Origin of the sequence: Bacteroides caccae (assembly GCF_002222615.2) — a bacterium.
GTDB lineage: Bacteria > Bacteroidota > Bacteroidia > Bacteroidales > Bacteroidaceae > Bacteroides > Bacteroides caccae.
The window spans coordinates 2,249,190-2,306,860 of record NZ_CP022412.2 but is presented as its reverse complement, the minus strand read 5'-3'; the positions used below and the strand labels follow the sequence as shown (position 1 = coordinate 2,306,860).

Genomic DNA, 57,671 nt, shown 5'->3' with positions numbered 1-57,671 from the left:
CGGTTGACAATGTAAATAAAATCATCGCTCCGAAACTAATCGGTATGTCTTCACTCAACCAGAGAGGAATCGACTACGCAATGTTGGCATTGGATGGTACCAAGACTAAATCTAATTTAGGTGCCAACGCTATCCTCGGTGTGTCTCTTGCCGTAGCCAAAGCTGCCGCTAGTTATCTCGACCTTCCTCTATACCGTTATATCGGCGGAACAAATACTTACGTAATGCCTGTACCGATGATGAATATCATCAACGGCGGTTCACATAGCGATGCTCCTATCGCATTCCAGGAATTTATGATTCGTCCCGTAGGCGCTCCTTCTTTCAGAGAAGGATTAAGAATGGGTGCCGAAGTATTCCATGCATTGAAGAAAGTATTAAAAGACCGCGGTCTTAGCACTGCCGTAGGCGACGAAGGTGGTTTCGCCCCCAACTTGGAAGGTACGGAAGATGCTCTGAATTCAATTCTAGCCGCTATAAAAGCTGCAGGATACGAACCGGGCAAAGACGTTATGATTGGTATGGACTGTGCTTCTTCCGAATTTTATCATGACGGCATCTATGATTACACCAAGTTTGAAGGTGCAAAAGGCAAAAAGCGTACTGCTGAAGAACAGATCGACTACTTGGAAGAACTGATCAATAAATATCCTATCGACTCTATTGAAGACGGTATGAGTGAGAACGACTGGAACGGCTGGAAGAAACTTACCGAACGTATCGGCAACCGTTGCCAACTGGTAGGTGACGACTTGTTTGTAACGAATGTCGACTTCCTAGCAATGGGTATTGAAAAAGGCTGCGCCAACTCTATCCTGATTAAAGTAAACCAAATCGGTTCGCTAACGGAAACATTGAACGCTATCGAAATGGCTCACCGCCACGGATATACAACTGTTACTTCTCACCGTTCCGGTGAAACAGAAGACGCTACGATCGCCGACATCGCAGTAGCTACTAACAGCGGACAAATCAAGACCGGTTCTTTGAGCCGCTCAGACCGTATGGCTAAATACAATCAGTTGCTTCGTATCGAAGAAGAATTGGGTGACTTGGCCGTATATGGATATAAGAGAATCAAGTAAGCATACTTTTTACTTTATAAATAAAAGAGGATAGGTTTTAAAAAGCCTATCCTCTTTTTTTATATATTTGATGATTCGCAAACGACCAGAAACATTTTCATGCGTATCATATAATAAACAAGAATGAATAAACAATGATAAATCAGGAAAAGACACTGGAACTGGTAGACCGGAGCCAACGGAAAGACACAGCAGCATTTGCCCAGTTGGTCACCGAATTTCAGCCAATGGTATTCAGGCTTGCCTTCCGGTTGCTTTGTGACGAAAACGAAGCCAGGGACATAACACAGGAGACATTTGTAAAAGTCTGGTTATCCTTGAAAACATATAATCGGAAGAATCGCTTTTCTACCTGGCTTTATAAAATCACCTGCAACGCGTGTTATGACCGTTTACGTTCACTTCGCCATTCGTCTTTGAACAACGAGTTCGCCTTTTCTGATTCTATCAACCTCGCATCGGACGACAATATTGAAATATCTCTATCCAACAGGCAACTGAAAGAATTGATATTGCGCTATACCAACGAACTTCCTCCCCAGCAGAAACTTGTTTTCATGCTGCGTGATGTAGAAGAACTGGAAGTCATAGAAGTGCAAACTATCACAGGCCTATCACCTGAGAAGATAAAAAGCACTCTATATCTTGCCCGAAAGAATATACGTAATAAAATGAATCAAATAGACCCCGACTTATGAAACAAGAAGATAAAAAGTACGAAGAATGGTTGACGGAAATCAAAAACAGACAACCCATATTAGAAAATCCAGAAGAACTAACAGCGGCTATTCTGAATAAGATAACCGATAACGCTCCTAAAAAGAAAAAGATAAGATATCTCGTTGGTGCTTGGATATCAGGAACCGCAGCAACGTTATTGCTCTTTTTATTTATAAACGATGTTTGTTTTCCTCCCTCCCCTTCCGAAGCAGAAACGCAAAATGGATATGTCTATCAGCCAAACGGCACTTCATTTCCCTTACCGGAGAACTGGGAAGAAATGCAACTCTTGGAGAAAAGTACCTACCTATCCTCTCAATACACGCAGCACCGGAAACTCCGGCAGACGCGAATACTTCAAATTATAAAAGAAAACCAATTAAGATAAACAGAGTATGAAAACTAATCATTCAATCGCAACATTACTACTGTTACTGTCACTGGGTATGACTTCGTGCAGTACTTATTATAGAATGACTTCACGGATAGACACCAATGGAAGTATGCATAGAGAGGTCTATGCACGAGGTGATTCCGCTTTCATTGCAGGAGATAAGACACATAACCCATTTCTGTTTCAATTAGATACCGATTGGCAGATAGTAAATCTGGACTCCACCCTCAAATTTAATTTCTGGGGAGAAGAAAAAAAACTGAATGTAAAAGCCTGCCGGAATATTCCCCTGATAAATGGAGAATATTTCTCTATCTCCAATGGAAAAGAACAGATGAGCTCTTTGGCAATACCTACGGAGCAGTTAAAGAAACGTTTTAAATGGTTTTATACCTATTATATATATACCGCTACTTATAAAGAACTTCCGGACAAAGGACCAGTCCCTCTTGACAAATATCTGAATAAAGAAGAACAAATAATCTGGTTTCGTGGAGACAACGCTGCCTTTAGCGGTATGAACGGCATCGAACAAAACGACAAACTAGATAAACTCGAAGCTAAATTCGGAGAATGGTACAATCGCAGCCAATACGAAGTTATTTGGGAAGTCATTCGCCAATTTACCTCACAAAAAGGTGACACGGTCTACGTAAATCGCCTGAACGAACTCAAAGAAACAGTCTATACCAATCACCTGTCAGGGAAAGACGGTTGTGGAGACGCAGGAATAGATGATGTCTGTGCGCTTTTTGATAAAGTTGGTCAAACAAACTATTACTTGGAACTTTATAAAGCCCATGCAAAGGCAATGGACAATATGTGCGAACAGAAAATCAAGATTGCTGAAGTATTCTATCATGCTATACAATTTGAGTTGACAATGCCCGGCACACTTCTTTCTTCCAACGCCTGTCTTTCAACCAATAATATAATGGTATGGAAAATAGACGGTCTCCGCCTTCTGACTGGAAATTATGTACTTACCGCAGAATCACGAGTTATCAACTATTGGGCATTCGGGCTTACCTTACTAATCATTCTGGCAACTTTGGGAATCTTTATAAAATTATACAGGAACAGATAACAAAAAAAGCATTCAGGCAACTACCTGAATGCTTTTTTATCCGGATTGGCATCCTTCTTTTGAGCCTCTTGTCGGATTCGAACCAACGACCCCGAGATTACAAATCACGTGCTCTGGCCAACTGAGCTAAAGAGGCGGGTGGGTAAGCTTACTATATCGCGCCGCTACAACCAACTACCTTTGCTGCGATCAAGCCCTGGAGGATTCGAAGGGAGCTGGCCGTATAGGACTTACCCGTTTTGCGGTTGCAAAGGTAGACATTTTTATTGATTCTGCAATAGGTGCAAGAAACTTTTTTCACCAGCCAACAACTAACCGGCTACATTTCAATCAATTAAAATCATAAAAAAAATATTCAGACAGTAACTTTTGTAGCTTTATTAACTTTAACAACCATATTTCCCCTACCAACCGAGATTATTTGTACCTTTGTGCGCAATTTATAAATGATGATGACAGAAAACAGAAGTTATTTACAAAAATATGCCATGCACTTTGGCACGTATATGGGAATCTATTGGATATTGAAATTCATATTATTTCCGTTAGGATTTCATATACCCTTCCTTTCATTATTATTCGTAATCCTGACGCTGGCAGTGCCCTTCATCGGTTACCACTACGTGAAGATGTATCGGGATAAAATCTGCGGAGGAAGTATCCAGTTTTCTCATGCAGTACTCTTTACTATATTTATGTATATGTTCGCTTCTTTGTTGGTAGCTGTGGTGCACTACATTTATTTCCAATTCATAGACCATGGCTTCATCGTCAATTCTTACATCCAACTTTGGGACGAGTTAATGACCAACACTCCTGCCCTGGCAGAAAACAAAGATATTATAAAAGAAACGATAGATACCGCCTGTTCACTCACCTCAATCAACATTACTATGCAATTACTGTCATGGGATGTGTTTTGGGGCAGTCTTCTGGCTATCCCTACCGGACTAATGGTCATGAAAAAAGCCAAACCGGAAAACAACGGACTGTCTCAATCGTAATTTGTAATTCGTAAATAGTAATTAATAAAATGGATATATCAGTTGTAGTCCCATTATTCAATGAAGAAGAGTCACTACCCGAACTCTACGCTTGGATAGAACGGGTAATGCAAGCCAACGGATTCTCATTCGAAGTGATTTTCGTTAACGACGGAAGCACAGACCGCTCATGGGAAGTGATAGAAAAACTCAAAGCCCAATCGGACTGTGTGAAAGGTATCAAGTTCCGCCGTAACTATGGTAAATCACCTGCACTCTATTGCGGATTTGCAGAGGCACAGGGTGATGTGGTTATCACTATGGACGCCGATTTGCAAGATAGTCCGGACGAGATCCCCGAACTATACCGGATGATTACGGAAGACGGCTACGATTTGGTTTCGGGCTGGAAACAGAAAAGATATGATCCAATATCAAAGACATTGCCGACCAAGCTATTCAACGCCACTGCACGCAAAGTCTCGGGCATCAAGAATCTGCACGATTTTAACTGCGGACTGAAGGCCTATCGCAAAGAGGTCATCAAACATATTGAAGTCTATGGTGAGATGCACCGTTATATCCCTTATCTGGCAAAGAATGCCGGATTCAAGAAAATCGGTGAAAAGGTGGTACACCACCAGGCACGCAAATACGGAACAACCAAATTCGGACTGAACCGCTTTGTTAATGGATACTTGGACTTGCTTTCTCTTTGGTTCCTTTCCAAGTTCGGAATCAAGCCCATGCATTTTTTCGGTCTGCTAGGTTCACTGATGTTTCTCATCGGAATGATATCCGTTATCATTGTAGGTGTAAGCAAGCTATACGCCATGTACAACGGTCTCCCCTATAGACTGGTGACCGATTCTCCCTATTTTTATTTGTCACTCACGGCTATGATTATAGGTACACAACTGTTCCTCGCCGGATTCTTAGGCGAACTGATCTCGCGTAACGCACCGGAACGGAATAACTATCAGATAGAAAAGAAAATTTGATTCACATTCAACCATTGATTATGAAGAATTTAATTCGTATCTTTCTCATATTACTAATTGTCGGTGGTGCTATCAGTATCCACAGTTCGTGCTCGGACGAAAACGACTGTTCGTTGGCAGGACGACCGATGATGTATTGCACATTCAAGTCCATTGACAAAACTCTCGTTCCAAACGTTATAGCAAATGACACACTCGATTCATTAACTATTACAGCATTAGGAACTGATTCTATTATTCTAAATAATGAGAAGAAAGTTCACAAAGTGATGTTACCATTACGATATACCAGCGATTCTACTATATTTATTCTCCGGTATGACCCTGTACGTAATTGGGATAACGCAGACACTTTATACATTGTGCAACAAAACACTCCCTATTTCCAGTCTATGGAATGCGGATATATGATGAAACAGAACATCATCAGCGCCAAGTTTGGAAATAAAAGAAACAGTGCGGAAACAATAGATTCTATCTATTTACGAAATAAAGAAGCCAATACAAATGAAATTGAGAATCTACAAATATTCTTTATATACCGAGAGCGGACACCTGACGAAGAGACTAATTAGTCTGCTTCTGCTCTTTTGTATTGGGCTTCCGTTGATAGCACAGCAGCAACGCCCGGTCCATACACCCAAAAGAGATCAGAAGAAAAAGGAAGTTACCGAGATAGATACAATTCCGTTCTATAACGGGACGTATGTAGGTGTAGACTTATACGGCATCGGAAGTAAACTTCTGGGTGGTGACTTTATGAGTTCTGAAGTAAGTATAGCAGTCAACCTCAAGAACAAATTCATCCCGACAGTTGAGTTTGGTATGGGAGGTACAGACACATGGAGCGAAACAGGTATACACTATAAAAGTAAAGCAGCTCCTTTCTTCCGCATCGGTGTGGATTACAACACAATGGCAAAGAAGAAAGAGAAAAACAGTTATCTGTATGCAGGTATCCGTTATGCGTTCAGTTCATTCAAATACGATGTATCGACCCTGCCGGCAGATGATCCGATATGGGGGGACAACATCGGTAATCCCAGTCTCGGAGACGACTACTGGGGAGGAAGTATCCCGTTCAATCATCCGGGAATGAAAGCCTCCGTACAATGGTTGGAAATCGTATTAGGAGTTAAAGTACGCATTTACAAGAACTTCAACATGGGCTGGTCGGTACGCATGAAATATAAAACCAGCGCTTCTACGGGAGAATACGGAGATCCTTGGTATGTGCCCGGCTACGGAAAATATAAATCGAACAATATGGGAATCACTTATTCCCTCATTTATAAACTACCTCTTTAGAATATAATGACAGGACTAGAGATTTGGCTGCTTGCAATAGGTTTGGCGATGGACTGTTTCGCTGTTTCGATTGCAAGCGGTATTATTTTAAAACATACCCAATGGAGACCGATGCTGGTCATGGCTTTCGCCTTCGGATTTTTTCAGGCTCTCATGCCTTTCATCGGCTGGATGTTCGCCAAGAGTTTCAGTCACCTGATAGAAAGCGTAGACCATTGGATCGCTTTTGCTATTCTTGCCTTTCTAGGCGGCAGAATGATTTTCGAATCTTTCAAGGAAGAAGAATGTTGCCAGCTATTTAATCCCACCAAGCTGAAAGTAGTATTCACAATGGCGATAGCGACAAGTATTGACGCACTGGCAATCGGCATTTCCTTCGCCTTTCTGGGAGTTCAAGATTATACTCAAATCCTCTCTCCTATTTGTATCATCGGACTTGTTTCGTTTGTCATGTCGCTCATCGGGCTGATCTTTGGTATCCAATGCGGCTGCGGGATTGCCCGAAAGTTAAAAGCAGAACTATGGGGAGGTATCATTTTAGTCATCATCGGACTAAAAATATTGGTTGAACATTTATTCTTTCAATAAAAAGAAAAAGTTTCTCATCAAAATATAGAAAAGCGTATGAAAACAAAGAAAAGTTTCCTTTGGCTGGCGTTCCTGATTCTGGCAACCATTTGGATATTAGCCAGACACAATCAGCAAGCAAACTATTACAATATCAAAGGGCTTGTATTCGGAACAGTATACAACATCACCTACCAATATGACAGTGACTTGAAACCGGAGATCGAAGCAGAACTGAAACGTTTCGACTTTTCATTATCTCCGTTCAATGACAGTTCCGTAATCAGTCGTGTAAATCGTAATGAAGAATTAGTGACAGACAGTTTCTTTCAAAAATGCTTCAACCGTTCCATGGAAATCTCCCGTGAAACCAAAGGTGCTTTCGACATAACCATAGCCCCACTGGCCAACGCCTGGGGATTCGGATTCAAGAAAGGAGCTTTCCCGGACTCATTAATGATAGATAGCCTGCTGCAAATCACCGATTATGAAAAGGTGAAACTAGAAAATGGGAGAGTTATCAAACAAGATCCCCGCATCATGTTAAGTTGCAGTGCGGTTGCCAAAGGGTATTCGGTGGATGTCATCGCCCAACTGCTCGACCGGAAAGGAATAAAGAATTATATGGTAGACATAGGCGGAGAAGTGGTAGTAAAAGGGGTTAACCCCAAAAACAACTTATGGCGTATCGGCATCAACAAACCGATTGACGACTCCCTATCCGTGAGACAAGACTTACAAACGGTACTCGACCTCACCGACCTCGGTATGGCTACCTCCGGCAACTATCGTAACTTTTACTATAAAGACGGAAAAAAATACGCTCATACAATTGACCCCAGAACAGGTTATCCGGTGCAACACAATATCTTATCTGCCACAGTAATCGCAGAAGACTGTATGACCGCCGATGCGCTGGCTACCGCCTTCATGGTAATGGGACTGGAAGACGCCGAAACATTCTGCAAAGCAAACCCCAAGATTGACGCGTACTTTATTTATAGTGGAGACAACGGAGAATTTAAGACTTACTATACGGAAGGGATGAAAAAATACATAACTACTCCCCAATAAAAAGACAACGAAAATATACGAATAAATTAGAGGCTCTATTTTATGCAAATAGAGCCTCTATTTATATAAAACAGACGCTCTGTTTGGGTAAAACAGAGCGTCTAATTTTCAAACATTCATATAGGATTTGACAAACAATATCTTTTCACTTCATAAACACAAAATACACTGCCGCTATCAGGCAAACGAATGCAGCCAAATGATTCCAGTGCAGTGCCTCTCCTTTAAAAAAAACAGTAGTAAACACCGTAAAGATGACAAGAGTTATCACTTCCTGAATCACCTTTAACTGCATCAATGTAAACGGGCCTCCATTACCGATAAACCCGATACGATTCGCCGGTATTTGACACGAATACTCAAAGAAAGCAATTGCCCAGCTAAAAGCAATTACACCTATCAACGGAAGAGAAGCAAACCAAGTATATTCCTGTTTCATCTTCAAATGACCATACCAAGCAAAAGTCATAAAGACATTGGATACGATAAGCAACAAAATTGTATATATTCCTTTCATAACAACCGATTTTAATTAATCTATTTTATCCGGTAATAATTCTTCCTGTACATTCGTCATGCTTCCCCAAAGACTGTAACGGGCCTCCGGATTCATCTCCTCCAGTTGCCGCAAAATCCCTTTCATATCGCTCCGGCTGGATTGTGATTCGTAAGGGCAATTCTTTACTTGCTTCTGATAACTGTGTAAAGCCGCCAACTCTACCAAGTCAGCTTCGTGGACCAAACACATCGGACGGATAATCGTCATATCAAACTTCTTCATCACCAAACGGGGAGGCATGGTGCTAAATGCTCCCTGATAAGTGATATTCATCAGCAATGTTTCCAGAATATCATCCATGTGATGCCCCAAGGCTATCTTATTACATCCATGCTCTTTGGCAACTGTAAACAAAGCTTTCCGGCGATTCCACGAACAAAGGAAACAGGGAGACTTACGTGTATCGGTAGCCGGATCGAAGGCTGTCTCATATTGTACAAAAGGTACTCCATACGCTTCACAATGCGCTTTCAAATATGCCGTATCACTCTGATAAGGGATATTTTTCATCACCACATGAACTGCGACAACCGAAAAGCGAGGTTTATAGATACGTACACGCTTACCCAGCAATTCGACAAGCGCCAACGAATCTTTCCCTCCCGACAGTCCGATAAGGATTTTGTCTCCTTCTTCTATCAGTCCATATTGCACCACTCCTTTACTGAACCGCCTTTCAACGCGGCGAATGGTTTTCTCTTCTTCCGTAAATTGTGTCATATCTTCAAAAATCGGCTGCAAAAGTAAGCGAAAAGAATGATTTAAAGAAGAATTAACATAATAGAATCGCTGAAAAAGGGTTTATTTCTAATAAATTTGTACTTTTGAACAATTGATAAATTGACTGTTGACCGAAAACGATACCGTTTTCTACCAAACCGTCACTCATAAACGCTAAGAACGATGAAAAGAAAATATATTTTATTTCTAATTTGCAGTTTCTTCCTTGGGGGAGTTTCTGCGCAAACACTGGAACAGGCACGCACCTTATTCACTAAAGGTGACTACGAGAAAGCCAAGCCTGTCTTTAAGAAATATGCTAAATCCCAACCGTCCAATGGTAATTATAATTACTGGTATGGCGTATGTTGCCTGAAAACAGGAGAAGCTGAAGAAGCTGTGAAACCTCTCGAAATGGCTGTAAAGAAACGGGTAGCCAGCGGACAGCTTTATCTGGGACAAGCTTACAATGACACGTACCGTTTTGAAGATGCAGTGAACTGCTTCGAAGAATATATCACCGACTTAAAGAAACGAAAACGCCCTACCGAAGAAGCTGAAAAGCTGTTAGAGAAAAGCAAAGCCGATCTCCGTATGCTGAAAGGCGTAGAAGATGTCTCCATTATCGACAGTTTTGTGGTAGACAAGTCTACTTTCCTGAATGCTTATAAAATTAGCGAAGAATCAGGTAAGCTGTTTACTTTCAACGAGTTCTTCAAAACTGAAGGCGATAACCCGGGAACAGTCTACGAAACCGAAATCGGAAACAAAATCTATTATAGCGAAAAAGGCGAAAGAGGAAATCTGGATATTCTTTCAAAAAATAAGCTGTTAGATGAATGGAGTAACGGACGTCCGTTGCCCGGCAGTATCAATGATTCCGGAAACGCCAACTATCCGTTTGTTATGGCGGACGGTGTTACTATTTATTACGCAAGCGACGGCGAAGGGCTGGGAGGATATGATATCTTTGTCACCCGTTACAATACGAACACCGATACGTATCTTGTACCGGAGAATGTAGGGATGCCGTTTAATTCTCCCTACAATGACTATATGTATGTGATCGACGAATATAATAATCTGGGTTGGTTTGCTTCCGACCGTTTCCAACCGGAAGGAAAGGTCTGCATCTATGTATTTATCCCCAACAATTCAAAGCAGACCTACAACTATGAAGCTATGGACCAGCAGCAAATGATTCGGTTGGCACAGATTCATTCGTTGAAAGAAACATGGAAAGATAAAAAGGCAGTTGCCGAAGCACAACAGCGTTTGGAAGCCGCTATGAGCCATAAGCCGCAGGAACGCCGGATTGCTGATTTCGAGTTTGTGATTGATGATAATACGACTTATTATCTTCTGAAAGATTTCAAATCGGCCAAGGCCAAACAACTCTTCCAACGTTACCAGCAAATGGAAAAAGACTATCGTCAGCAAGAAGAAAAACTCAATAGCATGCGGCTACGTTATGCAACCGGCAATAAACAGGAAAAAACAATATTGACTCCGGCCATTCTTGATTTGGAAAAGAGAATATTGCAAATGTCCGGCGAACTGGATGCTCTTGAAATAAATGTACGAAACGCGGAAAAAACAAAATAATAATAACTCTGAACTATGGATATACTTATTATCACCGTTCTCATTATCGCCGCAGTAATACTGTTTCTGGTAGAACTGTTTGTCATACCCGGTATTAGTCTGGCAGGAATCTCTGCACTGGTTTGTATCATTTATGCCAATTACTATGCATTTGCCAATCTAGGTATGGCAGCGGGATTCATTACCTTGGGAATATCAGGAGTAGCCTGTATCGGGTCGCTCGTCTGGTTCATGCGGTCGAAAATGCTCGACAAACTGGCTCTGAAAAAAGATATTGATTCTAAGGTAGACCGTAGTGCAGAGGATAGCGTAAAGGTAGGCGATACCGGTATCAGTACCACCCGCCTGGCACAAATCGGTTATGCAGAAATCAACGGAAACATCGTGGAGGTGAAATCGATAGATGGCTTCCTCAACGAAAAGACGCCGATTATCGTAAGCCGTATCACCGACGGTACAATTATGGTTGAGAAACACAGAAAATAATATTCACTTAATAAAAACATCAATGGAATCATCTTTCTACTTGCCTATCTTTCTGATAGCCGGAGGTATTATCTTCCTGATAATATTTTTCCATTACGTGCCGTTCTTCCTTTGGTTGTCGGCAAAAGTATCGGGAGTCAACATCTCACTGATACAACTATTTCTAATGCGTATACGTAACGTTCCGCCGTATATCATCGTGCCGGGAATGATTGAAGCCCACAAAGCGGGATTGAAAAACATCACCCGCGATGAGTTGGAAGCCCACTATTTGGCCGGAGGACACGTTGAAAAGGTTGTTCATGCGCTGGTATCCGCATCGAAAGCGAATATCGAGCTACCTTTCCAAATGGCTACCGCTATCGACCTTGCAGGTCGTGACGTATTCGAAGCCGTGCAAATGTCTGTAAACCCGAAAGTTATCGACACACCTCCCGTTACGGCTGTTGCTAAAGACGGTATCCAGTTGATAGCCAAAGCACGTGTTACCGTACGTGCCAATATCCGCCAGTTGGTCGGTGGTGCAGGTGAAGATACGATTCTTGCCCGTGTAGGCGAAGGTATTGTTTCGTCTATCGGTTCTTCCGAAAATCATAAGTCAGTACTCGAAAATCCGGATTCTATCTCCAAACTCGTGCTTCGCAAGGGATTGGATGCAGGAACGGCTTTCGAAATCCTGTCTATCGATATTGCGGATATTGACATAGGTAAGAACATCGGCGCCGCTTTGCAGATTGATCAGGCTAATGCGGACAAGAATATTGCGCAGGCAAAAGCAGAGGAACGCCGTGCAATGGCAGTCGCTTCCGAACAGGAAATGAAAGCCAAAGCGCAGGAAGCTCGTGCGAAAGTAATAGAAGCAGAAGCAGAAGTACCGAAAGCTATGGCAGAAGCCTTCCGTAGCGGTAATCTGGGTATCATGGATTATTACCGGATGAAAAATATCGAAGCAGATACTTCCATGCGTGAAAATATTGCTAAACCGGTAACAGGAAACACCGGTAATCAGCCGTTGAGCAAATAATTTATTATAAACGCCGGAACCCGGTTTCAATTCTGTTCCAAGATGTATGCTCTTTTTTCTGCGGAAAAAGAAAGATACCTCTTCCGAACTTAAATCCGGTTCCGGCGTTTGTATTTATAGATACAGTCTTATTGTAAAACTAAAACCTTTCAATAACATGAAAAAGTACTTTCCATCCTCTGAATTAATTATCAACGAAGACGGCTCGGTATTCCATCTTCACGTAAAACCTGAATGGTTGGCAGACAAAGTTATCCTGGTTGGTGATCCCGGACGTGTGGCACTCGTAGCTTCTCATTTCGAAAACAAAGAATGCGAAGTGGAAAGCCGCGAATTCAAGACAATCACGGGTACATATAAAGGTAAACGAATTACTGTCGTTTCTACCGGAATCGGTTGCGATAATATCGATATCGTAATGAACGAACTGGATGCATTAGCCAATATCGACTTCGAGACACGAGAAGAAAAAGAACAGTTCCGGCAGTTAGAGTTAGTACGTATCGGTACGTGCGGCGGTTTACAGCCAAATACACCGGTGGGAACATTCGTATGTTCGCAGAAGTCTATCGGTTTCGACGGATTATTGAATTTCTATGCCGGACGCAATGCTGTATGCGACTTGGCTTTCGAACGTGCTTTCCTCAACCACATGGGGTGGTCGGGAAATATGTGTGCTCCTGCGCCCTATGTTATTGATGCCAGCGAAGAATTAATTGACCGGGTTGCGAAGGATGATATGGTACGTGGCGTGACAATTGCCGCCGGAGGTTTCTTCGGTCCGCAGGGACGTGAGCTCCGTATTCCGTTGGCAGATCCGAAACAGAATGATAAAATTGAAGCGTTTGAATACAAAGGTTTCAAGATAACCAATTTCGAAATGGAGAGTTCCGCTTTGGCAGGACTTAGCCGGTTAATGGGACACAAGGCCATGACTGTCTGCATGGTAATAGCCAACCGCCTTATCAAAGAGGCGAATACCGGATATAAAAATACGATTGATACGTTGATTCAAACGGTGCTCGACAGAATATAAAAAACAACAAGATAATAACCACTTAATAAGAAATGGCTTGAATTATACATTGTGATATATATTCAAGCCATTCTTCTTCACTTATTGATTCACTTATATAATTTCCGACTGTTTACCGATTCGCTCCTTTCTTTAATCAATAACCAATCGTAAATCTCTCTTGATGATGTTGCGGATGTTCCAGTTCATCAATCATGGCGGCCGCATAATCCTCTACAGAAATATGGCTGTTCCCCACAATGTCCACAATCATGTCATCCTTTCCCAGACGATAACGTCCCGTACGTACTCCCGGTCGCATATCCGCTGCCGGAGAGAAAAACACCCAGTCCACTTCTTTCTCTTTCGTCAGGAACTTCAGATAAAACTCTCCCAAAGCTTTTACTCCGGGCAAAAGATTCTCGGGTACTTCACCGGAATCCATTAATCGCAAGCCGGGCGCAATAAACAATGAACCTGCACCGCCTACCATAAGAAAACGGTTGACTCCTGCTTTCTTCACTCCGTCAATAATAGTCAGATAGACTTTAATTGTCTCATCATATATATCGGGATTATTCCATCCCGGATTAAACGCACTGATAACGGCATCCGCCCCTTTACAAACTTCGTATACTTCTTCAAGAGAAGACACATCCGCCTTCGTCACTTTCAGACTCTCATTTTCTATCTTTATCTTTTCAGGGTGCCGAACCACGGCTGTCACTTCAAAGCCACGGTTCAAAGTCTCATTCAAAAGAGCTGAGCCAACAAAACCACTCGCTCCGATGAGTACAACCTTCTTTACTTCCTTCATATTCCAACAAAATTAGAGTGTTATTATTATCTTAATAACACTACAATTTCCGGAATGTTGATTCCCTTTCAGAAAATTAATCAACCAATAGAGAATTCTATCGTTTCTCTCAGTTTTTCCATGGAATAAGGTTTCGATATGACAGCGTTGCATCCTGCCTGAATAGCCTGCTGCTCTGTATAAAATGCATAAGCCATTACAGCGATAATGGGTACCGCAAAAGACATAGTACAAATCTTTTCCATAGCCTGAATGCCGTCCATTACAGGCATACGAATATCCATTAATATCAAGTCGGGCTTTTCACGGATAAAGAATCTCGTGACTCATATTTGCTAGAAAAACAGACTTTAGCTTATCGGCGTCTTCTGCCACCGTTTCGTCTCAATCAATTCCCTCGAGCGACAAATCCGATCACTGATATCATGAATCAGGACCAGCACTTTATTCCCTTCAAAAGGAGCGATACTCATGGATATTGTGAATAAACAAATCATATACTTCCTTGGAATAGTTACGTTCACAGTATATGCCAGAAGTTTATCCGGATGTGTTTCATCATTTCCTTTATAAGAGAGAAAATGGTCTTCGAGCCAAATAACTTCCTTATGTTCTCCGATACAACGAACCCGTATCTGTGAAGTCTTTGATTCCGAGGTAAGCATTGCTGCAAAAGACTTTTGGCAAGCATCCATATCATCAGGATGAGCAAACCGATAGAAGTCATTAATATCCTTAAAAACCATTCCGGCTTCTTTTAATCCAAGTGTACGAAAATAATCATCCGTAAAACTGCATTTTCCCGTAAGGATATCATATTCCCACAAAATTATTTGATGCGCAGCAAGTACAGAAAGTATCTTTTGCAAATTTTCTCTTACGATCTCACCATTTTCATTTAGTGAATATAAATTTGTACTGACTCCATAGTCATGGTTATTTGTTTTGCATATTTTGTTGTGTACACTGCTGAACGCTGACAAATATGAACAAATAAAGTACAACTTGTCCCTAATCTTCTGTTTTTTACATAGAAACCCTTATCTTTGCCCATTCAAAAAGAAAATATAATGAACCAAGATACTATTTGTGCCATCGCTACTGCCCAGGGAGGAGCTATCGGAAGCATCCGTGTTTCCGGTCCGGAAGCCATTTCTATCACTAGCCGTATCTTCAAACCTGCAAAAGCCGGCAAACTATTTAATGATCAAAAGCCATACACGCTGACTTTCGGACGTATCTATGACGGAGAAGAAATCATTGATGAAGTACTCGTTAGTCTTTTCCGTGCTCCTCATTCTTACACGGGAGAAAATAGTACGGAAATTACGTGTCATGGTTCTTCTTATATCCTCCAGCAAGTAATGCAACTACTCATCAAGAACGGCTGCCGTATGGCTCAACCGGGAGAATACACACAACGTGCTTTCCTCAATGGGAAAATGGATTTAAGTCAGGCAGAAGCTGTTGCCGACCTGATTGCTTCTTCATCTGCCGCGACCCACCGTTTGGCAATGAGTCAAATGCGGGGAGGTTTTAGCAAAGAACTGACAGACTTGCGTAACAAGTTGCTGAACTTCACGTCCATGATTGAACTGGAACTGGATTTCAGTGAGGAAGATGTGGAATTTGCCGACCGTTCGGCATTACGGAAGTTGGCCGATGAAATTGAGCAAGTTATTTCCCGACTAGTCCATTCGTTTAGTGTAGGCAATGCTATCAAGAATGGTGTTCCTGTTGCCATTATCGGTGAGACAAATGCTGGAAAATCGACCCTGTTGAATGTACTATTGAATGAGGAGAGGGCAATTGTCAGTGATATTCACGGAACAACGCGCGATGTCATCGAAGATACGATTAATATAGGAGGCGTCACCTTTCGATTCATCGATACTGCCGGAATCCGTGAAACAAATGATACAATTGAAAGTTTGGGCATTGAACGTACTTTCCAGAAACTGGATCAGGCAGAGATTGTTCTTTGGATGATAGATTCTGTGAATGCTGCTTCTCAAATAGAACAATTATCTGAAAAAATTATTCCTCGTTGCGAAGGAAAACATCTGATTGCAGTATTCAACAAAGCTGATTTGATCGAAGAAAAGCAAAAGGAGGATTTACTAACTTTACTAAAAGACTTCTCAAAAGAATATACAGAGTCCATTTTCATATCAGCCAAACAACGGGGGAACACGGAAGAACTTCAAAAAATGCTCATTAATGCAGCTCACTTACCCACAGTAACGCAAAACGACATTATTGTAACAAACGTAAGACATTATGAGGCATTAAGCAAAGCACTTGAAGCAATCCATAGAGTACAAGACGGACTTGATTCTCAAATCTCCGGAGACTTCCTTTCGCAAGATATACGGGAGTGCATTTTCTTCATTTCAGACATAGCCGGTGAGGTCACAAATGACATGGTACTTCAAAATATCTTTCAGCATTTTTGCATCGGCAAATGATGGCTTAGAAACTGCCATAACCAATTATAACCATTTAGAATAAAGTCGCTGTATTTCAGCGGCTTTTCTATTTTAACACTTTCTAATCCTTATTTGGTAGTAACGGTTTTTATCCATATTTTTCTATCATATTTCTACCGCGACACAAATTCACGGTTAGCCCGAATGTCACAATGACGCATTAGTTGACGTGTGTTGACAATGGTTTACATGTGTTGACAAAATCCGGGAGAAATAAGGAGAAATTATCCCCAATATAAACGAGGAAAATATGGAAGTAAGAAAGATTTGTCAACGGTGTGGAAAGCCATTTATAGCTCAAAAGACAACGACCTGCTATTGTAGCCATCAGTGTTCCAATCTTGGCTACAAAGAACGCATCCGGGAACGCAAGCGGCAGTTGAAACGCTCGCAAGAGTTGCTACAACCTCGACAAGCCGCCGAGGGACAGGATTTCTTCTCTTTTGCCCAAGCAGCAAAGTTGATGGGCGTAACCAGACAATACATATATAAATTGGTAAAGGAATCCAAACTTCGGGCTTCACGCATCAGTGGTAAGAAGTCGCTCATTCGTCGTGCTGACATCGAACTAATGATGAAAACCAAACCGTATGAGCGCATCATGCCTAAAGAGGACTTCGACATCACTGAGTATTACACTGCTGAAGAAATTGCAGAGAAATATAAGGTCAACGCCAAATGGGTGTGGACTTATACACGGCAGCACAAAGTTCCGAAGGTACGAATACGCCAATTCAACTATTATAGCAAGAAACATATCGATGCTGCCTTTGCCAAATACGAGGTGGATTCCGACTTGACCGAATGGTACACACCGGAAGATATTCAGGAAAAATACGGTATGACACGCGTCGCCATCCGTTCGCAGGTGTATCGGAACAATATCCCATCCAAGAAGGAACATGGGCAGATATTCTACTCAAAGCTCCACTTCGACCTCTCGAAGAGTTCAGAACAGGAGAGCAAAGCGGAATACTATACCGTCAAGGAGGCTATGGAAAAATTCAAACTCTCCCGCGACTCTGTTTACGGAATTCTGCAATTCCATCAGATCAATCGCGAGAAGAACGGACGGTTCGTCCGATTCCTAAAAGTAGAGTTTGACAGGGTTATGGGTGTTCACAAATAATCTAATTTGTCGCTATCCATTAATTATTCAAAAATTAATCTCTGCTGTAGATAATCTGCATGATTACATTACAGAGTTTTGCCAGCGAATTAATAATAACCATAAAAATATATTAGTATGCATGAATGTAAAACAGTAACGTTGAGAACACGTCCGTTAAAAGGTAGAATGATGTCTTTCTATCTAGATTATTATCCTGGGTATCGAGACAAAGAGACTATGAAAGTTATCCGTCATGAATCGCTTGGCATCTATGTCTATGCCAATCCGAGAAACAAACGAGAACAGAATTTCAACGAGGTAATGACCGAGAAAGCCGAAGCCATCCGTTGCCGCAGGTTCGAGTCAGTTGTCAATGAACGGTATGACTTCTTTGACAAGTACAAACTCAAGGCAGACTTCTTGGAGCATTATCGCAAGCAACTCCGTAAGCATGACCAGAAATGGGAGTTTGTCTATCTGCATTTCAACAACTTCGTACATGGTAAATGTACTTTTGAAGAGATTGACATAGACCTTTGCAACAAGTTTCGGGAGTATCTGCTCACAGCTAAAAAACTGAGACGCAAAGGACGCATAACACGAAACTCCGCATCGGGATACTGGTCTACCTTCAGGGGATTCCTGAAAATACTCTACCGCAATGGAATGATAAAGACCAATGTCAATGATTTTTTGGATAAGATTGAAACAGAGGATGTAGTCAAGGAGTATCTGTCTGTAGATGAACTGTACAAGTTGGCTGAAACACCGTGCAAGAAGCCCATTCTGAAAATAGCATCGCTGTTTTCATGTATGACCAGTTTACGTATCAGTGATATACTCGCACTATGCTGGGAAGATATTGTAGACTACTCAGCCGGAGGGAAATGCGTACATATCATTACACAAAAAAACAAAGCGGAAGATATCATTCCTATTAGTGAAGAAGCATTGGGATTGATAGGCTATAATTCTGAAAAGAAAGGTTTGGTATTCAAGGGACTTATGCGTAGTTGGACGCAAATCCCAATGAAAGAGTGGATTCGTTCTGCCGGAATTACCAAGAACATAACATTTCACTCGTATCGTAGAACATTTGCAACGCTACAAGCAGCTGCCGGAACGGACATCCGCACCATACAGAGCATCATGGCACACAAGAGTATCACCACCACTCAAAGGTATATCAAAGTAGTGGATGCCAACAAACGTGAAGCTAGCAAGAAGATTACCTTGACACGGAAGGACTGACAGCCACTTATCCCTATTTTTAAGCGGTTAGAGTATGATTTTTAGTCTGAAATCATACTCTAACCGTTATTTTTTACAAATATTGAGCGATTCGTCATCACTAATTATATATATCTGGAATATAGCACATAACTTTGCCATATAACCATTTCAAATACTTGCAGCAGATGACAAATAATACTCAAATTCGGACCAAGAGGATAAGTTTTATTCTTGCATTATTGGTAATTGCCTATGTGGCAGTAGACACTTACCTATTCACTTATCACAAAATCAATACCACAACAATAACGACTCCAGTTATAATCGGCCTTGTGGTTACAATCCTATTGTGTGGTCTACTGCAACGATTTTTCTACACATGGTTGACGAAGAATCCAATCAATTTTTCTTTTGACCGGCAATCTCCTATTATTACTGACTCTGGTTTCGAAATAAAAACCGATTGTGCAGATGAAATTCAAACTATTGAACAGCCCAATAATTCAGTTATAGATAATTATGATACAATACGAGAGAACATCAAAAAGAAAGAAGCAGAAAAACAAGTAGAAGTCATGAATGCTATTCGTGAATATGTAACTATTAAAACCGCACCCTATCTGTCTAAAGAAGCTATTGCAATCCTCATTTCTAATATTGAGTATATGGCCTGTGATAGATCCGATTTATACAAGCCCATTCGCTCCAATATAGATAATCCACTGAGATCACCGGGACTTCGCCATCTGGCATGGAATGTAGGTGAACGCTTGGGAGTATCATTGGCAAAAAGAGCCGTTTTTATCAAGTCTTCATTTCCTCACGAACTCGAAAATGCGACTCTTGAATATCTCAAACTTAATTTACGGGATCAAGTTCCTAGTCAGATTCCTATTGACGTGCCCGATAAAGGCGATTATCGCTTCCATTTAGAAACAGATAATAGTAACTCAGACTAAAAAAACGCATGCAGACGAAATAATTAATCCGGTCTGTATTGTTCTGCAAGGTTTCATTGAGTTGGTTCGCAGTATATTAAACGATTAAAAGAGTATAATATGGAAAAAGACCAACTGACATTCAACGACCTGCCGACTGTGGTGGGCGAACTATGCGACAGAATCGCAAGTATGGAAAATCTGCTAACGGAGAAACTTTCCAAGCAGTACGAAACCAAAGAGAACACGCACGTTCCCATGACCGTACAGGAGGCTTGCAACTATCTTAAAATGCCGTTGTCAACCTTTTATTACAAGGTCAAAAAGGATGATATTCCGGTTATAAAACAAGGAAAACATCTCTACATCTATCGTGATGAACTGGATAGATGGCTGGAATCTTCCCGAAAGACTCCGGCTCCGCAAAGTTTTGAGGAAGAGAATGAGTCCATGCTCGCATCCCATCGTCGTAAACCGAACCCGAAAAACTGGTAAAGATGGAGAAGACGGACAATACGACTCCTTCATGTGAAGAATTGGCGGTTTACATGGAAGATTCAATCGTGAGCGTGACGAATACCTACGAGCAGTCGCCAGTGGTGCTGATGGTAGACGATGCTGTTATCGGTACATTAGGAAACTTCAGTGCGTCCATCGGAAAAGCCAAAAGCAAGAAAACCTTTAACGTATCGGCCATAGTCGCATCGGCATTGAGAAACAGCACCGTTCTTCATTATCGGTCCACTTTTCCCGATAATAAGCGAAATATTCTGTACATCGACACGGAGCAAGGACGACATCATTGCCAGCAGATATTGAAACGAATCCTACGTTTAGCTGAATTGCCGGAAGACAAGAAACCGGATAATCTGCTCATGCTGGCTCTACGCAAGTTCTCCCCTAAACTACGTCTGGCGATAGTCGAACAGGCCATTGGCACAATACCGGATTTGGGATTGGTCATCATAGATGGCATTCGTGATTTCCTGTATGACATCAATTCTCCCGGTGAATCTACCGATATCATCTCCAAATTCATGCAGTGGACGGACGACAGACAGATTCACATCCATACCGTACTGCATCAGAACAAGAATGACGAACATGCTCGTGGTCACATCGGCACTGAACTCAACAATAAAGCGGAAACCATTATGCAGATCGAGGTGGATAAAGAGGACAAGACCATAAGCGTGGTCGAAGCCGTGCATATCCGCGACCGTGAGTTTGAACCTTTCGCTTTCCGCATAAACGAGGAAGCCATACCCGAACCGGTAGAGTCCTATCTGCCAAAAGAGAAGAAGACCGGACGACCAACCAAAGGACCGTTCGATCCGGACAAGGAGATTCCAAAGAATGTACATCGTCCAGCATTGAATGCCGTTTTTGCCAATGGCAACATCAACAATTACGATGATTATATAGAACGCTTGCAAGAGGGTTACGGATTACAGGGTATAAAACTCGGTTATAACAAGGCGGTAAAGGTCGCAACATTGCTCAGTGACAAACAAATGGTTATAAAAGAAGGGAAAGATTATGCCTTCAATCCAGAATACCATTATTGAGTTCAACTTTACTTTATTGTCGGGGCGTATATATAAGAATAAAGCAAAGTAGTCAGGGGTTGCACACAAGGTATTCATTCTATCCCCCCTCTTTTAGATGAATATCTTAGTTTCTGGTTCAAATCCGTCTGCCGATTCTGTATGTACATCCAATATGGCTTGCCGGAAAGCATCAACAGGTATCTGTTGCAAGATATGCCAAGGTATAACCTCACTACGTTACGGTTGTACACTGGCACTCTTGCCTGCTCAGTTCCCTCGCCGGTGCGGTACTCGCAAGCTCGCACCTATTCACAATTATAACAATGATTCAAATGAAAGAAGATATTGAAAATACATCGAACTCCTCTAAAGAAACCAGAAACGTCTTCATCGGAGCGAAAGTCACTCCTACTCAAAAGGAGTATATAAAATCAATGGCTACCCAATGCGGTATGACCATAAGTGATTACCTATTGTCGTGTGCCTATAACTTCAAGCCCAAAGTGAGACTTACGAAAGAAGAAGCAGCCCTGTTGCAGAATCTGGACGATTGTCGGGCAGACCTCGTAAAATACACCTCCGCCCTACACGGAATGTCCACAAAGCAGCGCATGGCAATGTTCAATCAGATTCCGTTCATGGTCAACTGGCTCAAGGAACTTGGCAATGTAGCCGAAAGTGTCTGCCAGTTCCTGAATACTGTAAAAGAGAAGAACAAAATTCCGTCCAACCTTAAATCCGAAGAAGAATGATTGCAAAAGCCAAAGCCATATCGCACGGCATCAACGACCTCCGTTACATTACCGGTGAATCACAACATAAGAAGCATCCGGAGAAAATTTATCGGGTATTGGACAATCTGTTGCCCTCAGAACCGGACGCTATGGGGATATGGAACTCCATGCAGTTGACCATATCCCAGCATCGCCCGATAAAGAACTCCGTTATCAGAATCGAGTTGAGTCCATCGCCCAAACATACCCAATTCTATGACATCGAAGATTGGCAAAAACTTTGGCAAGATTTCGCCGAGGAGTTCGACAAACAGGTGATTACCGGCAAGGATGGAAAAATCCGTTCCTGTCCAACCAATTTAGCTAACAGTAAATACTCTGTTTGGCTGCATACAGAATCCAAAGGCGAAGTTCCCCACCTCCATGCTGCGGTCTGCCGTTTGGATGAAAATGGCAATATCAACAACGACCATAACATTCATCTTCGGGCGCAACGTGCCGCCGAGCGAGTGGCAAAGAAACGTGGCTGGACGACTGCAGAACAAATCAGAAATCGTAACATTCCACAAGTGAACCGGGACTGTATGGAGGTGTTGAAAGCAATGCCATCATGGTCATGGGATGAGTACAAGAACACTCTTATACGGAAAGGTTATACCGTCCATGAAAGAGAGGACAAGAAAGGTATTCTTCGTGGATATGCCCTCATGAATGGAAACACCAAATACAAGGCTTCAGAATTGGGAATCGGCAGGAACCTGATGGTCTCGAAACTTCCTGCGACATGGGAGAAACTGCACCATCAGTCAGCTACCGTCATTAGAAATAATGCTCCCAAAGCCGTTCAACAGGCAGCGATACATAAGGTTGCTCCTATTGACTATACCCAATATCTCACATATAGTCAGGATATGATTTCCTATGCCCTCAGCCATGAAGGTAAGGATTACAGATTCTATATTCCGGAAAAAATACTTGACTGTTTTAATGACGAATTTGATTACAGGTTTATTGCCAACTGTCAGGAACTTACCGATATGGCAGTAGCTATATTTGTCGGACTGATAGATACCCCCAACGTAACAACCGGTGGAGGTGGTGGAGGCTCACAAAGCGACCTTCCGTGGAGAGACAAGGATGAAGACAATTTGCAATGGGCTCGCAGATGCGCTCATGCCGCCAGTCGTTCGTTAGGAAAGAAACTGAAAACAGGATTAAAACGATAAGCCCATGAAACCGAACATGAAAAAGAAATTCGATTTTTCCGCGGAAATGAGTGAAGCGGAAGCCATAAAAGCCACTCCCAAGAATGAATATCTGGAGGAAGAAAAGCGGTTACTCGATATCAACGCAAAGGAACTTGTCAGCCTGAATGACAACGTATATAAGCTGAGAACAGAAGTTGAAAATCTATCCGACTCTATACATGAGTGCAAACCTATTATTTCTGAAGAAATACAGAAGTTAGCAGTAGAATTCGGTGCGACCCTTCTATACAATTTTCTCAGCCAGATTGAGAGCAAATGTAAGGAAGCCGAGCGAAGAATAAAGAAAGCCAGCAATGCCATCCCCATCCCAGATACGGCATTCTACATTTTGATTACCATTGTAGTTGCTCTATCTTCTTTTTTCGTGTGCATGATAGTAGCTAATGCAGAGATTTTGCATTCCGGATTGATTTGGAAGGCTGTTATTGGTTGTATTCTTATGGTTGTTTTGGGGATTGGTATTGCTGTAATTATACAGAAGTTTTCGGACAGGGATAAATAAACGAAAAGTCTCAATCGGATAGGAATGCTATCGGTTGAGACTTTATTTTATTCGTTATCAAACAATCCCTTTTCTTTCCATAACTTTAGTTATAAATTCCTCTATTCTCTTGCATTTGATTTAGTGATTACGTTTATGACTTACACGAAGTTTATCATCATCTTCTCTATATGATGAGATATATCCAATAGTTTTTAGCTTCCCTAAAAGCATTTCATTCATGTGATTATTTTCTATAGTAGCCTTTTTTGATTTATCTGTAATACTTCGATAAGAATCGCCTAAAGACTCTATTAATTCTGTCACAATGTCAAAATCATCTCTAAACTTTTCAACCAAGTCTATCAAAAAAGACAATCGCTCTGGCAAATTAGTAGAGGCGACCAAAATGTTCTTCTCTATGTCATAATCAAATTTTTCAATATTGTTTTTCAACACAGGAAGAGTGATATTTGCCAATTCGTTATCCCACACAATATGAGGAAGAAAATGTTGAACTACACTTAGAGCTTTTTCACCGATTACTCTTGGATTTTTCATAAGATGCTTGTATAGCCTCATATCTGTAGGCAACTCCTCTATTTCTATAATACACTCATCCAAATACTTATCTACATAATAAGTAAGTACATCACTATGATTGTCTCTAATTGTTGTCGTATAATATGTGCTATATGGAAGCATATCAGCACAAAGTAACGACTTAAAATGAGCGTTATCTACACTGTTAATATCCGCATCCTTAAATGTAACTCCATCAAAGATTTTGACAAGTTTATCGTATACCAAAATTTCAAAATCTGATGTCAATAAAGCACTGTGTGCCAGTAGTTCTTTCTGAGTATCATCCAATTCAGATATATCTGTTAATTCATCAATATGTTTGGTAATGAATATTCGCAAACTGGAAATCATTACATTATTCTGACTCTCATAAAATGCATATATCTCAGGCCATGCTGGTATAACTATATCAACTTCAATAGCGAACTCCCACTGTATATTGTTAACATCGGAAAGAGAAACTTTATTCTGTTGCCCAGAAAGGTATTTGCGTTTTGTGTCCTCTGTTATATCCTCAGAATTAATAATTTCAAGAATAATTCCCACACTCTCTTTTTTTGCCGTATCTGTAATAAATACATTATTTAGTGCATTGTCAAAACATTCATCTATATAATCTGATATAGATTTAGCTGATTTACAGCTCCTCAGTATTGTAACATTTAAAGGATAATTATCCAATGTTTCCACCCTCTCATTTCGATAATGAACAAATGCGCATACAACATTTTCTGGTGTCAACATATATGCTTTGTTTTCTACAACATACTCAAGCAAACACCTAGACTCTGCATCTATATCTGTAAAAATCAGTTTTCCATTCGACACTATTTGTTTGATTGTATCAAAACCTATGAGATCTACTCTATGAGATATAAATGCGAAGTGTTTATTCAACCAGTTACGACTTTCTTTGGTGGAATGGTTCAATTCGAGGAATCGTAACCAAGACTCGAATAATTCATCGGAATTCTGTTTCACGAAGATCTTCCATAATCCATCAACGATACTGCCCAAATGGTTGAAAAGCGAGCTTGAATCTTCAACTGATTTATAGAAGTCAATCAAAAAGTCCCACTTTTTATTATGCATAATAACTTGTGCTATCGAATGAAGTTTTGAGTTATTTGCTTCTTCAAGATGCTGACAAATACAATCGACCACCTGAATATTCAATATACTTACATCGTTGTAACATTTATCAGGAATGTTTTTTACGCACTGCCCTACTTTATCTATATGATAGTCATACGGCAAACTATGCCGAAGTTTTAATTCAAGGATAAAATCATGGTCGTGCTTATTAATTGACTTACCAAAAAAGAAAGATATATAATCAAAGTAATCTTCATTTATAAGTCCTTCTTTCAAGAAAACTTCAAGCATTTTAGAGACATTGAGTTCACTAAAAATTTTATGCGTCTGCATATCAACATCCAGCAACAGTTCTTGTATTGGAGTAGCATAATGATTATTACGAGATAATTCTAGTATCTTGATTTGTTCACGATATCTTTTTTCCCCTTCTCGCAAGGCTTCTAATCGCTCATGGTAGGTAAAGGTAGAATTAACTATTTTCTCTATTTGACTGAATTGAATATTGCAACTATCTTCAGATGTATCATAATAATATCTAACACCATAATATGTGTTAGTTTGATGCCTCTTAAAACATTGATATCGAAATGAGGATTGCGATATAAAGGAATTAAATAACGTTTCATTTTCTGCGATATCTTCAAGAGGTATAAAATTGTTTTCGACAAAAAACAAAAAGGCATTATTTTCATTTTGTTTTGATAATTTTCTACGATACCCTTCAATATAAATCAGCCTTAATTCTTTTTCTTGTATGGCATGTGTCGCTTCTAAAGATTGAAGTTTTTTAGTTATTCCATTAATACGCTCGTCAATCTGTCTATTGCGCTCAACCAATAATTCACTTTTCTTATGCAAACAATCATACAAAACACCCTTTCCTTTATGCAGATCAGCAAAATCTTTTGGATGGTAGTTTTTATATACAATCATTGCAAGAAGTTTGTTTTGATCAAGTTTCTCATCAAGTTTTTCTCTATATTGGGCATATTCATTGACAATATTCTTCAGTAATCTCATATCGTCAATGAAAAAAGCCAAACTGTCTATTACCTCGACATTAAGATCTGAATAGCCTTTTATCTCTAGTTCCTCTTTCAGTTTGTCTGCCGAGTTTGAAGAATTGATTATTGGGATTACAGTTGTGATATAATCAAAGAATTTAGTACGTTCTTCATCAAAAAACATATCATCTTTAACCGCATAAATGAACGTAACTTTACGCCCCACAGAGTTTGACTGATTCAAGAGTTGATTTACCTCTCTTAACTTAAGAAAAATATCCGTATTATCAAATCTATCTAAATCTTCTATAATCACAACATTATAATCAGTAACCTCAAAGAAATAGACAATCTCATCCATGTGCTTATTGAAAACGGATGTATCTTCTTTGTTTTCTTTTAATTCAATCTCTCCATTCTTTAGATTTAACTTATTCAGTTTACTATTACTCAATGATTTGACAGTCTTTTGAACGAATATTATTGTTGCAACAAATATATATGATAGAGCAAAAATATCAGACCATTTATTTAATACTGGATTACTTAAGCGATTGCAAATCCAATCCACCTCCAAAAATGATGGTTCAAATACAATAATTAAGGCAACAATATAAAATATTATTGCAAAAGATAAAGCATATTGAGCCCAAGTTGATTTATGATAAATCCTTTTTAATCTGGAGTTATAAAGCGTCTCTTGTTTTTCTTTATAAATAAGTTGTTGAAGAATGCTGTATTCAATACGATTATTCATCGTATCAATATCTATTTTATTCTTTTTATCATCTAATGGTGACTTTAGAGTAGCAAGAGATATTGAAAGATATTTGTATTTACGATAGTCTTTCATCAAAGAGCGAAGAATGGAACTCTTACCGGATCCATAAGGACCAGTAAGAGCAATGTTCAATATGTCTTTCTCTTCTAGTTTTCGTGCAAGATTCAAAACACTCCTATACTGCTTCTTATCACTTTCACTATCACGATTAAGCAGAGCAGGAGTTAATGATACTTGTTTATCATCCTCCATCGAATTATTTGCACATATTTTCTTCCAAAATCTCCAGTTCATTTATTTTCAGCTATTTATTAATCATATTTTTCTAGTTTGTTACAGATTGCTATCTATATTAAAGCAACACCAAATTCACGGATTGTTTCTTCGCTATCTCTTCCTGAGACAGATTTGCCTGTCGCTTGCTCTATTCTGTCAAGCAATTGTTTTGCTCGATCTATGAAATAAGCATTGAAATCATCTAATGCAAGATGAGCATAACTTACCTTATGTGACTCTATAGCTTCCTGTATCTCAACTTGTTTTAATCCCTTATTTGCCATAGTTCCAATATAGGTACTTGGTGCATGTCCTCCTATTGAACGATTGGAAGATGCATAAATTGGAGTCTTATTAATGACAGAATTCCATTTTATACGTGGAAGGTTATTTTTCTCGCAATAAGTTTGAGGGAATATATGATGAATATCAGCATCTTCATCAATGTAAGATGCTATATCCATACGATGACCTGTCATAAAATCAAGTGGTGAATCTTGTAAGATAAGTGCCATAACACCTTTGTACGCTGCACTATTCCTAGTCTGCATGGTCAATAAACGAGTTGGTTGTATATTGGAACGATATACAGTCTCTGGCATTTCACCACCTTCCATCCAACGGAATACGCCCATTATATCAGTTGCAAATCTAGCTTCATTGGCACCCCCATATAGTTCACCCATTACGCCACACCAATACCAACGAGACAATAATTCCTGTTTGCTTCCAAGATGCAACATTTTTTTATTTTCGTTGTCGTATGCAAAGATTGCAGCAAGTGGAATAAGTTGTGACGAATATGGAAGATCTCTGGAACGGAAAATCCCCTGATGTACTAAGAAATCAGCTGCATCACAGAAACCTTTAATCAAAGCGTCATGATACTTCAAATAATCTTTCAATTCAAGCCTAAGAATGTCTTTTTTCTTACATGTTACAGCCACACGCTCATCATCACCTGAAACCACTCTTTTATAATATGATACCAACAGAGTCATTGCTGCCAAAAAATTAGCGCCAGTGATTTCTTTCAATAGCTCGCCATTTACTTTTTGAGCAAAAATATGACGAATGGTCTCCCAATCTTTTCTCAATTCATGTCCTTCAGCAGCAAATGTAGCTGTGACGAGTTCGAAAACCGTAAGAGGTACACCACCAGTGTTTACATTCTCAAAAATCTGGCAGACAGCTTCTTTCGGGGTTTCTTTATCAAGCTGAATTATAGGTATGTTATACTCTAAAATTGGGCGAAGAATCTGCTGTGAGAAATCACGGAATAAATTTCTATACTCTCTATCACCTTTGTAATAGTCTTCCATATCATAATGCCAATCTTCCGTATCATTATGAGAAAACGTAATATTCAAGGGAAACATCAGGTTCTCAAATTCTTTCTCTCTTGTGGATAAGTCCAGCGTTACATCACGACCAATATTTGTTGTAAGCTGTTTCTTCTCTGATACAGATATGATTGCTTCCAATCTGTCCGCAGTAGAGTCTAGACATTTACGAATATCTAGATAATAATAGCGTTTGATAATTGTATCTCGATTGGTCTCTAATCGAGTATTAGTTGCTTTCTTACTTTTCAAGACCTGATATAAGGTTGTGAGTCGCTGTTGTCCATCGAGCACAAGCCACTCAGGTGTAACTTCTGATATAGAATCCACACCTTCAAATGTGCGATACTTAAAACGGATATGCTCACCACCATTAGCCAAAAACATCGCTGCACCCATTGGGAAGCCAGATGTGATACTTTCTATTAGTTTACATATCTTCGTGTCATCCCAAACCCAACTACGTTGAAAGTCGGGTAATTGAGCCTTACCTTCTTCAACCATTTTTAGAAGGTCATCAAGTTTCTTATCGTGTGATTCAACAGCCATAACAAATTTATTTTATCAACCAATTAATAATACATCTCAATATACTGATAAGCCTTATCAAAAACTTCTTGATCTTTAATCTGGTAGTTAACCCACAGAATAGAACGTAGTTTCTTTTTTATCTCTCGCTGAGCTGTAATGCTTTTAAAAGCATCTTTAAACTTACGTACAATAGCTACCACATTTTCATCTATATCAGCAACTACACGTTCTACAATGATAGGAGTATCCTCAGTTCTAATTGATTCAAACAACTCCGTAAGAGCAGCTTTAGCTTGTTCCCTCTTGTCAAGAGGTTGATTTGAGTTTTTTTCTTCCTCAAGCACTTCTTTAGCAAGGGTGAGCAATCCTCGGAGGAAATCAATACTAGTTATAAGATTTTCCTCCATATGACGGCGCAGTTCATCCAACTTCTCAGCAAATGCCTTGTAATTGGGGTCTCCATGATGCTCTCCTAACCTCAAACGAAGCATTTTTTCCACTTCCAATATCTTTTTAGGATTGTCTTTGGCTTGCTCCAACACCATATCAATTACATCTCCATCTACCACAAGATCCTCAAGTGGAGTCCCAATATCAATTGTATCAATGTTACGATGAATGATTTCAATGGTTTTAGCACCCAATAAAGTCCATATGAGTGATCCTCCGGTACTAACAGGACGTACACTTTGATATACCTGAGCCAGCCAAGTATAATCCGCCTGATAAGCAGCCAGCATTGCATCCGGGCTTACTGTTTCCCAAGCTTTAGCCAATCGTGAAAAATGTTTTGCAAAATTCGTTTTTGTAGACTCATCAAGTAAACATTGCTGGGCAGCTTGCAAACCTTCCCAACCACCGATTGTCCGGTCTACACCAGGGAAAAAGTCAATACACTCTTGCAAAAATTGAGGTATCAACACTTTTATCTCATCAATATTCTTTACAACCGTTTTTACCGTCTCCTCATCAAAAGCAAGGCTTTTGGCTACATTATCAAATACACCAACGAAATCTACAATCAGACCACATTTCTTATCAACATTGTACTTTCTATTCGTACGGCAAATAGCTTGTAACAACGTATGATCCTTCATTGGTTTATCAAGATACATACATTGCAAAATTGGAGCATCAAAACCTGTCAACAGCTTTGAAGTGACAATCACCATTTTAATCGGTGACAATGGATCACGGAATTGGTCAAGAAGTTTTCTTTCTTGTTCTCTATCACGACGGTATGCTTTATACTCATCAGCTTTATCGCCAGCCGTATGCATAACGATAGTGGTTGCATCTTCCGAACCCAAAAGAGCATCAATCGCTTTCTTATATTTCACACAGCAGTCTCGGTTATATACCACGACTTGAGCTTTCATTCCAGTGGGCTCTACATACTCTTTGAAGTGATTTACAATATAACGTGCGACATCGTTAATTCGCTTCTCTGCTGTAAAAAATGCTTCAACAGAAGTTCGTTTTACTAATTCGTTCTTTTCGTCCTCGGATATTTGATCGGTCAGTTCATCAAATTCTTCTTGTAATTGAGTTTCGTTAAGATGCATCTCTACCGGCACTGTTTGGAAATTCAATTCAAGCGTAGCTCCATCTTCAACAGAATTTTGGAAAGTATATTTTGAAATATATCCACCTTTCTCTAAATCCTCATCAGCTCCAAAAGATTGAAAAGTATTCTTATCTCGTTTATTGATAGGCGTTCCGGTAAGGCCAAAGAAAAATGCATTAGGTAATGCATTGCGCATTTTTTGTCCTAAATCCTTTTCCTGAGTTCGGTGTGCTTCATCTACCAATAAAATGATATTATCTCTTTCATTCAGTACACTATCAACATCTCCGAACTTGAAAATTGTCGTTATCAGAATCTTGCGCTGATCCTGCTTGAAAAATGCAACTAACTCATCTTTTGTCTTTGCAGATTCTATATTAGGAATATCAGCACGAGTAAAATCGCCCGTTATCTGATCTTCCAAATCAATACGGTCATCAACGATAACAACTGTGGGAGCATGTAATTCGTTCTGCAAACGTAATTTTTGGGCAGCAAATACCATCAACCATGATTTTCCCGAACCTTGGAAATGCCAAATAAGACCTTTCTTCGGACCTTGTTTCTCTCGATATGTATTTAAGACACGCTGAACAATAGCTTCACCACCTAGATATTGTTGATAACGGCAAACTATTTTTATTTTTTTGCCTGATGATGTTCCTGTAAAAACACTATAGTAACGATATATATCAAGCAGTCGGTTTGGTTGAACCAACCCCATTACGTTACTTTTAACCGACTCTATTGTACCATGCTGACGACTTTCATCATTAAACCAAGGTCCCCATTTGTCAACAGGGGCACAGATGCCGGCATATTGAAGTTCTTTACCTTCTGTAGCAAAGGTTAATATATTCGGAACAAACATTTCTGGAATGCTCTTTTCGTAATGCAGCATATCAATGGCTCCGTCAGCCCATGTTATCTGAGGGCGAACAGGAGATTTTGCTTCACCAACACAAACCGGAATTCCATTTATCAGATAAACCAAATCCAAACGTTTACCTCCTTCAACAGAACTACGTGGAAACTCCCATTGATTGGTCACTACACAATAATCTTCGACCGCATCTTCGCTAAAGAATCTGATAGGTATATATTCACCATCCTTTCCAAAAGGCTCTGTGTTTTCATTAAATAATAATGTACGAAAACGGTCATTGGCAGTCACCAATTCATCATAATTACCTCCACAAGTAATAGCAGCACGGAGTTTATAAATAACTTGCTCCGCTTGTTGACGTGTTATTGGATTTAACCTGACAAGAGCTTCCAATAGCCATGATTCAACAAGGACAGAATCAGAACTACGAGGTATATCCTGTGACTTTACATACTGCCAACTACTTTGGGTTGCAGCTTCTATGAGCATTTGCTCCACTGTATTGTCTTCGTTAAACATATCTATGGTTTTTATTGTTATCAATTTAATAATTAAGCGATTTTCCCTAATTCGTCACTCTGTATGTCATTCAAATATACTAAAGCTTTTTGAATGACAGATTCTGATTTGTCGGCTTGTCTATATATTGCTTCAAAACGCCTTTGTTCCTCCATCGCAGGCAATCCAACCATAAAATGGTCCAGATATGAAGCACTAACTCTTTTCTGCCCGCCTGTTCCAGACATATTTTTTGCAGCACGCTCACGAAATATAGGCATTCGTGTTAATGCTAACAGCCAATAGGGACTAGATATTCCGTTAATTGGCCGCAATACATGAAATTCTGTAGATCCCATTCCTATACCATTTGTAAGTCCATGTACAATAGCTCCTTTGCCATTCTCCATACAAGGTGTAATTTTGGCAAACAAGACATCATTATTCTCAAAATATGTAAAGCCTTTTTTTACTTTTCCATATTCTTCGTCAGTCATATCTACCAAATATCCATCCTCACTTACCGCCGGCATAGGAATAAAAGAGACTTTATCGGTGTCGCAAAGAGCAATGTTAGGACGTCTTGGATTTAGAATACAACATTCTCCTAATCTTTTCAACTCATTCTTCTGATTTAAAGAAAGAGGATTCCCAAACATCTCGATAAATTGCGATTTGAAGTCGCCAAATTTTGATTTATCGGCCTGTTGAGCAATGCTTACAAACTTCATCTGTTCATTGTAAGGGGGCAATTCTATTTTCAATTCAGAGAATGAAGTTTGATTCAATGATTTGAATGATGTGCCAGTCCCCATTTTCTTAATGTTGTCTTTTTGATACATTAAAGCATGATAAAGAAACTCTACGTTACATACGTTATCGTGGCACTTTGCTCTACATATAGACTGATTGGTTGCACATTCTATCTTATTGATTGCCATTACTCCGATACTACCTCGACATACATACATCAAGGTATCTACTGGGATAATCTTGCATGTAGCATATCCGGCTTCTGTGACCTTCTCGCAAGTGTCATATACATACTTATTTTTCATGTCCTCTGCAGATACCCATGGCTTATCTCCATTCCAATATTCAAGATTTGCCTTAGAAGGCGTACCTCCAGTGGATACATCAGCAAACGATTTTAGCATTCTCAAAGGATACCCCTTCTCTTTGAACATCTCGATAAATTGCGACATACTAACCAATAAATTTACGGTGAGACATTTTTACATTTGTCTGATTCACCATAGCATATTGCAATGTTGTATCAAGACTTTGATGCCCTAAGAGATGCTGGACCTGCTCTATAGGCATACCTTTATCTATCGCCATTGTCGCCAACGTACGGCGAAATTTATGAGGATGCACCTTAGGAATATTCAATTCACGCCCCAAACGACGTAAACGTATTTCCACACCACTTATCTGTAAGCGATCGTAAGGTGCTAATAATGAAACAAACAGGGCAGGATTGTCATCTATCCGTTCTGCCAAATAACGTTGTAAATGTATCTTTGTACGAGCATCGAAATAAACTCGACGTTGCTTATCTCCTTTACCGGTAACGATGCATTCCCGGTTTTCAAAGTCTATATCGTTCCGATTGAGTTTGACCAACTCCCCGACACGCATACCAGTAGAGGCCAACAAATCAATCAAGGCTAAATCGCGAATACCTTCGCAATGGTCACGCATTTGTTCTAACGCTTCATCGGAGTATGTTTCTTTGACTGTTTTTCCGACTTTTACTTTATGAATCCGACGTACCGGACTCTTCACAATATAATCCTCATCCTCAAGCCATGAAAAGAAACTTGACAAAATGCGACGTATATTGTCTACCGTAACCTTTGTAGCACCGCTTGTCTGCTGATAATCATTTAAGTAATTACGCAAGTCATCAGTAGTGATATGGCGAATATTTTTTTCTATTTTCCTGATAGCATTATTTAATGTACTTCGATAATAGTGCATCGACTTATCCGAACAACCTTCGACTCGTTTAGCCGACAAAAAACTATCTATTAATTCACTATTACCACTGCACTCTTCATTGTTCTTAGACGACACGTTGATATCACGAAAGGCATAATCTAGCACCTTTCGTAATTGACTCATTTGCTCATTGTTTAAAACTCCCAGCATAGCCTGCTCTATGTCATTAATCAGATTCTCTATCATATTATTAATAAATTTGTTATCCAATTAAGCCGCAGCTATCAACGTATCTCTCTTATTCTATCCGTTTATTAAACTCTTTATGACTTTATCGATATTTTCAATACACTGCTTCAACTCAAATTTTGATTTATCGGCTTGTGTGAGGACCTCAACAAACAAGATTTGTTCATCCATACTAGGAACAGGAACTTTCATTTTCTTGATATCTGAGAATACGATATCAACTTGATTTGTAGAACCAGTTACATATTGCCTGTATATTTCTGCTTGCGTATCATTTAAAGAAAGGTATGTATTAAGCACTTCTGGAAGAATCACTGCTCTATCTGTTGACAAGGCAATCACATGTCCATCATTTATGTAGGTATTATTGTCTGAAGGACAAATAAATACACAACATCGTCCAAGAGTACCATTTCCAGTTGCATTCAAGAGAACATCTCCTGATTCAAGTATTCTCTTCCTAACTGGGATTTCCTCGTTGTGGTATTTTATATTACCCAAACGTTGACCATCCCAATGGATACATGCTTGATTAATCACTAAGACAGAAGAAGATTCAACATATTTTGGCGTTATCCCCTTATTCATGATTGGACAAACCGATTCAAGGGTTTGCTTATTATGAGTATTATAATACATCTCGATAAATTGCGATTTCACCATTTCATCAGTGGCAACAAGTAGTTTCTTATAAGCCTCCTTCAATCGATAGGCTGCCCATAATTTATCAACAAGAACTTTTTGTTCCTCTAATGGAGGTAATTCAAACTCAAAATCAGCCAAATCAGAAAATAACACATAAGGATTTGTAGAACCTTTTGATTTAGCTATCGACCAAGTCGTAAAATCCTTTGATAGCATAATGAACGGCAACAAACGTTGCTCAAATGCATGAGGATCTTTCGTTTCAAAAACAAAAGTAGTATTAGCACATACTCCTTCAAAATCAGCAACTGCTATTTTCTTTAGATATGTTCTTCTTGAACCATACAAAATCTGACCTGGTTTAAATACACGAATAAAAGCAGGTCCAACATCATCTGTTGTAAAACATCCTTTCCTATGTATGGTTAAATCCTCCGAATCCATATGATCGCCTGCAACATAGTATTCATACGGATTATTTAGACGATCTATATTTATCTTCACATCTTTAACGACATCTCCAAACTTTACCCTACTCATATTTTAGCATACTTAAAAGATTAGCAACTTCGATATGCATTGATCTTGAAGCCTCAATCCATTTTGGGAGTGATTCATCCAAAATGTATATTTCATTTGTTCCTTTTTGCTTGACATAACTTTGTATACTAAGCAAACTCTTATTATTATCTATATCATTTATATCAGCAACTTTTGCAAAATATTCTATATCTTCAAAATTTTCATAAGCAGAAATAATTTTCTGGATGTGAGTATTTTCTAAATAACTTTCAGCATTCTTTCTTGATACCTCTCCTTTTGCGTCAATAAAAATAACTTTACCTTTATGACTATCTTCTTTTCTATTTTTGCAGATAATAATACAAGCCTCCATAGAAGCATTAAAAAATAGATTAGGACCAAGTCCAATTACGCAATCTACAATATCTATTTCAACTAATTTTTTGCGCAACTCATATTCTTCATCACGAAATAGTACACCATGGGGAAACAATATAGCACACCTACCAGTATTTCTATCCATCGAAGCAATAATATGTTGAAAAAATGCATAATCAGCTCTTCCTTGCGGAGGCGTTCCCAAGAAATTACGTCCCCACTTATCATTCATGAATTTTTCACGATTCCATTCTTTGATTGAATAAGGAGGATTTGCCAGAACAATGTCGAACTTACGAAGATGGCTGCCATCCAAGAATGCAGGATGCTCCAACGTATCTGCACATGCAATCGAAAAATCTTCAACTCCATTCAAATAAAGATTCATTCGTGCAATAGAAGAAGTCAAGCCATTCACCTCTTGTCCGAACACCTGTACACTCTGCCACTCTGCACCTTTGTTGCGAAGATAGTCTAAACATTTAACCAACATACCTCCGGAACCACAAGTTGGGTCATAAATGCTTTCATTCGGTTGTGGCTGCAGTATCTCAGCCATAAGTTGAACGACTGTTCTATTCGTATAGAACTCCTGAGCAGTATTTCCGGCATCATCGGCAAACTTTCCAACAAGGTATTCGTATGCCTGCCCCATCTCATCGGCAGGACAAGCCTTTAGGCTCAACGTATATTTAGAAAAATCCTCAATCAACGAAGTAATGATATTATCAGGCATCTTCGCCTTATTGGTCCAGCCATCCTTAGGTCCGAAAATACCTTCTAATCCTCCGATTTTTCTACCATCCATTTCCTTAGCAGGATTGGCTTGCTCAATGGCAATAAATGCTTCGACTAATTTATTACCAACATTTTCCGTCACCTCACGAACATCTCTCCAGTGCGCACCATCAGGAATACGGATGGGGAGATCTTCTACTTGCATACCTGCATACTCAACTCCTCCTTCACACACAAATCCTTCAAACTGTTCATCATAAACATCGGAAATGCGTTTGAAAAAAAGCAAAGGGAAAATATACTCTTTATATCCTGCAGCATCAATCTGACCACGCAAATGAGTGGCAGCCGCCCAAAGGAAACTTTTAAGTTCATCGAGCGTAATAGGGTCATCAGGAAGACGATATTGTTTTACTTTTTCTGCCATATTGATTATGCGTTAATGAGTAATGAAAATTCGTTCTCCAATCGCTTCACATCTGCGTATGCTTGTTTGAACTCAGCCAACACTTCCGCATAAGGACGAATTTCCTCCTTGTGGTAAACCACATAGCGATTGGGCGAAAGATTATACTCTTTATCTCTTATCTCCTGCAATGTAACGATTCGAGAATAGTCCTCTTCATCGGAGTAATTTTGATAAAGTGAATATAACCTATCTATATCATTCTCTTCTAAAATATTCTGCGCTCTCTTTTGAGTTAGAATTTTGGAACCATCTATCATCAAAATCCGTCCGGAATGATGAGCCTGTTTCATTCTTCGTATTATCAAAAAGCACGGTGAAAGTCCAGTTCCATAAAACAATTTATCTCCTAATGTAACAACGGCTTCTATCAAATCACTTTCGACTAATTGTTTCCTTATTTCTGCTTCTTGATTTCCACGAAACAGAATACCTTGCGGCATTACAACAGCCATACGCCCCTTGCCGGAAGACATAGAACATATCATATGCTGAATCCACGCATAGTCACCACAACTATCACTCGGTGTGCCATAGATATTGCGCTTATATTTATCTGAACTCCATTCCGTTGCTCCCCAATTTTCAAGAGAAAATGGGGGGTTTGCTATAACACAATCGAATTTGGCGATATTACCACCTTGAAGAATTTTTGGGTCTCTCAATGTGTCGCCTTGCATTACATTAAAATCAGATGCACCATGCAGGAATAGATTCATTTTAGCAATGGCCGCATTCACGACATTCTTTTCCTGTCCGAATATACTTCCGCAGCAAAGAGAATCATCGTGCATATATCGTATAGCTTCGATAAGCATTCCTCCACTACCACAAGCAGGATCATATACAGTTTCCCCCGGTTGCGGATCGAGAATATGCACTAATAATCTCACAACAGAACGAGGAGTATAAAACTCTCCAGCTTGAGCCTTACTATCATCGGCAAACTTCTTCAATAATATTTCATAAGCATCACCCATTAAGTCCGCAGGGTAATCCTTATTACCAAGTTTTCGTTTTGATAGATGTTCTATCAGGTCACGAATCTTGCTATCATTGAGTATTGCTTTGTTAGTCCATTTCTGAGATGAAAACATAGATAGCACCCCATACAATGTATCTGGGTTTGCTATCTCTATCTGCCTCATAGCACCGACTATGGCAGCTCCAAGATTTTCTGTACGCTCTCGGACTTCTTGCCAATGACAACCATCAGGAATAACAAAACGATGTTGTTCTGGCAGAGATGCATACTCCTTATCACCACCACTTGATATTAAAGCTTCTTCTGTTTCTTCATCATAAACATCAGATATCCGCTTGTAATAAAGTAAAGGCGTGATATAATCCTTAAAATTATCTTGGCTTACAGGACCGCGTATTATATTACAGGCCTCAAACAAGAAATTGTATAAGTCCTGTGCACCTGTAAGCTCTTTATTTATTGTTTTTTTTGCCATCTAATAACTCTGTCAAATCGTAAATTTGATATCTCTTTACTTCATTAACTCTACAACATTTTCCGACAACATTGCATTCCCAGCATCATCTTTCGGAGCGTTCTTAAGGAACAGTACAGGAACGATAGTGTAGTTCTTAGCAAACGGCAACAGATTAGCTTTGCGGAGAAGCTCAGCAGTTAGCTGTTTGCCATTCTCCCCTGTTGTCCATTTACATTCTCCGACCAACAGATACTTTTTATCGAGCGATTCAGCCATCACGTCAAATTCAACTTGTTCCGGCTTCTTATCCTCATTGAGAACAGAGCCCCACCAGCGTTTTGCTTTGCCATAAACTACTCCATTAACAAGATTTCCTGTTACGGCATCCCGACACAGTTTTTCCCATTGCATACTCACATACTCAGAGAAATGAGCAGTCAAAGCCTGTTCTATGGGTAAGCGACGACCAAGTTCAATGAACGAACGATTAGGGACAACAAACTGATAGTAGAATGCCATAAACGGATCGGCAATCTTGTAGAGGCTCTTTTTCGCATTCTTTTCATCAATCCCGAACGGAACATCTTTTTCCAAAAAACCGAGATCAACAAGTTTCTTCAATGGACGCGACAGATTAGTTGCAGGTTCATTGCATCGTGCAGCAATTTCGGAAAGACGGTTTGCACCAGTACCGATATAAGACATTATTGTCGAAGTCTTGACTATATCCTTAACATCATCCTGAAACAGTTTTACCGGCTCCTCATAAAGAGTCCCATTTACAGAAAGGATATTATGCCACATGGCATCATCAAGCGAAATTCTGTTTTCCCTCAGTTCCCAATAGCGCGGCACACCGCCCCATATAGCATACTCTTCAATAGCGTTCATCGCATTAAGGTTCAATGCCTCCTGAATATAGGGTAAACGTATAGGGGTAAGTCTCATTATCTCATCAGCACGACCATAAAGAGGCGCAGTAGAATCAAGAAACAACCCATACATCATATTTTGTGATGAACCACAAAGCACCAGATTATACTTCAACTGTTTCTCATCAACAAGTTTCTGCAATACAGACGGCAGTTCAGGAGATTGCTCCACAAGATACGGAAATTCGTCCAAACACAAAGTAAAACGTTTGTCTGTTCGATAATTAACCGCACGAAACATCGACTCCCAATCGGGATACGACAACTTCTCAAAATCAGGAAACACCTGTGCTATCACTTTTGCAAGTAATGCCCTCTGATGTTGACCTTCCGAACGGTCTGCAAGGAAGTATACATCATTTTCTGACAACACCCTTTTAATAAGCGTTGATTTACCCAATCGTCTGCGACCATACATCACAACTAACGAGGATTTCTCTCTTGCAAGAGCATCCTTCAGTCGTGCTGCTTCATCTATTCTATCAACAAATTTCATATCCCACATTATTATGCAGTGCAAACATAATGTTTTTATGGCATAATACAAAATTTTAAGCTGTATTTTTTATCCTGATAGAGTCATTATCGACTTATATGCAGAAAAAAGTGAGTTTTATCTCTTTTTCGAAGCTCTTTTCCTTGTCTTCAAACTCAAATCCTGTAATGTTTTCCCTAGTTTGTCTTCTTTGGCCAACCACAGAATATCATCGTCAAGCTGTAAAGCATACAACACGCGCAAATATATTCCGATTGCCACTGTCGGCACACCTTTCTCTATTCGGGACACGGTCAACGGAGAACAGGTGGCACGTTCCGCCACTTGAGCTACACTCAGATTCCTGCGCAAGCGAGCCAGTTTAATCTGTTCTCCCACAACGGACATCTTTTGTTCTAATTTTCGGGGCAACTTAGTCCCCATTGTATTCTTTGCCATGTTAACTCATCATATAATATACAAAGATACTACTTTTTACTTATTTAATGATACATTACACATAAAAAATCGCATCAAAGCCATATAATCAGTCATAGACATAATCATTTGGAATAGAATTTCAAAATTAAATGCCATCATATTATTCATAAGCACAGTATACATCTACTAACAAATAAAATACTATTCGTTATACAGGCGTAAACAACCCCTCCTTGCTATGTCTGTTTAATATTAGTTTGACCATTCAAACGAAAAGTAACTTTACTTTATCCCTGTATTCATATATACACGCATTAAAGTAAAACTAAAAGAGGGAAGAAAGAAATAGCTATACCAAAATCGAAGACCACCCCAATTATAAGCTAAAAAATCCGTGAACTCATTTATGATTTTGCATCCATAATCAGCGAAATAATCACAGACATGCCCTATCTTTGCGAAACGGAGATTTAAGAGCAAAATAGAGTCATTTTTCTCTTTTTCCCTTCGTTTGAAAACAAACTAAGGTTAAAAGTGTTAAATCTTCGATTTTCGGCAAAAAAACAAGTAAATTTTTGAGGCTTCTATCTTTTAAACCATAAACTATTGACAATCAATTAGCATAATATGCTGCATCGGCAAATAGAATCATATTTAGCACTAATTGTACTTTGATTAATTAATATGTGGAAACAAGTAGAATTTGATTTACAGTCACGCAGAAGTGGCTTTCATCTTATAACCGGAGAAATATTACGTAATCTGCCGCCATTACCCGAAGTTGGATTACTGCATTTATTTATCAAACACACTTCCGCCGGGCTAAGTATTAACGAAAATGCAGATCCTGATGTTCGTATGGATATGGAAAGCATTTTCAACCACTTAGTGAAAGAACGTGAACCGTACTATCAACACACTTTAGAAGGAAATGACGATATGCCGGCTCATGCAAAAAGCTCAATCATAGGAACGTCGGTCACAATACCTATAACAAATGGAAAGCTAAACCTCGGAACTTGGCAAGGTATCTATCTCTGTGAATTTCGGAATTATGGTGGTAATCGACGAATGGTGGCTACCATTAGTGGAGAATAGCAAATGAACTTGCTATTCTATTGTAATTAGTGGCAAATTGTGTTACCCGCAAATACTTAGGAGACAGTATTGTAGCATACTAGTCTCAGGATTGCGGAACACGAAGTTGCCAGAAGGCAACAGCCGCCGCAGCAGCTACATTAAGCGAATCAACACCATGCACCATAGGGATACGGACTACGTAATCAGCCTCAGTGATCGTATCATGTGAAAGTCCCTCCCCTTCGTTACCCATGACGATAGCCAATTTGGATTCATTCACTAAGGCAGGATTATCAATAGGAATAGAATCATCTGTGAGCGCCATAGCAGCCGTACGAAAGCCTAATTTACCCAAGTCACTGAGGGAACCGTTCATCCAAGCCCATGGCACAAAGAAAACTGCTCCCATTGATACCCTGACCACACGGCGGTTCAACGGATCGCAAGAGTTGCGAGTCAGTAATACGGCATCAATTCCAAGAGCGGCGGCCGAACGGAAAATAGCACCAATATTAGTTGCATCAACCACACTGTCAATGACTACAATGCGCCGGGCTTCCCGACATACTTCTTCCATGCTGCGCGGCTCGGGGCGACGCATGGCGCAGAGAACTCCACGTGTCAGGACATAACCTGTCAACGTAGCAAGTAATTCTCTACTGCCAGTATAAACAGGCACATTTTCGCAACGTTCAATGATTTCAGCAGCATCACCGACAATATGTTTGTACTCGCATAAAATAGCTAAAGGTTCATAACCGGAGTCCAAAGCTCTCGTGATAACCTTCGGACTTTCTACTATAAAAATCCCTTTGCCGGGTTCGGTACGGTTACGTAACTGAGTTTCAGTAAGAGTACTGAACACCTCAACTCCGGGATGAGATAAAGATGATATTTCAATAACAGGCATACTACTGCTTATAACTTTCAATTAAACATACAATCGCTTCTTTCACATAACTGATCATTGATAAATGGCTACCTTAATGACTCCGTCCAATTTATTTTCAAATATACGATAAGCTTCCTCAATCTCGTTCAACGGAAATCTATGTGTAATAAGAGGAGTAGTATCTATTTTGCCTTCTTCAATCAGATTAAGAATCTCGGCACAGTCACATCCGTCCACTCCACCTGTTTTAAAAATCAAGTTCTTGCCATACATATCAGGCAAAGGAAGAATTTGAGGCTCGTCATAAAGAGCTACGATAGTGACAACAGCATTAGGACGGGCACATTCCCATGCCAGACGAAAAGTATCCTTACTGCCGGCTACTTCTAAAACAACGTCAGCACCACCATGTTCACTGTTTTGAATCACAAATTCCTTGCAGTTTTCAGGTTCCACCACCAGCACGTCAGGATAATGTTCACGCACAAAACGGATTCTTTCAGGAGACTTTTCGCAGACAATGATACGCCTCGGTTTCTTCAACATCACACACAACAAAGTACAGATTCCGGTAGGACCGGCGCCAATAATAAGCACAGTATCATCCTCGGAAATCTCTGAAATACGGGTTGCCCAAAAACCTGTCGCAAGCACATCACCCACAAACAAAGCCTGTTCGTCGCTGACTGTATCAGGAATACGGTTCAGTCCCTGGTCAGCATAAGGAACTCTGACATATTCTGCCTGACCACCGTCAATGCGGCAACCTAAAGCCCATCCCCCGTTCGGGTCAGTACAGTTGTTAACATACCCCCGTCTGCAGAAAAAACACTCTCCGCAAAATGTTTCAACATTCACTGTTACTCTATCCCCCGGCTTGACCGAGGTGACATCAGCCCCCACCTTTTCCACAACACCTACCATCTCGTGCCCGACGGTTATTCCGGGTACGGCACGCGGCACACTACCGTGCTTGATATGAAGGTCACTGGTACAAATACTGCCAAGAGTCACCCGTACAATTGCCTCCCGTGAATTTACTATTTCCGGTTCCGGCTTTTCCCGTAACTCAAATTTTCCGTGTTCAATATATGTATATGTAAGCATAATATCCTCTTCATTAATTAACAGCCCCATTCCGGTGCAAAGATAATGATTTCATCAGATCCATATTTATCAAATGAAAGTCAATCCGGACACTCTCATAAAACTTTCATATAAAAGAGTCTTCTTCTTATCATTAGTTTTTGACTTGTTGATCTTCTATTATAACACGCTTTATCTCTCGTGTATCTTTAGATTTACTAAAAGGTACGACTCTATAAGATGCTTTCTGTATAACCCCCAAACCAAAGTCAGGCAAAAGAGTTTTATTTTTAGAATAATCATTATCAATCATCATATCCCATGTTGCTCCACCAGTCAAATAAACCTTGAAACTATCTGCACTTATCATAGAAATAATATCTGTCGGATTATACAAATGAAACAAAGTTCTAACATAGTAATCTTTCTGTATTTCTCCAGGTTTGTAATTGTTACTATATGGACCAATCACATCGAATTCATAAGACGGATGACATATCGCAAATTCTATTCCATTTCTCGGAAATGAGGATCTTACTTCTATTTTCTTATTGTTAGATATTACTTTAAGATCTATTTGCCTTGACGCATCATCAAATTCGGTTTCTGATACGACATTCTCTTCGGAATTCAAATAAAGTTTCCAAAAATATTCCGATACAACTCCTGCTATACAATCAGCCAAAATACGTTCAGGAGATCTTTCATGCATAGAATTGTTTGCAGCACCAGGATTTACTTGCCGTGCAAGCTCTTCCGCCTTTGTTCTAAGCAAATCCATAAGATCCTTGTCTTCCGAAGAATAGTTTAGTTCGTATACTACCACTTCAAAAGGTGTTCTCCTACAAGTCCGAGGATATCTTGCAGTACAATTAACAACCAAATTCTCTATTCTCATAAGTCTATTATTGTTCAACCTTGCCCTATAAATCCATCCAACTGTTTCTTGATATTCTCAAAATTCTGATTCAAGTCAAGTGTCCTGTAATATATGACGTTTCCGTCCCTAAATGTCGTCTGTCCATCAGGCGTTATATCTTCTTCTGTCTTGGCATACAATAACATCCCATCCACCTTCCCCGTATGATTAGTATCGTAGTTCATTACATAAGAATGAATCTGATATAGGTTATTAGAATGGATAGTCCTTTTGTCAAATTGGGACTGCATTGACCTACTATAATACTTGGTATCAATAATCAGTGTTCGTTCTTTAAATGTCAGCATAATATCCGTCCGCATGATAGGAAGAATACTGGAAGTCGACTGTTCTTTATCAATATTCCAGTCTATTTGAGTTGCCTTTGCTTTTAATTCCGGATAATGTTTCCGATAATACTCCAGAACAAACTTCTCGTATAGTCTGCACATATGTTCATCGGAAAATTCCTTCATTTTATAAGTACCTCTTTCCGTAGTCATCAACATCCCGTCGAGAATAAAATAGCAAACATACAGAAGCATCCGGTAAGTCTTGCAATTTCTATCAAAGCGCATAGTAGTCCAGTCTATCGTCAGGATATCAACGGCCTCCACGTCACTAAAGAAGAGCATAAGGCGCTTCAACGCAGCCTTCCTGTTCGATTTGACTTTCGGATGTTTCAGCAAGAATTGAACAGTTGTTTTTAATATCTGATTAAACTTGTTGTTCTCCGATAATTCATCGTACTCACAATCAATTTTCTGTTGTTTCCGCATTAGATTATTGACCGTACCACATATATCAAGCTTCCCTTTCAATGTGGACAACGAACCATGACAGGAAATATATTCTTTATGCAACCCCTGTTTTAATTGAAACGAAATGCCACGAAGCAGAATTTCAGCAAACAAATCATGAATCTCATCAAATTCTTCACCGGCTATTTCTTCATAGTTGTTCTGCTTAAGCTCCTGAAAAGCATAAGTCAGCATATAGTAGATATTGCGAATGAATATACCTTTGTCTATTGTCATTTTATCAGGCTCAATAACTTGTCCGTTTCTTCTTTGAATTTCTTATCATTGTCAAACCAATATTCTCGTAACATAGGGGCAATATCATATTCAATCACATTCTCAAGCCACATATTATCAATAGATTCCCGGTTACAGAAATAACTATGACCGATACAAAAGCCTTTTCCGAGCGAATCATCCTTAGCAATCTCAATATTCAGGGCTTTGACGGCATCAATCACTTTATTAAAGACTTCACAATCAAGATCCTCCTGATACTTTTTGAAACCAACCGAATCAAATCCCGGCGTCATATCAAAGAAACTGAACCGACGGCGTAAAGCGTAATCAATCATAGCCAGGCTACGGTCGGCCGTATTCATCATACCTATAATATAAAGATTCTCCGGGACAGAAAAATACTCATCGTTATATGCAAGACGGATTTTATGCTTTTCTCCCCGATAATCATTTTCGATGAGCATCAGCAACTCGCCAAAAATCTTGCTCATATTTCCTCTATTAATTTCATCAATAATAAAGAAATACTTCTTATCCGGATCACTTTGGGCTTTCCGGCAGAAATTATAGAATACACCTCGTCTTAATTCAAAACCGCCATCTTCTTTCGGCTTATATCCCATCACAAAATCTTCGTAAGAATAATTCTGATGAAACTGGATAAACTCTACTTTAGTTCTATCTTCTTCTCCTATAATAGAATAAGCCAGGCGTTTTGCCGAATACGTTTTACCGACACCCGGAGCACCCTGTAATATGATATTTTTCTTTGCCAGCAACAGACTTCTCAACTTGGTATATTCCTCTGATTTTATAAAAACATCATCCAGGAAATTATTCCCGGAATATGGAGGATTACGTTTGTTGACTGTTATAGGGTTTTCATCACGGATCAAATCCGCCAATACGTTATACTCATCTTTTGTTAATTTGAAGAACGACCCATTCTTATTCTTCAGGAATTCCATACCGCTCAATTCCGGTATATCCTTTATAACCGAATAATCAATCGGGTTCAGCAAGCTTTCGGTCTTCTTGAAATATATTTTTTGTCCATCAGCAGCTTTGACTATCTCCGCTATAGCTACCACCTGCTTCACAGGAGTAGCTTCATAGCCTATAACAATATCGCCTTCTCTTGCATCAATAAAATTTTGAAATATCCTTCGCTGATTTCCACTATCATTATAAAGAGTATAGTCTTGTATTTTACCAACCGGAGCTTTCGAAAAGCTCCATATCTTAGGACTAGCCACAAGCCACCAATATTGCTTTTGAGATTTATCCTCAAATAGTTTCTCCAAAGATTCCACATAATCCGGATACTTGGTTATATCGGTCAAGGTCTTTTGGACATTCTTACCTATATTCTCCCATTCTCCGGCATTCGTCCATTGCATTTTACGGACATTCTTAAAATCAGAAAAAGACTCATCAAAGGCATAATCACCTTCCACAATCCCACGCCCTATTATTTGATTCTGCCCTTTCTTGACTATAACAATATCACCGGCCTGCATCTCATGAGCGAACTCCCATAATGCCAGGCTGTCATTTTTAAACGAGGCCTCCGGCTTATCATATATTTCCTGCAACCTAGCTGCCATTTCTTTCTTTGAAGCATATTCCAAAAGATTGCCCATTTCATCCCAACCAATACACATTATGTTTTGAGATAGACACACATCCCATTTAGACGCATTCTCTCCCGGAGCATATAACCAAACCTTATGCATTTTATTTAAATTTTAGTTTCATCATTTCAGTCTGTTTTTAAGACTTTTACCTTTACTGCTTACTTTACAATGTCCTGTTTTTCATCAATTCCCATTCTTTCAATCAACTTCAAGTCCTTCAATTGCGCCAATATTCTTCTCCTTATAGCCAAACTAACGTTGAGGCATTCACCCAATCCAATGTGTGAGAGTTCAATAATGCAATTAAAATCTCCTAGCTACAAAGATACAAAATAGTTGTTCCGCAATGTAGTAAACACTTATGTTTTTTATAATTTAAATTGACTAACCACATTACAGTGAATACTTATGGTCACCACCAATAATATTTATATCTTAAAATGACATTATGTACAAATAAAACAATCCAAACACTTTCCATTATCAAAATAAAGTCCTACTTTTGTAGAGAATATAGATGTACATATTCAAAATAATCCCGCAAATAAAATAAACCCTACAAAATGAAAGAAGAACCCGACAGTCTGTCTGTCCCCTACAATTTCTCCCGTTGTTTCAACGACCAATGTCCACAAGCCTTGAAATGCCTGCGCTACATAGCTGCCAAAAATGAAATAACTGATTACCTTTATATCTCTATCGTCAATCCGGCACGTTATCCTGCAGACGGAAACCAATGCGAATGTTTCAAGACCGCTGTCAAAGTTCATGTGGCATGGGGACTAAAACGATTGCTTGACAGAATTCCTTATGAGGATGCGGTCAGTATCAGAATGCAACTGGTGGGGCACTATGGGAAAACAGGATACTACCGGTTCTACCGTGGAGAACGGGGACTTATGCCTAAAGACCAAGCTTATATAAAACAAATATTCCGTAATAAAGGGATAAAAGAAGAACCAACTTACCAACGCTACACAGAAGAATATATTTGGTAAGTTGCTGTCATCTGTCACAGATTAGGGGGTAATAGTTTTCTCTGCGTGAAACTAAAGTTCCAGCTAAGAGAAACTATAGTTTCATCGGTAAGAAACCAATGGTTTCAAGCAATTGGAACTAGAGTTTCAAGCGTATGAAACTAAAGTTTCAAACCGCAGAACCAACAGTTTCGCACCTTGAAACCGTTGGTTTCAAGGCAGGACACAACTCATAAGTACGGAGGTTACAAATTGAACGACTTATCTTTCTATGGTTAAATGCGATACCTCCCTATTTCACAAGGGACAGCTCTTCTATATAACGGAATAAGCAAATAAAATCTAATTTCTTTGTTTACAACTTTGTCATAATAGAATTTAAGATGTTATCCCTACTTTTTCAAATTACTATTCATACCTTTGTGACTTCGATAGAGAATTAGTAACCTATTAAAAAGAAAAAATTGATTATGCGCTCATTCATCGTGTTTCTTTGCTTCATTCCCGTTCTACTGTTTTCCTGCCGGAGTGTTTCTCTTGAAACACAACTGAAAGAAGCTATCAAAGACAGGAAAGCTGAAATAGGGATTGCCGTTATCATAGATGAAAAAGATACGGTAACAGTCAATAATGATATTCATTATCCTTTGATGAGTGTTTTCAAGTTTCATCAGGCGTTGGCGTTAGCCGATTATATGGCGAAACGGAATCAGTCATTGGATACTCTGCTAAGGATAGAGAAATCGGATTTGAAACCGAATACGTATAGTCCCTTACGGGATAAATATCCGCAAGGGGGAATTGAGATGAGCATTGCCGACCTGCTAAGATACACACTTCAGCAGAGTGACAACAATACCTGCGATATACTTTTTGATTATCAGGGCGGACCGGATGCCGTGAACCGATATATCCATTCGTTAGGCATTCGGGATTGTGCTATTGTCGGTACGGAAACTGCCATGCACGAAGATTTGGATTTGTGTTATCAAAACTGGAGTACACCATTGGCTGCTGCCGAATTAATGGAGATTTTCCGACGGGAACCGTTGTTTGCACAAGAATATAAGGATTTCATCTATCAGACAATGGTAGAATGCAAGACCGGGCAAGACCGGCTGGTTGCTCCTTTAGCGGATAAAGGAGTGGTAATAGGACATAAAACGGGGACAGGCGACCTTAATGCCAAAGGACAACAGATAGGCTGTAATGACATCGGCTTTGTTCTTTTGCCGGACGGACGCACTTACAGCATAGCTGTCTTTGTGAAAGATTCCGAAGAAAGCTTTGCGGAAAACAGTAAGATTATCGCTGATATTTCACGTATTGTTTATGAATACGCGATGCAGTCTGCCAAATAAAGAGAGTAATAGTTAATGATAAAAAAGAAAAATCAGATTAAAAATGAAACTACACCACATCGCCATTTGGACTTTCCGTTTGGAAGAGTTGAAAGAGTTCTATGTCCGCTTCCTGGGTGGAAAAAGCAATGAGAAATATGTGAATCCCAAGAAGGGATTCGAGTCTTACTTCATATCTTTCGGTGAAGGTCCTTCTTTGGAATTGATGAGCCGTCCCGATGTACAGAATACGGTGGTGGAAGAAAACAGAGTCGGATTGACACATCTCGCTTTCACGTTTCCCGGCCAGGAGGAAGTTCTTCGTTTCACTGAGGAAATGCGTTCCGAAGGTTACACCATTGCCGGTGAGCCGCGCACTTCGGGAGACGGCTATTTTGAAAGTGTCATCCTTGACCCGGACGGGAACCGTATAGAATGTGTATACAAGAAAGAATATGGAGAAGAAGACTGAGACAGAGGAAACTGTGACGCCCCGTAGCCTCGAGACGGTACGGCTGCTGATCCGCCCTTTTCAAGAAGAGGATGCGGATGCATTTTTTGCCTGTTGCCAGAACCCAAACTTGGGTAATAATGCCGGTTGGGCGCCCCACAAGACGATAGAAGAATCGCGGAAGATTCTTCAGGATGTGTTTATCGGCCAAGAGAATATCTGGGCGATGATACTGAAAGATGCGCAGCAACTTATCGGTTCTATCGGAATCGTCCCCGACCCGAAACGGGAGAATCCACAGGTCCGTATGCTGGGGTACTGGCTTGACGAAGCACATTGGGGCAAAGGATATATGACGGAAGCGGTACAGGCTATACTCAACTACGGTTTCAACGAACTGCAACTCAGCCTCATCACCGCCAATTGTTACCCACACAACAAACGGTCACAACAAGTGCTTGAACGGAACGGATTTATCTATGAAGGTGTGCTGCATCAGGCGGAACTGACTTACAACGGGAATATATTCGACCATTTGTGTTACTATCTTCCGAATATATGCCAGCCTGCCCCGCAAGACTATGACGAGATTCTGGAAGTTTGGGAAGCATCGGTACGCCACACGCATCATTTTCTCACGGAAGAACATATCCAGTTTTACAAGCCATTGGTGCGCAATCATTATTTACCGGCGGTAGAACTATACATTATCCGGGATGCCGGCAGAAAGATTGTAGCTTTCATGGGACTGAGCGATGAACTAATCGAGATGTTATTCGTAAATCCCGGCGAACAGGGAAAAGGATACGGCAAGCGATTACTGGAATACGCTACTCGGAAAAAGCAGTTGGATAAGGTGGACGTAAACGAGCAGAATGAAAAAGCACTCAGCTTCTATCTTCACATGGGATTCCAAATCATCGGAAGGGACGCAACGGACGGTATGGGAAAACCTTATCCGATCCTGCATTTGCAGCTGAAAGAAGCAACTGTCGAAAAAAGTAAGAGTAAAGGTTAACCCTCAAAAAGAAAGTTACATGAACCTACGTGCGAGATTATCCGAACGTGTGCATATTGAAGATATTAGAGAAATACTTCACTTTATACAAGATGACGAACAACTCAGAGAAGAAGTCTATCAATTTATCTTTGACGAGGACGATATTGTCTCTTATCAGGCACTGTGGGTTTGTACGCATTTCTCAAAGGAGGATGTAGAATGGTTGAGCCGGCGACAAAACGAACTGATTGACGCGGCAATGACCTGTCCGCACTCAGGAAAACGAAGGATGCTCCTGAACCTGCTCAGCCAGCAACCGGCAGCCAATCCGCCACGAATGGATTTCCTCGATTTCTGCCTGGAGCGTGTCATAAGCCGACATGAACCGGGCGGTGTACAATCTCTTTGCATAAAACTTGCCTATCAACTGACCTGTTCCATTCCCGAACTGCAACAGGAACTACGCACAATGCTGGAAATCATGGAACCCGAATTATTGAATCCCGCCATTCGTGCTGTACGCAGAAATACCCTAAAGGCGATGAAAGCAAAAAAATAACGAACAAAAAAACAAGAAGCTGTCTCCCGCTACGGAAAACAGCTTCTCTCTTATGTCGTTATGAATTAAATCAATTGAAATAGTACAAGAATACGGCAATTCCTTCAAGAGCCTTTTTGGGCTGGTCTTTGATTTCAATAGCAAACTTGATTTCAGCCTTTGCCACACCACGCAAGTTGGTCAATGAATGAAGGGTAGTCACCAGACGGATGCTTTGTCCTGACAACACAGCCTGACCGAATTTCATTTTGTCCATGCCGTAGTTAATCATCATTTTCAGGTTATTCACCTGGATAATCTGATTCCACAGGTAAGGAAGCATGGATAATGTCAGATAGCCGTGAGCAATCGTGCTGTGATAAGGGCTGTCTACTTTGGCACGTTCCGTATCCACATGAATCCATTGATGATCCAGTGTTGCATCTGCAAAAAGGTTGATGCGTTCCTGTGAGAGTTCCACATAATCTGAAACACCTATTTGTTGTCCTACTAGCTTTTCGAATTCTTCGTACGAATTGATAATTACTTTTTCCATAGTCTTATCGCTTTATGGGGGTTATTATAAATGTTAATCGGGGACAAAAATAGAAAAAATAAACTGATATGCCATTAATTTACGCAATAAAAGCAGGAACAAAAGAAGTCGGGGATAGTTTACAAATCAGGGGCTTGTTTCAAAGGTTGTTCCAAGGTTCGCCTCAAGGCTTCCGACAAGATACTGTACCCTTTTCCGTTCAGATGCAGATCGTCAATAGTGAGTTCGGGATTCAGCCTTCCGTCCTGCAATAAACGGTCGAACACATCCAGATAGATAATGTCCGTTCCCTCCAGTTTCCTGTGTATTTTCTGATTAAGCATACAGATGAATTTATTCACCGACGTACTGTAATCATCGTAATCATTGCGTGGGAAGATACAGAATAAGTAAGTCTGCCGGGAAGGAACAGCCAACACTGCTTTTACATACCGTTCTACATAGCCGTCCACATTTTCATCGTTCAACTGATAGATGTCATTACTTCCGAACTGAATAACTACCCGGCAATCCGATGTGTCCACATCAAACGCTTCGACATAAGCCAATCCCTCACCGGGCACACCATAGTTCAGGCATTCCCATTGCGGAAAATAGATATTCAATGCCCAGAACGCTATATGACTGTTGCCTACAAAAGCTAGTTTCGGTTTTTCCTCTATCTTATCCATTTCATTCAAACATTCATTTTATTTCATTTAAACTCCAGAACAAATATAGAACAAAATTCGCGGATTTACTTTACTTTTGCACCGATAATCACATTCATATATAAACCGATGATACATTTTTTCAAGAAGAGCGTTTCTCATATTGCGCTACCGGAGAAATTCACTTATCCTTTCCACTATACGCCGCATCCGTTGTGCGTATTAGCGGCGGAAGAAGTGAAAGAGTATATTTCAAGCCGGAAGGAATGGCAGGAAGAATTGACGCTTGGAAAGATGTTCGGGGTATTGATTGTACAAGAGACAGGAAAAAGGACAAGAAAAGGGAAGGAAAAAGAAACGGGAGAAAGTACCGATAAAGACGAAGAAGGCGGAATCGGTTACCTGGCAGCCTTTTCCGGCAATCTGGCAGGGAAGAATCTGCATACTTATTTTGTTCCTCCTGTTTATGACTTGCTCCAACCACAAGGATTCTTCAAAATAGAGGAAGAACAGATCTCCGCTATCAATATCCGCATCAATGAATTAGAAAACAGCCGTCCCTATCTGGATGCAAAAGAAAGGTGGAAGAAAGAAACGGAACAGGCCAAAGCGGAGTTGAGTCAAGCCAAAGCAGAGTTAAAAGCCGCAAAGGAAGCCAGAGAAATCCGCCGTCAGTCCTCGCCCGGACTTTCCGAAGAAGAACAAGCCGTCTTGATTCGGGAAAGTCAATATCAAAAAGCTGAATACAAACGGAAAGAGAAGGAATGGAAAAAACGGTTGGAAGAACTTGAAACCGAAGTTAACCGTTTCAAGACGGACATAGAAAGCCTGAAAACAGAACGGAAAGAACGTTCGGCGGCTTTGCAACAAAAGTTATTCGGGCAGTTCCGGATGTTGAACGCGAAAGGAGAAGTGAAAGACTTATGTACTATTTTTGAGCAGACTGTTCAGAAAGTACCTCCCGGCGGTGCGGGTGAATGTGCATTACCCAAGCTACTGCAATATGCTTATCTTCATCAACTAAAGCCATTGGCAATGGCTGAATTTTGGTGGGGGGACTCTCCCAAAAACGAAATCCGGCGTCATGGATATTACTATCCTTCCTGTAAAGGGAAGTGCGAGCCGATTCTACAACATATGTTACAGGGACTGGAGGTAGACGAAAATCCGCTATTAAGCAATACGCATAAAGACACGGAACTGGAAATCGTGTTTGAGGATGAATGGCTGGTGGTAGTCAACAAACCGTCCGGAATGTTATCCGTGCCGGGAAAGGAGGAGGATATGGATTCCGTTTATCACCGCCTGAAAGAAAAGTATCCGGACGCAACCGGACCGATGATCGTACACCGACTCGATATGGCGACTTCGGGGTTACTGCTTGTTGCCAAGACAAAAGAAGTACATCAACATTTACAGGCGCAATTTGAGAACAGAAGTATAAAAAAACGATATATCGCCTTACTGGACGGGTGCATAACAGAAACCGAAGAAACAACAAATCAAACAACAGGAAACACAAGAAAAACAGAAAAGGTAAGAGCAACAGAAGTAATAAGTACAACCGGAAAGGTAGGAAGAATCGAACTCCCTCTCTGTCCGAACCCTCTCGACCGACCGTGCCAGAGCGTTGACGAAGAACATGGGAAGGAAGCTATCACAGAGTATCAGATCATCACAAACTCAGAGAAACATACCCGTATCGCTTTCTGCCCGTTGACCGGACGCACTCATCAACTACGTGTACACGCCGCCCACCCGAAAGGTCTGAATTGCCCCATTCTAGGCGACGAGCTCTACGGAAAGAAAGCAGACAGGCTATATCTTCATGCCGAATACATAGAATTCCGTCACCCCATTTACGGAGACATCATCTGCATACAGAAAGAGCCTGATTTTTAAGAAAAAGACTCTTATGCCATGAACCAAAACCTTTTTGAAATGTATATAGGTGTAACTATTAACTTTCAAAAAGAACCTGACTATGAGTATTAAATTTCGAATTACAAAGTACCTGGCTGTATCTGCATTAGCCATGCTGCTATTAGGAGCCTGCTCCAAAAACAACATTTATATCGACCTCGCCGATCCTAACGAAGAAAACGGTAATGGCCACCCGTCCGGCAATGACAGTGGCAACGACAACGGCAATCCTTCCAAAGAGGGTACTTTAGTTACTTTCAGCGCATCCGTAGAAGGAAGAAACATCACCCGCGCCATGTCGCCTATGGGCAAGGGATTACAAAGTTGGTTGTGTGCTTACCTGTCCAATACCTCGAACATAATCACCGGAGATCCTATTGCCGAAGGTACATACATCACCTCCTCTCCCGGCGTACTGGCAGGCAACAACGGATATAAAATGTATCTTAGCAACAACATCTATAATTTCTATGCCGTTTCCTGCAATTCCAAGAATCCCGCCCCGACCTTTACCAACGGGATATCCGCCCCTTTATCCAATGGAGTAGACTATCTCTGGTGGCACGCTACGCACCAAGACGTGACAAACTCCCAGATCAACATTCCGATCACATACCAGCACGCAGCTACGCAAATAGTAGTCGCCTTGTCGGGAGGTGCCAATATAACTCTCAACAAGATTATCTCCGCCTCTATCACTCCGCCGAAACCGGGCGCAGTCATGGATTTGTCTACCGGAATCATCACTTCGGAAACAACTTATGACAAGGCCGCTATCATGGGAATCAATGACTTTACCGTACAATATACCATGTTGCCTGTGAAAAGTTCCTTACCCATGACTTTAACACTGGAATTACTGGTCAACGGAGAAAGTTTCTCACGCACCTACACCACTCCGCTTACTCCCCCCAACAGTCTGCTAGCGGCAGGAAACTCATATCTTTTCCGGGCGATCATTGACGAAAACTCCTTAACATTCGCCAATGTAAGCGTAAAAGAATGGACTGAAGTAGACGAAAGCGGCAACCCGCTATATCCGATACAAGACTAACCTCTCCGGTTGCGCAAGCCGGCAATCCCTATGCCACCGCTTGCGTAACCGAAGCGTTTGTAAGCACCTGCTTCTTCAACCTCTTGTAGACATAGATAAAAGCAGGAACAAGGAACAAGTCCGCAGCTATCCAAGCCAACGGGTCGCCGTAGCAGACAGCCAGAAAACCGAAAGCAGGAACCGCATAAAGGCTGACGAGAATACGGGCAATCATCTCCGCCACTCCGGAAAACATAGCAAGATTCGTAAAACCCACTCCTTGAATGGTATAACGCAAGACGCACAACAATCCAAGCACAGGGAAGAACATACAGGAAATATGAAGGAAAAGTTCCGTATCCAGTAAAATCTCCGTTTCCGAGGGGTCTACAAAAATCAAGGCAAAGTATTTAGCTCCCGACATCAGGAGCACGAAAGTAAACGCCGCATAGATAATCATCATTAAGACGCTTGCCTTAATCCCCAGCCAGATACGTTCCGGTTTGCCCGCACCGTAATTCTGTCCGCTATAAGTAGCCATAGCGATTCCCAGACTCTCGAACGTACAGATAAAGAACATCTTGATACGCATCGCCGAAGTAAAGGCAGCCACACAAGCCGTACCCAACGCATTGTTTGCGCTCTGAAGCATGATACTACCGATAGCCGTAATGGAAAACTGCAATCCCATTGGCACACCGATATAAAGCAACGTCTTAGCCAGCTTCGACTGGAACCGCCGTTCCTTCGGAGTACTCTGCAAAATGTCAAACTTACGATACATATAAATATAACAGAGCACAGCCGAAAGTCCCTGTGAGATAACCGTAGCAATGGCAGCTCCCGCCACTCCCCAGCCGAGCACCAAAATACAAAACAAATCGAGCACAATGTTCAACACCGTAGAGAGGAGCAGAAACCAGAAAGGCGTCTTGCTGTCCCCCAACGCGCGGATAATGCTCGAAAGAAGATTATAGAAAAAAGTAAAAGGTACCCCGATAAACGTGACAAGCAGATAAGCATACGCCCCTTCGAATATATTCTCCGGTGTACGCATCATCTGAAGAATATCCGCACACAAGATACTGGTAACAATAGCGATAGTGACAGACATCACCACAGAGAGCTTCAGACTGACGGATATGTAACTGCGCATCGTGCTATAATCCCTCGCTCCAAACTTCTGTGCCACGGGAATACCGAACCCTCCGCAACATCCGTTGCAGAACCCCAAGATAAGGAATACCACCGATGTGCTGGCCCCTACCGAAGCCAACGCATTAATACCCAGAAACTTTCCAACGATTGCCGCATCGACAAGCGAGTACGTTTGTTGCAGCAGATTGCCAAGCAAAAGCGGCAGTGTAAACTTTAAAATCAACGGTAATGCCGGCCCTGCCGTCATCTCTTTAGAAGTTGCCATACGTCTATGTCCTAAAATTGCGCGCAAAGATACGGAAAATCCCATGAATAAAATCCGGATTCACCTTCCTCTTTTA

At 40.4% G+C, this 57,671-nt stretch carries 50 protein-coding genes, 1 tRNA gene and 2 pseudogenes (1 of these 53 only partly in view); 30 read left to right on the top strand and 23 right to left on the bottom strand.

Annotation, left to right across the window (positions count from 1 at the left end; genetic code table 11):
* The 4 genes from eno to CGC64_RS08975 form a co-directional block, all read left to right on the top strand.
* Positions 1-1,085: the 3' portion of a phosphopyruvate hydratase gene (gene eno / locus CGC64_RS08990; RefSeq protein ID WP_005677550.1), read on the top strand. The gene continues 196 nt to the left of window position 1, outside the view; only the last 1,085 of its 1,281 coding nucleotides appear in the window; its start codon lies off the left edge, out of view; its stop codon occupies positions 1,083-1,085.
* Positions 1,086-1,219: 134 nt separating this feature from the next.
* Positions 1,220-1,783 (top strand): RNA polymerase sigma factor, encoded by a 564-nt coding sequence (locus CGC64_RS08985; protein ID WP_005677549.1) that lies wholly within the window; start codon positions 1,220-1,222, stop codon positions 1,781-1,783.
* Positions 1,780-2,193, top strand: a complete 414-nt coding sequence (locus tag CGC64_RS08980; protein ID WP_005677548.1) for a hypothetical protein — start codon at positions 1,780-1,782, stop codon at positions 2,191-2,193. The genes CGC64_RS08985 and CGC64_RS08980 overlap by 4 nt, the downstream gene beginning before the upstream one ends.
* A gap of 7 nt (positions 2,194-2,200) precedes the next feature.
* Positions 2,201-3,286, top strand: coding sequence for a hypothetical protein (locus tag CGC64_RS08975; protein WP_032855157.1), 1,086 nt, complete (start codon positions 2,201-2,203; stop codon positions 3,284-3,286).
* A gap of 62 nt (positions 3,287-3,348) precedes the next feature.
* Here CGC64_RS08975 and CGC64_RS08970 read toward each other — a convergent pair.
* Positions 3,349-3,422: transfer RNA gene (locus tag CGC64_RS08970), tRNA-Thr, on the bottom strand.
* 310 nt (positions 3,423-3,732) lie between these two features.
* Between CGC64_RS08970 and CGC64_RS08965 the strand changes: the two genes are divergently transcribed.
* Genes CGC64_RS08965 through CGC64_RS08940 form a run of 6 tightly spaced genes read left to right on the top strand, consistent with a single transcriptional unit; the run spans position 3,733 to position 8,219 of the window.
* Complete coding sequence (locus CGC64_RS08965) at positions 3,733-4,290, top strand: DUF4199 domain-containing protein (protein ID WP_005677546.1); 558 nt, start codon at positions 3,733-3,735, stop codon at positions 4,288-4,290.
* 29 nt (positions 4,291-4,319) lie between these two features.
* On the top strand, positions 4,320-5,270 hold the full coding sequence (locus CGC64_RS08960) for a glycosyltransferase family 2 protein (protein ID WP_005677545.1): 951 nt from the start codon (positions 4,320-4,322) through the stop codon (positions 5,268-5,270).
* A 20-nt stretch (positions 5,271-5,290) separates the two neighbouring features.
* Positions 5,291-5,845, top strand: a complete 555-nt coding sequence (locus CGC64_RS08955) for a DUF6452 family protein (RefSeq protein WP_005677544.1) — start codon at positions 5,291-5,293, stop codon at positions 5,843-5,845.
* Positions 5,778-6,578, top strand: a complete 801-nt coding sequence (locus tag CGC64_RS08950) for a DUF6048 family protein (RefSeq protein WP_005677542.1) — start codon at positions 5,778-5,780, stop codon at positions 6,576-6,578. The genes CGC64_RS08955 and CGC64_RS08950 overlap by 68 nt, the downstream gene beginning before the upstream one ends.
* A 6-nt stretch (positions 6,579-6,584) precedes the next feature.
* Positions 6,585-7,166 (top strand): manganese efflux pump MntP, encoded by a 582-nt coding sequence (locus tag CGC64_RS08945; RefSeq protein WP_005677541.1) that lies wholly within the window; start codon positions 6,585-6,587, stop codon positions 7,164-7,166.
* Between the two features lie 36 nt (positions 7,167-7,202).
* Positions 7,203-8,219 (top strand): FAD:protein FMN transferase, encoded by a 1,017-nt coding sequence (locus tag CGC64_RS08940; protein ID WP_005677540.1) that lies wholly within the window; start codon positions 7,203-7,205, stop codon positions 8,217-8,219.
* Between the two features lie 145 nt (positions 8,220-8,364).
* On the opposite strand, the gene CGC64_RS08935 is transcribed toward CGC64_RS08940, so the two are convergent.
* Entirely contained in the window at positions 8,365-8,736 is a 372-nt protein-coding gene (locus CGC64_RS08935) for a DMT family protein (protein ID WP_005677539.1), read from the bottom strand.
* A gap of 15 nt (positions 8,737-8,751) precedes the next feature.
* A complete protein-coding gene (locus CGC64_RS08930) occupies positions 8,752-9,498 on the bottom strand; it encodes an ATP-binding protein (RefSeq protein ID WP_005677538.1) in 747 nt (248 codons plus the stop codon).
* Positions 9,499-9,681: 183 nt separating this feature from the next.
* Here CGC64_RS08930 and CGC64_RS08925 point away from each other — a divergent pair, with 183 nt between their 5' ends.
* The 4 genes from CGC64_RS08925 to CGC64_RS08910 all read left to right on the top strand — a co-directional run bounded on the left by CGC64_RS08925 (position 9,682) and on the right by CGC64_RS08910 (position 13,649).
* A complete protein-coding gene (locus CGC64_RS08925) occupies positions 9,682-11,103 on the top strand; it encodes a tetratricopeptide repeat protein (RefSeq protein ID WP_005677537.1) in 1,422 nt (473 codons plus the stop codon).
* Between the two features lie 15 nt (positions 11,104-11,118).
* The gene (locus CGC64_RS08920; protein WP_005677536.1) at positions 11,119-11,589 is read left to right on the top strand and encodes an NfeD family protein; all 471 of its coding nucleotides are present in this window, start codon (positions 11,119-11,121) and stop codon (positions 11,587-11,589) included.
* 22 nt (positions 11,590-11,611) lie between these two features.
* Positions 11,612-12,613, top strand: coding sequence for a flotillin-like protein FloA (gene floA, locus CGC64_RS08915; protein WP_005677535.1), 1,002 nt, complete (start codon positions 11,612-11,614; stop codon positions 12,611-12,613).
* 157 nt (positions 12,614-12,770) lie between these two features.
* Complete coding sequence (locus CGC64_RS08910) at positions 12,771-13,649, top strand: nucleoside phosphorylase (RefSeq protein ID WP_005680311.1); 879 nt, start codon at positions 12,771-12,773, stop codon at positions 13,647-13,649.
* A 136-nt stretch (positions 13,650-13,785) separates the two neighbouring features.
* On the opposite strand, the gene CGC64_RS08905 is transcribed toward CGC64_RS08910, so the two are convergent.
* Together CGC64_RS08905 and CGC64_RS19290 are read right to left on the bottom strand one after the other, a co-directional pair.
* Positions 13,786-14,445 (bottom strand): NAD(P)-dependent oxidoreductase, encoded by a 660-nt coding sequence (locus CGC64_RS08905; protein WP_005677533.1) that lies wholly within the window; start codon positions 14,443-14,445, stop codon positions 13,786-13,788.
* 80 nt (positions 14,446-14,525) lie between these two features.
* Positions 14,526-15,314, bottom strand: a pseudogene (locus CGC64_RS19290) (response regulator).
* Positions 15,315-15,515: 201 nt separating this feature from the next.
* Between CGC64_RS19290 and mnmE the strand changes: the two are divergent.
* The 9 genes from mnmE to CGC64_RS08845 all read left to right on the top strand — a co-directional run bounded on the left by mnmE (position 15,516) and on the right by CGC64_RS08845 (position 24,270).
* On the top strand, positions 15,516-16,913 hold the full coding sequence (gene mnmE / locus CGC64_RS08890) for a tRNA uridine-5-carboxymethylaminomethyl(34) synthesis GTPase MnmE (protein WP_005677530.1): 1,398 nt from the start codon (positions 15,516-15,518) through the stop codon (positions 16,911-16,913).
* Between the two features lie 271 nt (positions 16,914-17,184).
* Positions 17,185-18,063 (top strand): helix-turn-helix domain-containing protein, encoded by an 879-nt coding sequence (locus CGC64_RS08880; RefSeq protein ID WP_005677528.1) that lies wholly within the window; start codon positions 17,185-17,187, stop codon positions 18,061-18,063.
* Between the two features lie 117 nt (positions 18,064-18,180).
* On the top strand, positions 18,181-19,296 hold the full coding sequence (locus CGC64_RS08875) for a tyrosine-type recombinase/integrase (protein WP_032855155.1): 1,116 nt from the start codon (positions 18,181-18,183) through the stop codon (positions 19,294-19,296).
* 167 nt (positions 19,297-19,463) lie between these two features.
* Positions 19,464-20,237 (top strand): hypothetical protein, encoded by a 774-nt coding sequence (locus CGC64_RS08870; RefSeq protein WP_005677526.1) that lies wholly within the window; start codon positions 19,464-19,466, stop codon positions 20,235-20,237.
* Between the two features lie 99 nt (positions 20,238-20,336).
* Positions 20,337-20,711, top strand: coding sequence for a helix-turn-helix domain-containing protein (locus tag CGC64_RS08865; RefSeq protein WP_004300575.1), 375 nt, complete (start codon positions 20,337-20,339; stop codon positions 20,709-20,711).
* 2 nt (positions 20,712-20,713) lie between these two features.
* Positions 20,714-21,784, top strand: coding sequence for an AAA family ATPase (locus CGC64_RS08860; RefSeq protein ID WP_004300576.1), 1,071 nt, complete (start codon positions 20,714-20,716; stop codon positions 21,782-21,784).
* A 314-nt stretch (positions 21,785-22,098) separates the two neighbouring features.
* Positions 22,099-22,518: a plasmid mobilization protein gene (locus CGC64_RS08855; RefSeq protein ID WP_032855182.1), complete on the top strand. Its 420-nt coding sequence runs from the start codon at positions 22,099-22,101 to the stop codon at positions 22,516-22,518.
* Positions 22,515-23,726: a hypothetical protein gene (locus CGC64_RS08850; protein ID WP_004300579.1), complete on the top strand. Its 1,212-nt coding sequence runs from the start codon at positions 22,515-22,517 to the stop codon at positions 23,724-23,726. The genes CGC64_RS08855 and CGC64_RS08850 overlap by 4 nt, the downstream gene beginning before the upstream one ends.
* A 4-nt stretch (positions 23,727-23,730) precedes the next feature.
* Positions 23,731-24,270 (top strand): hypothetical protein, encoded by a 540-nt coding sequence (locus CGC64_RS08845; protein ID WP_005677524.1) that lies wholly within the window; start codon positions 23,731-23,733, stop codon positions 24,268-24,270.
* Positions 24,271-24,390: 120 nt separating this feature from the next.
* On the opposite strand, the gene CGC64_RS08840 is transcribed toward CGC64_RS08845, so the two are convergent.
* From CGC64_RS08840 to CGC64_RS08795, 10 genes are all read right to left on the bottom strand, one after another.
* Complete coding sequence (locus CGC64_RS08840; protein WP_004300581.1) at positions 24,391-28,011, bottom strand: YobI family P-loop NTPase; 3,621 nt, start codon at positions 28,009-28,011, stop codon at positions 24,391-24,393.
* A 53-nt stretch (positions 28,012-28,064) separates the two neighbouring features.
* The gene (locus CGC64_RS08835; protein WP_004300582.1) at positions 28,065-29,885 is read right to left on the bottom strand and encodes a GmrSD restriction endonuclease domain-containing protein; all 1,821 of its coding nucleotides are present in this window, start codon (positions 29,883-29,885) and stop codon (positions 28,065-28,067) included.
* A gap of 23 nt (positions 29,886-29,908) precedes the next feature.
* Positions 29,909-32,839 (bottom strand): type I restriction endonuclease subunit R, encoded by a 2,931-nt coding sequence (locus CGC64_RS08830; RefSeq protein WP_005677523.1) that lies wholly within the window; start codon positions 32,837-32,839, stop codon positions 29,909-29,911.
* Positions 32,840-32,871: 32 nt separating this feature from the next.
* Positions 32,872-34,023, bottom strand: coding sequence for a restriction endonuclease subunit S (locus CGC64_RS08825; RefSeq protein ID WP_005677522.1), 1,152 nt, complete (start codon positions 34,021-34,023; stop codon positions 32,872-32,874).
* A gap of 1 nt (position 34,024) precedes the next feature.
* Positions 34,025-35,008 (bottom strand): site-specific tyrosine recombinase/integron integrase, encoded by a 984-nt coding sequence (gene xerA, locus CGC64_RS08820; RefSeq protein ID WP_004300585.1) that lies wholly within the window; start codon positions 35,006-35,008, stop codon positions 34,025-34,027.
* A 57-nt stretch (positions 35,009-35,065) separates the two neighbouring features.
* Positions 35,066-36,196, bottom strand: coding sequence for a restriction endonuclease subunit S (locus tag CGC64_RS08815; RefSeq protein WP_004300586.1), 1,131 nt, complete (start codon positions 36,194-36,196; stop codon positions 35,066-35,068).
* Positions 36,189-37,721, bottom strand: a complete 1,533-nt coding sequence (locus CGC64_RS08810; protein ID WP_004300587.1) for a type I restriction-modification system subunit M — start codon at positions 37,719-37,721, stop codon at positions 36,189-36,191. The genes CGC64_RS08815 and CGC64_RS08810 overlap by 8 nt, the downstream gene beginning before the upstream one ends.
* 5 nt (positions 37,722-37,726) lie before the next feature.
* Positions 37,727-39,220: a type I restriction-modification system subunit M gene (locus tag CGC64_RS08805; RefSeq protein WP_004300588.1), complete on the bottom strand. Its 1,494-nt coding sequence runs from the start codon at positions 39,218-39,220 to the stop codon at positions 37,727-37,729.
* A gap of 36 nt (positions 39,221-39,256) precedes the next feature.
* Positions 39,257-40,630 (bottom strand): ATP-binding protein, encoded by a 1,374-nt coding sequence (locus CGC64_RS08800; protein WP_025813877.1) that lies wholly within the window; start codon positions 40,628-40,630, stop codon positions 39,257-39,259.
* A 117-nt stretch (positions 40,631-40,747) separates the two neighbouring features.
* A complete protein-coding gene (locus tag CGC64_RS08795) occupies positions 40,748-41,068 on the bottom strand; it encodes a helix-turn-helix domain-containing protein (RefSeq protein WP_004300590.1) in 321 nt (106 codons plus the stop codon).
* A gap of 666 nt (positions 41,069-41,734) precedes the next feature.
* On the opposite strand from CGC64_RS08795, the gene CGC64_RS08785 reads away from it, so the two are divergent.
* Positions 41,735-42,148, top strand: coding sequence for a secondary thiamine-phosphate synthase enzyme YjbQ (locus CGC64_RS08785; protein WP_005677518.1), 414 nt, complete (start codon positions 41,735-41,737; stop codon positions 42,146-42,148).
* An 85-nt stretch (positions 42,149-42,233) separates the two neighbouring features.
* On the opposite strand, the gene CGC64_RS08780 is transcribed toward CGC64_RS08785, so the two are convergent.
* From CGC64_RS08780 to CGC64_RS08760, 5 genes are all read right to left on the bottom strand, one after another.
* The gene (locus tag CGC64_RS08780; RefSeq protein WP_005677517.1) at positions 42,234-43,040 is read right to left on the bottom strand and encodes a TrmH family RNA methyltransferase; all 807 of its coding nucleotides are present in this window, start codon (positions 43,038-43,040) and stop codon (positions 42,234-42,236) included.
* A gap of 54 nt (positions 43,041-43,094) precedes the next feature.
* Complete coding sequence (locus tag CGC64_RS08775; RefSeq protein WP_005680304.1) at positions 43,095-44,129, bottom strand: alcohol dehydrogenase; 1,035 nt, start codon at positions 44,127-44,129, stop codon at positions 43,095-43,097.
* Between the two features lie 133 nt (positions 44,130-44,262).
* Positions 44,263-45,006 carry a hypothetical protein gene (locus CGC64_RS08770; RefSeq protein ID WP_005677515.1) on the bottom strand — a complete coding sequence of 248 codons (744 nt, stop codon included), beginning with the start codon at positions 45,004-45,006 and terminating at the stop codon, positions 44,263-44,265.
* A gap of 14 nt (positions 45,007-45,020) precedes the next feature.
* Positions 45,021-46,064, bottom strand: a complete 1,044-nt coding sequence (gene mcrC / locus CGC64_RS08765; protein ID WP_005677514.1) for a 5-methylcytosine-specific restriction endonuclease system specificity protein McrC — start codon at positions 46,062-46,064, stop codon at positions 45,021-45,023.
* Positions 46,061-47,803, bottom strand: a complete 1,743-nt coding sequence (locus CGC64_RS08760) for an AAA family ATPase (RefSeq protein ID WP_005677513.1) — start codon at positions 47,801-47,803, stop codon at positions 46,061-46,063. Before CGC64_RS08760 ends, mcrC begins: the two co-directional genes overlap by 4 nt.
* 464 nt (positions 47,804-48,267) lie before the next feature.
* On the opposite strand from CGC64_RS08760, the gene CGC64_RS08755 reads away from it, so the two are divergent.
* From CGC64_RS08755 to CGC64_RS08730, 4 genes and pseudogenes are all read left to right on the top strand, one after another.
* On the top strand, positions 48,268-48,702 hold the full coding sequence (locus CGC64_RS08755; protein ID WP_005677512.1) for a DUF6078 family protein: 435 nt from the start codon (positions 48,268-48,270) through the stop codon (positions 48,700-48,702).
* Between the two features lie 449 nt (positions 48,703-49,151).
* Entirely contained in the window at positions 49,152-50,042 is an 891-nt protein-coding gene (gene bla, locus CGC64_RS08750) for a class A beta-lactamase, subclass A2 (RefSeq protein WP_005677511.1), read from the top strand.
* A gap of 43 nt (positions 50,043-50,085) precedes the next feature.
* A pseudogene (locus CGC64_RS19100) lies at positions 50,086-51,490 on the top strand (GNAT family N-acetyltransferase).
* Between the two features lie 19 nt (positions 51,491-51,509).
* Positions 51,510-52,031 carry a hypothetical protein gene (locus CGC64_RS08730; protein ID WP_005677508.1) on the top strand — a complete coding sequence of 174 codons (522 nt, stop codon included), beginning with the start codon at positions 51,510-51,512 and terminating at the stop codon, positions 52,029-52,031.
* A gap of 70 nt (positions 52,032-52,101) precedes the next feature.
* Here the strand turns inward: CGC64_RS08730 and CGC64_RS08725 are convergent, their stop codons facing one another.
* Positions 52,102-52,566: a MaoC family dehydratase gene (locus tag CGC64_RS08725; RefSeq protein ID WP_004308264.1), complete on the bottom strand. Its 465-nt coding sequence runs from the start codon at positions 52,564-52,566 to the stop codon at positions 52,102-52,104.
* Between the two features lie 119 nt (positions 52,567-52,685).
* Positions 52,686-53,237, bottom strand: coding sequence for an SGNH/GDSL hydrolase family protein (locus CGC64_RS08720; protein ID WP_005677506.1), 552 nt, complete (start codon positions 53,235-53,237; stop codon positions 52,686-52,688).
* 108 nt (positions 53,238-53,345) lie between these two features.
* Here CGC64_RS08720 and CGC64_RS08715 point away from each other — a divergent pair, with 108 nt between their 5' ends.
* The gene (locus CGC64_RS08715) at positions 53,346-55,118 is read left to right on the top strand and encodes an RluA family pseudouridine synthase (RefSeq protein WP_005677505.1); all 1,773 of its coding nucleotides are present in this window, start codon (positions 53,346-53,348) and stop codon (positions 55,116-55,118) included.
* Between the two features lie 82 nt (positions 55,119-55,200).
* Positions 55,201-56,193, top strand: a complete 993-nt coding sequence (locus CGC64_RS08710; protein WP_005677504.1) for a fimbrillin family protein — start codon at positions 55,201-55,203, stop codon at positions 56,191-56,193.
* 28 nt (positions 56,194-56,221) lie between these two features.
* On the opposite strand, the gene CGC64_RS08705 is transcribed toward CGC64_RS08710, so the two are convergent.
* Positions 56,222-57,595: an MATE family efflux transporter gene (locus tag CGC64_RS08705; protein ID WP_005680297.1), complete on the bottom strand. Its 1,374-nt coding sequence runs from the start codon at positions 57,593-57,595 to the stop codon at positions 56,222-56,224.
* Between the last annotated feature and the right edge of the window lie 76 nt (positions 57,596-57,671).

Excerpts from the sequence above, each read along its gene's own strand:
- CGC64_RS08985 (WP_005677549.1), top strand. The coding sequence starts at position 1,220 with ATGATAAATCAGGAAAAGACACTGGAACTGGTAGACCGGAGCCAACGG.
- CGC64_RS08980 (WP_005677548.1), top strand. The coding sequence starts at position 1,780 with ATGAAACAAGAAGATAAAAAGTACGAAGAATGGTTGACGGAAATCAAA.
- CGC64_RS08975 (WP_032855157.1), top strand. The coding sequence starts at position 2,201 with ATGAAAACTAATCATTCAATCGCAACATTACTACTGTTACTGTCACTG.
- CGC64_RS08965 (WP_005677546.1), top strand. The coding sequence starts at position 3,733 with ATGATGATGACAGAAAACAGAAGTTATTTACAAAAATATGCCATGCAC.
- CGC64_RS08960 (WP_005677545.1), top strand. The coding sequence starts at position 4,320 with ATGGATATATCAGTTGTAGTCCCATTATTCAATGAAGAAGAGTCACTA.
- CGC64_RS08955 (WP_005677544.1), top strand. The coding sequence starts at position 5,291 with ATGAAGAATTTAATTCGTATCTTTCTCATATTACTAATTGTCGGTGGT.
- CGC64_RS08950 (WP_005677542.1), top strand. The coding sequence starts at position 5,778 with ATGAAATTGAGAATCTACAAATATTCTTTATATACCGAGAGCGGACAC.
- CGC64_RS08945 (WP_005677541.1), top strand. The coding sequence starts at position 6,585 with ATGACAGGACTAGAGATTTGGCTGCTTGCAATAGGTTTGGCGATGGAC.
- CGC64_RS08940 (WP_005677540.1), top strand. The coding sequence starts at position 7,203 with ATGAAAACAAAGAAAAGTTTCCTTTGGCTGGCGTTCCTGATTCTGGCA.
- CGC64_RS08935 (WP_005677539.1), bottom strand. The coding sequence starts at position 8,736 with ATGAAAGGAATATATACAATTTTGTTGCTTATCGTATCCAATGTCTTT.
- CGC64_RS08930 (WP_005677538.1), bottom strand. The coding sequence starts at position 9,498 with ATGACACAATTTACGGAAGAAGAGAAAACCATTCGCCGCGTTGAAAGG.
- CGC64_RS08925 (WP_005677537.1), top strand. The coding sequence starts at position 9,682 with ATGAAAAGAAAATATATTTTATTTCTAATTTGCAGTTTCTTCCTTGGG.
- CGC64_RS08920 (WP_005677536.1), top strand. The coding sequence starts at position 11,119 with ATGGATATACTTATTATCACCGTTCTCATTATCGCCGCAGTAATACTG.
- floA (WP_005677535.1), top strand. The coding sequence starts at position 11,612 with ATGGAATCATCTTTCTACTTGCCTATCTTTCTGATAGCCGGAGGTATT.
- CGC64_RS08910 (WP_005680311.1), top strand. The coding sequence starts at position 12,771 with ATGAAAAAGTACTTTCCATCCTCTGAATTAATTATCAACGAAGACGGC.
- CGC64_RS08905 (WP_005677533.1), bottom strand. The coding sequence starts at position 14,445 with ATGAAGGAAGTAAAGAAGGTTGTACTCATCGGAGCGAGTGGTTTTGTT.
- mnmE (WP_005677530.1), top strand. The coding sequence starts at position 15,516 with ATGAACCAAGATACTATTTGTGCCATCGCTACTGCCCAGGGAGGAGCT.
- CGC64_RS08880 (WP_005677528.1), top strand. The coding sequence starts at position 17,185 with ATGGAAGTAAGAAAGATTTGTCAACGGTGTGGAAAGCCATTTATAGCT.
- CGC64_RS08875 (WP_032855155.1), top strand. The coding sequence starts at position 18,181 with ATGCATGAATGTAAAACAGTAACGTTGAGAACACGTCCGTTAAAAGGT.
- CGC64_RS08870 (WP_005677526.1), top strand. The coding sequence starts at position 19,464 with ATGACAAATAATACTCAAATTCGGACCAAGAGGATAAGTTTTATTCTT.
- CGC64_RS08865 (WP_004300575.1), top strand. The coding sequence starts at position 20,337 with ATGGAAAAAGACCAACTGACATTCAACGACCTGCCGACTGTGGTGGGC.
- CGC64_RS08860 (WP_004300576.1), top strand. The coding sequence starts at position 20,714 with ATGGAGAAGACGGACAATACGACTCCTTCATGTGAAGAATTGGCGGTT.
- CGC64_RS08855 (WP_032855182.1), top strand. The coding sequence starts at position 22,099 with ATGAAAGAAGATATTGAAAATACATCGAACTCCTCTAAAGAAACCAGA.
- CGC64_RS08850 (WP_004300579.1), top strand. The coding sequence starts at position 22,515 with ATGATTGCAAAAGCCAAAGCCATATCGCACGGCATCAACGACCTCCGT.
- CGC64_RS08845 (WP_005677524.1), top strand. The coding sequence starts at position 23,731 with ATGAAACCGAACATGAAAAAGAAATTCGATTTTTCCGCGGAAATGAGT.
- CGC64_RS08840 (WP_004300581.1), bottom strand. The coding sequence starts at position 28,011 with ATGAACTGGAGATTTTGGAAGAAAATATGTGCAAATAATTCGATGGAG.
- CGC64_RS08835 (WP_004300582.1), bottom strand. The coding sequence starts at position 29,885 with ATGGCTGTTGAATCACACGATAAGAAACTTGATGACCTTCTAAAAATG.
- CGC64_RS08830 (WP_005677523.1), bottom strand. The coding sequence starts at position 32,839 with ATGTTTAACGAAGACAATACAGTGGAGCAAATGCTCATAGAAGCTGCA.
- CGC64_RS08825 (WP_005677522.1), bottom strand. The coding sequence starts at position 34,023 with ATGTCGCAATTTATCGAGATGTTCAAAGAGAAGGGGTATCCTTTGAGA.
- xerA (WP_004300585.1), bottom strand. The coding sequence starts at position 35,008 with ATGATAGAGAATCTGATTAATGACATAGAGCAGGCTATGCTGGGAGTT.
- CGC64_RS08815 (WP_004300586.1), bottom strand. The coding sequence starts at position 36,196 with ATGAGTAGGGTAAAGTTTGGAGATGTCGTTAAAGATGTGAAGATAAAT.
- CGC64_RS08810 (WP_004300587.1), bottom strand. The coding sequence starts at position 37,721 with ATGGCAGAAAAAGTAAAACAATATCGTCTTCCTGATGACCCTATTACG.
- CGC64_RS08805 (WP_004300588.1), bottom strand. The coding sequence starts at position 39,220 with ATGGCAAAAAAAACAATAAATAAAGAGCTTACAGGTGCACAGGACTTA.
- CGC64_RS08800 (WP_025813877.1), bottom strand. The coding sequence starts at position 40,630 with ATGAAATTTGTTGATAGAATAGATGAAGCAGCACGACTGAAGGATGCT.
- CGC64_RS08795 (WP_004300590.1), bottom strand. The coding sequence starts at position 41,068 with ATGGCAAAGAATACAATGGGGACTAAGTTGCCCCGAAAATTAGAACAA.
- CGC64_RS08785 (WP_005677518.1), top strand. The coding sequence starts at position 41,735 with ATGTGGAAACAAGTAGAATTTGATTTACAGTCACGCAGAAGTGGCTTT.
- CGC64_RS08780 (WP_005677517.1), bottom strand. The coding sequence starts at position 43,040 with ATGCCTGTTATTGAAATATCATCTTTATCTCATCCCGGAGTTGAGGTG.
- CGC64_RS08775 (WP_005680304.1), bottom strand. The coding sequence starts at position 44,129 with ATGCTTACATATACATATATTGAACACGGAAAATTTGAGTTACGGGAA.
- CGC64_RS08770 (WP_005677515.1), bottom strand. The coding sequence starts at position 45,006 with ATGAGAATAGAGAATTTGGTTGTTAATTGTACTGCAAGATATCCTCGG.
- mcrC (WP_005677514.1), bottom strand. The coding sequence starts at position 46,064 with ATGACAATAGACAAAGGTATATTCATTCGCAATATCTACTATATGCTG.
- CGC64_RS08760 (WP_005677513.1), bottom strand. The coding sequence starts at position 47,803 with ATGCATAAGGTTTGGTTATATGCTCCGGGAGAGAATGCGTCTAAATGG.
- CGC64_RS08755 (WP_005677512.1), top strand. The coding sequence starts at position 48,268 with ATGAAAGAAGAACCCGACAGTCTGTCTGTCCCCTACAATTTCTCCCGT.
- bla (WP_005677511.1), top strand. The coding sequence starts at position 49,152 with ATGCGCTCATTCATCGTGTTTCTTTGCTTCATTCCCGTTCTACTGTTT.
- CGC64_RS08730 (WP_005677508.1), top strand. The coding sequence starts at position 51,510 with ATGAACCTACGTGCGAGATTATCCGAACGTGTGCATATTGAAGATATT.
- CGC64_RS08725 (WP_004308264.1), bottom strand. The coding sequence starts at position 52,566 with ATGGAAAAAGTAATTATCAATTCGTACGAAGAATTCGAAAAGCTAGTA.
- CGC64_RS08720 (WP_005677506.1), bottom strand. The coding sequence starts at position 53,237 with ATGGATAAGATAGAGGAAAAACCGAAACTAGCTTTTGTAGGCAACAGT.
- CGC64_RS08715 (WP_005677505.1), top strand. The coding sequence starts at position 53,346 with ATGATACATTTTTTCAAGAAGAGCGTTTCTCATATTGCGCTACCGGAG.
- CGC64_RS08710 (WP_005677504.1), top strand. The coding sequence starts at position 55,201 with ATGAGTATTAAATTTCGAATTACAAAGTACCTGGCTGTATCTGCATTA.
- CGC64_RS08705 (WP_005680297.1), bottom strand. The coding sequence starts at position 57,595 with ATGGCAACTTCTAAAGAGATGACGGCAGGGCCGGCATTACCGTTGATT.